Origin of the sequence: Flavobacterium reichenbachii, assembly GCF_002217435.1 — a bacterium.
Lineage (GTDB): Bacteria > Bacteroidota > Bacteroidia > Flavobacteriales > Flavobacteriaceae > Flavobacterium > Flavobacterium reichenbachii.
In genome coordinates this window covers 1-57,671 of record NZ_MUHF01000018.1, presented here as the reverse complement: position 1 = coordinate 57,671, position 57,671 = coordinate 1, and the positions used below count along the sequence as shown (strand labels likewise).

Below are 57,671 nucleotides of genomic sequence, written 5' to 3'. Positions count from 1 at the left end.
AAATCTGATGTCCTAAATTTGGCTGTACTTCCTTAAGCTGTTGTCTTCTTTTATTATAAAAGTCCAGAACCAATTCCTGGTTTTTTTGCCAGCCTTCGGGAGTTGCAACTTCCATAACATCATGTCCTTCCCATAAGCCGTCGCTGTCGCGAAACGTTTTAATGCCGCTTTCAGCACTAATTCCGGCTCCTGTCAGCACTACTAATTTCTTTTTCATTTTTTGTTGAGATTTTGATTCCTAATTCAAAGATAGTCAAAACAGAAAATTTTGAAATGAAATAGTTATTTTAGCGGTGTATTAAATTTAAACAAATTGGGAGTCGAACTTAAATTAAAGATTAAAAGAGGGATTTTAGATAATTATAGGAGAGAATTACATCTTCATCCTGATTTTATTAGTTTTGAAGATAAAGATTTAGCTGGAAAAGGAGTTACAAGATTTAAAATAAATGAAATTAAAGAATTTCGTTATGGAGTAACTTTATATCAATATGATATTGTTTTTGGACGTGAATATCAACTGTATATTAAAATTTTCAATAATGAAATATTGAAAATTAATTTTAAAAGTTATTTAGGAATAAAAAAGCATGAACATCATCAACTTTACGCTAAAATAATTAATACTCTTTGGGATTTTTGTTTTAAGCAGCAAGTAGTTTCTTTTATTAAAGATTTTGAAGCAGGTGAATCTTTTAATATTGGAGAAGTTAATATTAATCCGGAAGGAGTAATTATTTCCATTTCGAAACTTTTAAAACAAGAAAAAAAAATGATCCTTTGGAATGATGTTAGAATTAAAAAGTATACTACCTATATTTCTATTTATTCTAATGAAAATGCTATAGAATTTAATCGCGGATATTCCTATAAAGAAGATTGGAATACCTTTGTTTTGTATGAAGTAATTAATAACATACTCAGAAATAAATTATAATAATGATTGATTTAGATTACCTCGCATTCCTGGAAAATATTTTGACCGATAACCGTAAAGAAAAATTTCTCAAAGTTCTGTCAACTCGTACTAAACATTTTACGATTGCGGTAGAAGATGTTTTTCAGATGCACAATACAAGTGCGGTAATGCGCAGCTGCGAAGTTTTCGGAATTCAGGAATTGAATATTATTGAACAGCGTTATGGAAAACGTATCGATAAAGAAATTGCAATGGGAGCTCAGAAATGGGTTGACATCAATCAATTTGATTCGATTACAAATTGTGTTTCGACTTTAAAAAATCAGGGTTACCAAATTATTGCAACTACACCGCATGAAAATGACTGCCTGCTGGAAGACTTTGATATTACAAAACCAAGTGCTTTGTTTTTTGGGACAGAACGTGACGGTCTTTCGGAGGAAATATTAGAAAAGGCAGATGGTTTTCTAAAAATTCCGATGGTTGGTTTTACTGAAAGTCTAAATATTTCTGTTTCGGCAGCAATTATCATTCAAAATCTTACCAGTAGATTACGCAATTCAGATATTAACTGGCCATTATCAGAAGAAGAAATTCTGGAAAAACGATTGGCTTGGGCTAAAAATTCAATTAAAGATATAAAACGAATTGAGGCACGTTATTACGAGGAGAATCCTAGATGATTGTCCTAATAAAAAACTCCAATTAAACTCAAAAAATAAAACTGCCCCCAAAAAGTTAAAGACTAGTTGAGGGCATTTTTATTTAAGTGAAATTATCGTCCAAAAGAATCATAATTATCTTCTGCATATTTTTCGAAGCGCTTTAAAATAGCAATATTTCCTTTTTCTATCGATGTTAATTTCGCATTTACATTGCTCGAAATCGGAATATACCATTCGACCTGATCAAAAAACTGGCGTATTGTTTTTGTTTTAAAAGTAAAGCCATGTCTGGCAAAAATTGTGTTTCTGAGAATTTGTAAATCTATTTTCTTTAGATTTTTTAAATCTGATTCGGTTAATTTTTGTGTCGACGAATTAAGTGTGATAATACTCTCAGAAGCAATTCTGTATAAAGAACTAGTTTCATATTCTTCTTCTTTTTCTTCTGTTATTTCTGGTTCTTCTTCTGCTTTAATTTTTATATTTTCTATTTTTGGATTTTGATAATCTACATACATTCCTTCTTCAGGAAGCATTAAATAAGGGTTATATCTGAACTCTTTTCGAGTAAGTTGAAAACTTCTTTTACTTACTTCTTTTTTAGGGTTATTTGCTGTCCAGGTTCCCACAAGAAGAGTGTCGTTTTTTATTTCAAAATCAAAAAAGCCATCATTTTTATCATCTCCCGGTTCATTAAGGATAAAATGAATAGTATTGCCTTTTTTTGTCATTCTGCCGGTAAGCGGTCTGTTATTTCCAGCAACGATACTTCTTCCTGTAACTTCTGACGAAGTTATTTTTTTAATTGAAATATTAATTTTATTGATGTGCATTTCGGATTCTTGACCATTAGGATCCCTTTCTTCTGCAACGAAATCGCCAACCCATGAACCATAAAGTTCAGTCATTAGTTCCTGTTCTTGTAGTTTTTGTGGTTGATTTTCTAACGTTTTCTTCTCTTTTGAATTACATGAAAAAAGTGAAATGGCAAATAATAAATAAAATAGATTTTTCATTTTTTAGATTTGTTATAAATATAATACTCAATGATTAATAAATTTGGAATCCATCCCAGCCAGGCAATAATTTGATACAAATCCATTGGTGAAGGTTGAAACAAATATACAAGAACTACCTTCCATAATCGGAGAGTGACAGCGGAAAATGTTAGGGCAAAACTTCTTAACATAAATGTTTTGTGAAGTACAATATTTTTACTTTTGATGGCTAAAAAGCCTTTCAAAGTAAAATAAAACCATAAAAGTGATAAGGAGACAAAAGAGATTTGTGAATAAAAACCTCCATTGGCAAAAATACCAATAAAAAAACCTGATGGAGCACTTAAGAAGAGAACTGTAAAAACATATAGCTTACCAATATTTCTATGAATAATAGGTTGCTTCTTTAATATGACAGAATTGAACTGTGTGAATCCGGTAAACAAAACAAATATTGCAGAATAAACGTGTAAATAAAATAAGAAAATGTAAAAAGGTATTTCTGAAACTTCTGTCTGCTTTATTTGAAGAAAAGCCGCATTTTTCCTTAATGGAAGATAATGGAATGTGATTTGGGCCATCAATACAAAGAAATAACAAAAAATAAAAGTGATAATTACCGGTAAAGCAGATTTTAGATGTTGTTTCAATTTAAATAAAAATAATTACAGTTCAAAAGTAAGAATAAGATTTCAGAATATTGATTTTAAAGTTGGGGATAATGTGATTATTAAATAAAAAAAATCCCCAATTAAAAATAATTGGGGATTTAAAAGTTAGTATTTTCTACAACAGTTGAAATTGTAAACTGCCGGTCAAATCTAAATTATTATTTAACCAAAACCCATTCTCCAGAAGTGATCAAAGTTTCAGCTTTTTTAAATTTCATTTCTTCAGTTTTACCTGTTGCAACTTCCTGAACTGTTACAGTGTCATTACGGTTGATTTTTGGCATATCTCTCACAATTGTTTCAGTAACCTGACGTTGTTGTGTTTCTCCAGCTTCACGATTAATATCTTCGCTGTTTACGATTTCGTCTTTACTTAATTTAAAGTTTTCTTTTTGACGAACTTCTCTTGCTTCGTGAATTTCAGGAACGTTTTGAGCTGGTAAATCACCTTTGAATAAGAATGAAATTACTTCTTTATTAACGTTGTCTAACATTCCTCTAAACAAATTAAAAGCTTCTAATTTGTAAATAAGCAATGGGTCTTTTTGTTCGTGAACTGCTAATTGAACAGATTGTTTCAATTCGTCCATTTTACGTAAATGTTTTTTCCAGGCTTCATCAACAATAGAAAGTGTGATGTTTTTCTCGAAATCAGCAATTAACTGAGCACCTTCGCTGTCGTACGCTTTTTTCAAATCAGTAACCACATTCAAAGTTTTGATTCCGTCAGTAAAAGGAACAACGATTCTTTCAAAATGATTGTTTGGCTCTTCGTAAACTCCTCTAATAATTGGGAAAGCTTCTCTAGCGCTTCTTTCTGTTTTTTCAGTATAGAAAGCTAAAGTTTCTTTGTATATTTTTCCAGTGATTTCAATGTCTGATAATTTTGTAAAATCAGCTTCTGAAATTGGAGAAGTAGTTCCGAAATAACGGATCAAATCAAATTCAAAAGTTTTGAAATCATTTGCAGCTTTATTATTGCTTACGATTAATTCGCAAGTATCATATAACATATTGGCAATATCCAGTTTCAAACGTTCTCCAAATAAAGCGTGACGACGACGTTTGTAAACAACTTCACGTTGTGAGTTCATTACGTCATCATATTCTAATAAACGTTTACGAACACCAAAGTTGTTTTCTTCTACTTTTTTCTGAGCACGTTCGATAGATTTAGTCATCATAGAATGCTGAATCACTTCGCCTTCCTGAAGTCCCATTCTGTCCATTACTTTTGCCACTCTTTCAGAACCAAATAAACGCATTAAGTTATCTTCAAGAGAAACGTAGAATTGAGAACTTCCCGGATCTCCCTGACGTCCTGCACGACCACGTAACTGTCTGTCTACACGACGAGAATCATGGCGTTCTGTACCCACGATTGCCAAACCTCCGGCAGCTTTTACTTCTGGAGATAATTTAATATCGGTACCACGACCAGCCATATTTGTTGCAATAGTTACCACTCCGGCTTTACCTGCTTCTTCAACAATCTGTGCCTCTTGTTTGTGCATTTTAGCATTCAAAACGTTATGGGTAACGCCTCTCATTTTCAACATTCGGCTTAATAATTCTGAAATCTCTACAGAAGTTGTTCCAATAAGTACTGGTCTTCCTGCGTTTGATAATTCAGTAACATCTTCAATTACAGCGTTGAATTTTTCACGTGTAGTTTTGTATATATAATCTTCTTTGTCTTGTCTTGAAATGGCACGGTTGGTTGGAATTTCAACAACGTCCAATTTATAAATCTGCCATAACTCGCCAGCTTCAGTAACAGCTGTACCGGTCATACCTCCTAATTTGCTGTACATTCTGAAATAATTCTGTAATGTAACGGTTGCGAAAGTTTGTGTAGCAGCTTCGATTTTTACATTTTCTTTAGCTTCGATCGCCTGGTGTAATCCGTCAGAATAACGACGGCCATCCATGATACGACCTGTCTGCTCATCGACAATCATAATTTTGTTTTCCATAATAACGTATTCTACATCTTTTTCAAAAAGAGCATACGCTTTTAAAAGCTGTGTAAGGGTGTGGATACGTTCGCTTTTAACTCCAAAATCCTGAAATAATCTTTCTTTAGCTTCTGCTTCAGAATCTTTATCTAGTTTTTGTCTTTCGATAGCAGCGATTTCAGTTCCAATGTCTGGAAGTACGAAAAAGTCAGAATCGGTATCTCCAGAAAGGTATTGAATACCATTGTCTGTCAATTCAACCTGATTATTTTTTTCTTCAATGACAAAATATAAAGCTTCATCAACTTTATGCATTTCGCGATTGTTATCCTGCATGTATTGATTTTCAGTTTTTTGAAGCAATTGTTTAATTCCTTCTTCACTCAAAAATTTAATTAATGCTTTATTTTTAGGTAAACTTCTGTAAGCTCTTAACAATAAGAATCCGCCTTCTTTAGTATTTCCTTCTTTGATTAATTTTTTAGCTTCGGCTAAGAACCCATTTGCTAACTGACGCTGCTGACTTACTAAGTTTTCGATTTTTGGTTTCAACTCATTAAATTCATGACGATCTCCTTGCGGAACTGGTCCAGAAATAATAAGCGGCGTTCTTGCGTCATCAATTAATACAGAATCGACCTCATCGACAATAGCGTAGTTATGTTTTCTCTGCACTAAATCGGCTGGTGAGTGCGCCATGTTATCTCTTAAATAGTCAAATCCAAATTCATTATTGGTTCCGTAAGTGATATCTGCGTCGTATGCTTTTTTTCTTTGTTCTGTACTTGGCTGGTGATTATCGATACAATCTACAGATAAACCGTGAAATTCAAACAAAGGAGCTTTCCATGTACTATCACGTTTTGCCAAATAATCATTCACAGTCACTAAGTGCACACCGTTTCCAGTCAAAGCATTTAAGTAAAGTGGAAGCGTAGCAACAAGAGTTTTACCTTCACCAGTCTGCATTTCGGCAACTTTACCTTCGTGCAAAACCATTCCACCAATTAACTGAACATCATAATGAATCATGTCCCAGGTAATTTCTTTACCTGCAGCATTCCATTTATTTGCCCAAACTGCTTTGTCACCATCAATTGTGATGTATGATTTTGCAGCTGAGAATTCGCGGTCTTTTGGAGTTGCAGTAACTTCAATGTGAGAATTGTCTTTAAAACGACGAGCCGTTTCTTTAACAACCGAAAATGCTTCGGGAAGAATTTCTAATAAAGTTTTTTCTGAAATTTCATATGCTTCTTTTTCAAGAGCATCAATCGCATCATAAAGATCTTCTCTTTTGTCAATGTCTTCGATGTTTTCAACTTCTGCTTTAAGCGAAGCTATTTTAGCATCTTTATCTGCTCTGGCTTCTTTTATTCTTTCTTTAAAATAAACGGTTCTAGCTCTCAATTCGTCGTGAGACAAACTCATTAAGCTGGTTTCGAATGTTTTAATTTTGTTTAAGTAAGGTTGTAAAGCTTTGACATCTTTTTGTGACTTGTCACCTACAAAGACTTTAATAATACTGTTTATGAAACTCATGATCTATCGTATTTCTATTTTATGTAAATGTGTATTTTGTACCAAAAAAAAAGCCTCCTTAACGAGAGACTTTTTCTTTGGTTTATTTTTTAATATTCATCCTCATTCCAAAGATAATCTTCGTCTGTTGGATAATCAGGCCAAATTTCTTCCATTGATTCATATATCTCACCTTCATCTTCAATTGACTGAAGGTTTTCTACTACTTCTAATGGAGCACCAGCTCTAATAGCGTAGTCTATAAGTTCGTCTTTGTTAGCAGGCCATGGCGCATCACTTAAATAAGATGCTAATTCTAATGTCCAATACATCTGTTATCTGTTTAGTTTGTGCAAAAATAAATTTTTTACTGAAAAAGACAAGTAAATTTTGATTTATTTTAATAAAATTTAAGAACGTCTCTTGTTAAATTCCAAAAATGGAATATAAAATCCCAATATTTAATCCAAATGCTTTAAAATTCAAAGAATTTTTATGTGTTGGAATTTAGGATTTATAAAATTTGGAATTAGTAGAAAATTTATTTTCTAGGAATCCATTTTACTTCCTCCGCTTTTAAGTCAGAGGACAACTTCCGTGCCAAGACAAAAAGGTAGTCAGAAAGTCGGTTTAGATACATGATTGCGATTTCCGGAACGTGTTCGTTATGACTTAAATGCACTGCCAGTCGTTCTGCTCGTCTGCAGACACAACGTGCAATATGACAATATGACACTGTTTGATGACCGCCTGGCAAAACAAAATGAGTCATTTGCGGAAGGCTTTCTTCCATTGAGTCGATTTCGTTTTCTAATAATTCGATATCAGAATCGATAATACCGAGATTTTTTAATCTCAGCTCTCCATTTTTCAAAACCTCTTTTTCTTGAGGAGTTGCCAGAATAGCACCTACCGTAAAAAGACGATCTTGAATTTCTATTAAAATACTTTTATAATGCGAATCAATTTCCTGATCACGAATCAGTCCTATATAAGAGTTCAATTCATCAACAGTTCCGTAACTGTCAATTCTAATATGATCTTTTGGTACACGAGTTCCGCCAAAAAGAGCAGTTGTGCCTTTATCTCCGGTTTTGGTATATACTTTCATTTTTTTTAAGATGCTATCCCGAAGCTTCGGGACTGAGGTGCTCAGTTGTTTAGTTTTTTAGTTTTCTTTGAAACCGAGTTCGTCGTGTAGTTCGGTTAATTTTTTAACAGCTTCTTTATTGAGATTGCCGTCGGCTCCATCAGCAATATGTGCAGAAGAATGAAGCTGGTTACAGCTTAAACAAATTTGCGTTTGGCAGATAACGGTGTCGTTTTTAAAATATATAAATGCAAGTCTTGGTTCGTAACAAGCTGCTATGTTAGGGTCTTTATAGGTTTTTTTATTTCCAATGATTGTGCTTAATCTTGAAATCTGTTTCTGATTTAGTTTTTTTGTTTGAATAATCGTATTTATATATTGTCCTTTTTCATTAATAGGATTAAAAAAATGTTCGCCCGCAAAACCTATGTAGTTTACTCCGATCACAGAGTCACATTTAATATCCTTAGAATAGGATAAAGTATGATCTATTTGAATGTTGACAGTTTTATCCTTAAGCCAAAATATTTTTGTTCTGGGTGGTTTAGGTGGTATCTCAGTATAATGAACCTCTTTTTTTGAAACATTTTTACATGATGCCAAAATCAAAAACGCTAGTAAAAAATATTTTATGATTCGCATTTGATGTTTTTTAGATCAGTTTTTAATTTTAAGGCGTAAAGTTTTAAGGTACTGGTGTTATATTTTGTTTTCATTGCGATTAAACGATTAACCAAATAAACGGTTTAACTTATTTTGTCGTGTCACTTTCAATTAATCCGTCTCTTAAACGAATAACCCGATGTGCATAAGCCGCAATATCTTCTTCGTGTGTAACAAGAATTACAGTATTTCCCTGCGCATGAATGTCTCCAAAAAGTTTCATGATTTCTACAGAAGTTTTACTGTCTAGATTTCCTGTTGGTTCATCTGCCAAAATAATCGAAGGTTTGTTGACTAAAGCGCGGGCAATGGCAACACGTTGACGCTGTCCTCCAGAAAGCTGATTGGGCTGGTGATCCATTCGGTCTGCTAAGTTTACTTGTTTTAAGACTTCGGTGGCGCGCGCAATTCTGTCTGATTTTCCATAACCTGCATAAATCATTGGCAGTGCAACATTGTCAAGAGCTGTGGTTCTTGGTAAAAGATTGAAGGTCTGAAAAACAAAACCAATTTCTTTATTTCTAATTTCGGCAAGTTCGTCATCCCTCATTTGACTAACGTCTTTTCCGTTTAATACATATTGTCCAGAGGTTGGCGTGTCCAGACATCCGAGCAGATTCATTAAAGTTGATTTTCCTGAGCCCGAAGGTCCCATTAAAGCAACATATTCACCTTTATTTATTTCTAAATTAATTCCTTTTAAAACATAAACAATTTCGTTACCCAGTACAAAATTTCGTTTTATGTCAGTTATTTTAATTAATGGATTTGCCATTTGGTTCTTATAATTTGGATTTAAAAGTACAAAACACTTTTCAATAATTTGATAAGTAGAGATATATTGATTTTTGTTACATGTTTTTTGTATTTCAAATCTTCAAGTTTCAGATATAAGAAAGGAGTTAGTTTATGGTAAATGTTTTAAAAACTTAAATATCACTAAAGATTATAATTCAAAAAATAAAAAAGTTGTTATAGTATTTTTTTTGTTATTTACATAATTATCATATTTTTTAAATTTAACTGAATAATATTTATTATAAATGATAAAAAATTATTAATTATTTAGAATTATTTAAAAATTTAGCTATATTTGTTATCTAATATTAAATAATCAGAATTATGAAAAGCATAAAAATTTTAGCAGGAATCGCATTAATAGGTTTAAGTTTTACTTCATGTAAAGATGAAAAACAAGAAAATGCAAAGAAAACAATCGACTCATATGTAACCTACGTCGATTCAGTTAAGAATGTAACAGCAGACGAATTGAAAGCCAATTGGAAAGATGTCGATGCTGAGTATAATAGAAGAGCAGAAAATGCTCAATTAGCACTTGCAGATCTTAAAGATAATACTGTCGAGACAGAAAAAATAAATGCAAGTAAAACGAAATACGAAGAATTTAAAAATGAAATGACCACCGTTTTTGCCCCAAAAGTTACTCCTAAACAACAATTGCGTAATGCTTTGTTTGGTGAAGGAAAAATTGGTGACGATATGAGTTTTGCATGGGTTAATGCTCAAAATATTCATAATGTATACCAACAATTTGTTCATACAGTTGAGGATAATAAAGACAGCTATTCTCGTGAAGACTGGGATGAAATTAAATTAATGTATGAAGCTCTTGACAGCCGTAAAAATACAGTTGAAAAAGAAGGTCTTAGTTCTGAAGATAACAGAAAAATTGCAGGTTTAAAAGTAAAATTTGCTCCAATGTATACTGTAAACAGAATGGGAGCTAAATCTGAGGAAAATAAAGACGCTAAAAAATAAAAAATAAAAATTGTAAAGTTGAAGAAATGGCAATCAGAAATGGTTGTCATTTTTTTTATTTTAATATTTTGGATAATTGTTTTTAAAAAAATATTTTAGCCTATAACAAGTATCTGTATGAATTTCCTATTTAATCTCAATCCCATCATAAATCTTTTAATAATAATAGTTGTAACACTGCTGCTTTTTCGGTTATGTTATTTCTTTGAAGGATTTTCTAAATTTCCGATTTCAAATTTGGCGGCAATTCTTTCTTTAATGTTTATTGCTGTTTATATGTCTCTTAAAACTTTATATGGTATTTATCATTTTAAAAGATTAAAAGAGGATTACGGTCTGACTGAGGGAAAAATAATGTACTACAAATCAGGAAGGGGAAAAGCTTTAGGCGAAGTGGAGTTTGAGTATTTAATAAAAGATGAATTGATATCGAATAATGTTTCAGAAAATGATTTTGTTGAAATTCCGGACATAAAACCAGATACTATTATAAGATATTTAGTAATTTATGAACAACGATCACCTCAAAATAGTTTTTTATTATTTAATTATCCTATAAATGATAATGGTGCAATGAAGCAATACCAAAGGTTATTTTCTAAAGCGATACCGAAAGATGTATTTAATTAACTTCTAATTGTAAAATGTTCTTTCTCCTGCTCATATCTGAAAAATACAAAACCCCATTGAAAAGTATCAATTGTTACTTTTACTTTTGAATGTTTTTTAATGATTTCCCAAGCTTCTTCCATTTCTGGAGACCAATGTATATCATCAAATATCCACACAGAATCGTTGTTAATTGTTGGCAGTAAAAGTTCGAAATAGGCCAAAGTTGCTTTTTTAGAATGATTACCGTCAAAATATATTAGATCGTAGATTACAGTATCAAAGTTTCGGGATAGATTTTCGGAAATTAAAAAAGATTCAAATTCTGAAATTACATTTTCAACATTCTTGCAATCAAATTTATTTAGTTGATTTTTAGCGACATCTGCCGTTTGTGGACATCCTTCTAACGTAATTACTTTTGAATTTTTCTTAAGGCTTTGAGATCCTAAGGCAAGGGCAGAAGTGGCTAAACCTAAAGAAGTTCCTATCTCTAGAATATTTTCAGGTTTAAAATACTGTGTTACGCGAAATAAAAGTTCTGCTCGTTTTGGAGAAATTCCAGCTGTTTTGGCAATTTTAGAAATCTGTCTTTTATTAGATTTAAAAACTCTTGAACCTGCTCCAAAATCAGTCACTTCAATGAAATTTTTATTATCAAGAAGTGACTTTCTATAGTTTTTTAGAATTTGATATTCTGGTTTTGATTTCTTATCGTAAAAACATTTAGTCAGTAAACTAAAAACAAATGGAGAATGAACACCATGTTCATTTTTAGATTTCCAGAGAAATTTTAGATACGATTTTATTTGAAACAGCATTTTGTTAACTTTTCAGAATCAATTTTAGTTGGTTACAGATACTAATTTAATCTCAAAAATAAGTACCGAACCAGCTGGAATTCCATTTTTATTATAGCTTCCGTAGCCTAAATGTGCCGGAATTATAAGCAGACCGCTGCCGCCTTCTTTAAAATAAGGAATACCTTCTTTCCAGCCTTCAATTAAATTACTAAGCACAAAAGTTGATCCATCAGCAGTGCTTTGGTCAAAAACAGATCCAGAAATAAGAGATCCTTTGTAAGAAACGGTTACAGTTGACGAAGTTGTCGCCTGTTTTCCAGTTCCTTGTTCATTAATAATAAAATATAATCCAGTTCCAGTTGCCTGCGCTTTTGAAGTAAGATTGTTTTTGGCTAAATATTCTGTAATTTGTTTTTCATTCTCTGCAGAATAATCTTTTGGGGTAATGTTTTCAGGATTAGTTCCTCCGTCAATAGAACAAGATGTAAAAAGTGTTAGTGTAAATAACACTGCTAATAGCTTTTTCATAATTATGTGGTATTTTATTAGATTGCTAATATATGAAATTTGTTTTTTTTGTTTAATGAAGAATCTTTGGACGAAATTAACCTTCAATTTTTGCAGAAAGTTCAAACCAGCGTTCTTCTTTTTGGTCTATTTTATTGATAATGTTTTGTAATTCGCTGGCTTTTTTCTCAATGTCAGTATCTGCCACTTTTCCGTCAGAAAATAATTGTTCGATTTTAGTTTTGTCGATTTCTAAATCTTTAATTTCTCGTTCTAATTTCTGATATTCTTTCTGCTCGTTAAAAGTTAGATTTCCGGTTGGATTGTTTTGTTTCCAATCTTTCTTCTCAGCCTTATTTTCTTCTTTTTGTGCAATATCAGCACTGTCTTCATATGCTCTAAAATCAGAGTAATTTCCTGGAAAGTTTTCAATTTCGCCTTTTCCTCTGAAAATGAAAAGATGATCGACAATCTTATCCATAAAATAACGGTCGTGAGAAACTACCAATAAACATCCTGGATAATCTAAAAGGAAGCTTTCTAAAACATTCAGAGTTACAATATCCAAATCGTTTGTTGGCTCATCCAAAATCAAAAAGTTAGGATTCTGAATCAAAACGGTACATAAATACAAACGTTTTAATTCTCCTCCACTTAATTTTTCTACAAAATCATATTGTTTTTTAGCATCAAAAAGAAAACGTTCTAACAATTGGGAAGCCGAAATCATTCTGCCTTTTGCAAGCGGAATATATTCGCCATATTCTTTAATGATATCAATAACGCGCTGTCCAGGCTTCGGATTAATACCACTCTGTGTATAGTAGCCTACTTTTATGGTTTCTCCTTTTACAACGCGCCCGCTGTCAAGAGGTAAGGCTCCTGTTAGGAGATTAAGGAAAGTAGATTTTCCTGTTCCGTTTTTACCAATTATTCCGATACGTTCCCCGCGCTGAAAATCAAAACTGAAATTATCAAGAATCACGTGATCTTTAAATTTTTTAGAAATTTTGTGAAGCTCAATAATCTTGCTTCCCATACGTTCCATATTAATTTCAAGCTCGACCTTGTTTTCTTTTCTTCGGCTCTGTGCTTTTTCCTTAATTACATAAAAATCATCCTGACGTGATTTAGATTTTGTAGTTCTCGCTTTTGGCTGACGGCGCATCCATTCTAGTTCTTTTGTAAAAAGATTTTTTGCTTTGTCAACACTTGCGTTTTCAGAGGTAATTCGTTCTTCTTTTTTTTCTAAGTAATAAGAATAATTTCCTTTATATTGGTATAATTTTCCGTTGTCTAATTCGATAATTTCGTTACACACACGCTCCAGAAAGAAACGGTCGTGCGTAACCATAAACAGCGTAATATTTTCTTTGGCAAAATAGCTTTCAAGCCATTCGATCATTTCTAAATCCAAGTGATTGGTTGGCTCATCCAGAATCAATAAATCAGGACGATTGATCAGAATTATGGCCAATGAAAGACGTTTTTTTTGTCCACCCGAAAGATTTTTTACTTTAAGTTTAAAATCTTCCAGTTTTAACTTAAATAAAATTTGTTTGTATTGAGTTTCAAAATCCCACGCATTATGCTGATCCATTCCATCAAAGGCTTTTTGATAGGCTTCTTCATCATCAGGATTTTCTAATGCTTTTTCATAGGCTTCAATAACTTTCAACGTTTCGTTGTCAGAAGCAAAAATACTTTCTTCTATCGTCAGCTCTTCCTGCAGGTTGTTGTCTTGCGAAAGAAACGCCATTCTAATTCCTTTTCTTAAAACAACTTGTCCTGTATCTGGTTCATCCAAGCCATTAATAATGCTCATAATAGTTGTTTTTCCAGAACCATTTTTGGCAATAAAAGCAATTTTTTGATCTTTATTGATTCCAAATGAGATATTGTCAAATAAGGTTCTTTCCCCAAATGACTTCGATATATTTTCTACAGATAAGTAATTCACTTTGTAAGTATGAGTTATAAGTTATAAGTTAGGAATGTTTTTCAAAACATAACTTTTTGCAAAAGTAAACTTTTATCCTGCGATTTACGAATTATTTATTAAGATAGAAATTCAATAGAGAACTCAAATCAAAATAATGTATTTGCTGCGGTACATTTAAAATGGGTTTTCGAATCAAAGATTCATTGGTAATAAAATAGTGTGATCCGTCTTTTGTTGTAATTCCTTCTACTTGATGAAACGGAAGTTTAAGATTGATTTTTCGTTTATTACCTGATGTAAAATCGTTATTTTTGAAATCATATAAAAGATATAAAAATGTTTTCCCTGTTTTTGAATAACCGCAAAGAGCGATTATTTTTTTATCTTCAAGATAACATGCACCTGTAACTAAACCTTTTGTGTTTAAAGTATTTTTAAATTGTGCAATATGATTTCCGGGTAGATTTGGTAATACATAAATATTTGTTTGAGATGATTTCCATTGTTTGGTAAACAAATAAATACTGTCTTTAGAAACGACAAAAGCTTCGCAGTCAAAATTTGTTGTATTTGGTTTTTGTGCCGAAAAATTTCTTTGATCTGAATAAGAATACGAAATCCTCTCTATAATAGGATTTTCTGTTAAGAGAGATTTTTTTTCAATTTTAAGAATCTGTAAATCAGTTCTGTTTCCGCTGTTATTATTTCCAAAATCACCAATGTATAAATGTGTATCGTCCTGAGAAATTTCTTCCCAGTTATTATTTGTCAAAGTACTCAGAATTATTTTCTTTCTAATTTTTCCAAGAGAATCAAGCCCATAAAGAGTAGTGTCATGATCATCGTTATGCGTCCATAGTAGATTATCAAAAGTGATTAATCCTGAAGTTCCCTTAACAGAATCGCTTAATATTATTGAATATTCCGGCTTTATTTTTAAAGATTTATAGACACAACTTCCGTCATTAACTTCAGCTTTTGCATTATAATTTTTAGAGAGAGAATCTCTACAGCCAGAGAGCTGCCCGTAAGAAACGTTAAATAAAAATAACAAGAAGAGTATAGATTTATTTTTCTTGAAGTTATGGATTTTCATAATTCAAAATTAAGGTTTTAAGTTGTACTGCAAATTTAATTTCTACTATCTAATTCTAACGATAATTAAGGAGATAATATTTTTCAGGATATAGCCCTGCAAAGTAGGGCCAATATGTTTTAAATGTATCAAAATAGGTTATTTCTTACTTTTTGATATCTCTAGTGGATCATGAAGCACTACTTTTGCAAAAAATTTCAGAATTATTATTGATGAAAAAATAAAGCTTAATCAAAATGTTTTTGTTAAATGCTTGATTTTTAGATTTTATTTTTTCTCTCTGTATCTGTAAATCTGTTTTTTTTAATTCGTCAATTTATTTCTAACACTTATATGGGAGTTGGAAAAGCGAAGCTATGTTAAGTATAAAAATAACGCAGATTAATTTTAGTTAAGATTATGAAAATAGGTATCACTTTTAGTGCTTTTGATTTACTTCATGCAGGGCATATAAAAATGTTAGAAGAAGCTAAGTTTCAGTGTGATTATTTAATTGTGGGATTGCAAATTGATCCAACATTAGATCGTCCGGATAAAAACAGTCCAACCCAAACAGTAGTCGAAAGATACATTCAGCTTAAAGGATGCAAGTTTGTGGATGAAATCGTTCCATATTCTACTGAGCAAGATTTAGACGATATACTTCGTTCTTTTAAAATAGATGTTCGTATTCTGGGGGATGAATACAAAGATCAAAACTTTACTGGAAGGGCATATTGTGAGAATAAAGGAATAAAACTCCATTTTAATGCACGAGATCATCGTTTTTCTAGCAGCGGACTTAGGAAAGAAGTGGCGGTGAGGGAGTTGAGTAAGGTAAAGTAAGTTTTATTGATTGTGTATAGGTTCTTACATTTTTTTTTGTTTTTTCTAGCAACAAGTAGTAATAGTGGTTATAAAATTTCATCTGCATTAGAAATTCCTATTTATGCCATTATTAGAGGTAATATTTCTGATGCAAATTTAAATCAAATCTTTAAAAATTCTGCGATAAAAGGTGTTACCTATTATGTGGGATGGTCAAAACTGAATCCTCAAAAAAACAATTATGATTTTTCCTCATTAACCAAGATTTTGACGTTGGCAGAGAAATATAATAAGAAAGTAAATTTAGGAGTTCTAACTGGGCGGTGGTCTCCAAAATGGCTTGAGAATAATAAAGTTAAATATTTATATTGGAATCATTTTGATGATTATGTAGAAAAAGGAAATATTGAAGAATCTAAAGCACCTATACCATGGGACAAAAATTTTTGCCAATATTTTGAAACATTTTTAGTGAAATTAAAAGAAATAGTTGATGTCAATCAAAAAACCTTTAATGCAATTGAAATTACAGGAGGGAGCAATACAAATGGAATTGAGACAAATTTTATTTGTTCCGACGATGAATTGAAAAGAGTTGAATTTAATTTTTTAAAGTATACTAATAATTGGAAAAAAATTATTGATAATTTTTCTAAACTGTTTCCTAATATCATTTTAACATTAGCAATACATGATTCTTTTGGGTCTCAGCGAAGCCAAGAGTCGGCAAATGAACTTATAAATTATTGTAATTTAAAATACACCCAAAGAATAAAAATTGCCGCATATGCTTTTACCGAAGAAGAGTGGTTTAATAGAGGTAATCAATATGCTGATTTAGTATTAAAATTACCTTCTAAAGATATAGTACTTCAGTCAATAAAAATTTATTCTATTAAAAGTACAAATGTCAATTTCGAAAAAATGTTATTCAAAGCTTCAGAAATTAAACCCGCATGGCTTGAAATATGGGGAGAAGACGTTATTAATAAGTTTTTAGATTCAGAACAATGATTTTTTTTATTATAAGTTTTATAGTTTACTTCTTTACAATTTACAATAAAAAAAACAAGGATTTTTTTCAGCCGGAAATTTTTCTCAATTTATATTTTATTGTATTAATCGGAATTGGTCCAATTGCACTTTACTTTTTTTCGTCAGAACTTTTTAATTCTCCTCAATACCAACAGGTATCATATATTGTACTATTAGGCTATATATTTATTAATTTAGGATATTATGCAGCCTCATCAACAAAGCGGTTAGCAGTAGAAAGTAATGATTTTATAATTTATAAAATTAAATTACAGAAAAGCAGTTGGAAATTTAAAAAATCGGGATATTTTTTTATTTTCATGGGTTTGGCGGCAGCAGTAATTTTCTTTTTTAGGGCAGGAAGTATACCAATTTTGGCTGCAAATAAAGAATCTGCACGCGTAATGGCATTAAGTATAGCAGGAAACGGATATTTCCTTTATTTAATGACTATTGCAATGTACGGAATAGCGCTATTAGCACTTTATAGCTATTTGTATAATGAAAATATTAAATCATTATTTGTTTTGACGTTTATTGTTGCTCTTGTTATGACAGGTACCGGCTCTCGCAGATATTTTCTTTGGTTATGCATATATGTATTCATGGCGAGACATTTTTTGTATGCTTCAATACCAATTAAAAAAATGTTCGGTTTTTCTATAATTGGACTATTATTTATTAATGTGTTCGAAATGTTTAGAAATCCTGAAAGTATGACTACGGTAGATTTGAAAACAACTTTTATTTACAGATTTGTAGTTTACATATCAAATTTAGAAAAAGTTATATCTGCTTTTATAAAAAAAGATTCTTTTGAATATGGAGGAACTTTTTTCATGGATTTAGTAACTGCGCTGCCGGGCAAGCAGGTTGACTATCAATCATGGCTGAAAGAAGTAACACAGCTAGAATTTGAAGGTTTTGGCATACCGCCAACTATTATGGGAGACTTTTACGTTAATTTTGGATACGCAGGTATTGTCGGAGGGTGTTTCTTATTCGGTTTTATAATTAGAAAATTATATAATCATTTGATTGTAAATAAGAAATCACTTTTCGATATCTTTTTATATACTATTGCTTTAGAGATTGGATCCAAAATAATTACTTCAGGACTGTCTGCTCAATCTGTTAGTATTGTTTGGTTATTGGTTTTTGTTATAATTTATAAGTTTGTAAATTCAATTTTATATGCAAAAAGGCCAGTTAATCTAATAAAAATAAGATTAATTAGGAATGCTTAAATTATTTAAACTTATTTGCTCTGGTGTTGGTGCTGCAGGGGCGACTTTTCTTTTGCAGATTTTGTTAAGTCACAAGTTATCGCTTAATGATTATGGAATTTATGCAACGGCAAATTCATCGATTTCAATGATCGGACCTTTTGCAGGAATGGGTATTGGAGGATTGTTTTTGCGTAAAGCATGTATTGACCACACTCATTCTCAGGAATATTTTTCGATAGCTTTAAAATGTATTTTGATAAATATACTTATTGCCTTTACAGCAAGTCAGTTTATTTTTTATAATACTGGACTTAATATTCTACAGGCTTTATGTTTATCATCTTATTGTTTACCCATTGCATTTCAATATTTAGTTATATCTCAAGCCCAATCATTAGAAAACTTTACTACAGTTTCTATAGCGCAAATAATAAATCCACTATTGAGGGTTTTTGTGGTTTTATTTTTGGTTGTATTGATACCATCTCTTACAAACACGGTTATTTTACTTTGTGTTGCTAATAGTGTGTCATTTATAATAATGTTGAGGCTTATTGATAAAAAGCTTTCGTTTAGATTAATATTTCTAAAGCAATCTAAAGAATTTTTTTTTAGGTTTTTAAAGGAATCATTCTTCTATTCTTTTAATGGAACTATTAATGTTATCCAGATTCAATTCTCTATCATTATGGCTATGTGTCTTTTTGGTTCTAATTCAGCAGGGCTTTACTCTTCTGCAATAATACTTCTTACAGCATGTTACATTCTTCCAAACATAACATTTGGAACATATTTACTTCCAAAATACCATAAATTAGACAATGCAGTTTTAAAAACTATAAGTTTAAAACATGGAGGTTTAGCATTTTTAGGTGGTATTGTTTTTTTTATTGCCATAAGTGTATTATCGGGAGACGTCATTAAATTAATATATCCTGATAGTTTTAAGAATTCAACACAATTGCTTAATATTTTAGCGATTAGTCTGCCTTTTCGATTTTATTCAACAGCAATAGGTGCCGCACTTCTAAATGAGAGATGTATAAAGTATAAAGTCTCAGCATCATCAATATCCGTAGTTTTTCAAGCTATGTTAATGTTTTTTCTGCAAAAAATAGGAGAAACATCGATATCAATATCTTTTGTAATTAGCGAAGTTCTAACTGCAATTCTTTACACTCTCATTTTTTTAAGATATTTTAAAAATAAATAGATAAAATGAAAATTTCATTTATAGGTTATTATGGAAGTAATTTTGGGGATTTATTAATGCTAAATGCACTAATAGATTATTACACTGAATATTATGGTCAAATAAATATCTACACATATGGCAATTTTGATAATTTGTACAATTCTTTTTTATCAAATACACATTTAAATAAAATAAAAATATTTGGATTATCTGGGCGAGATAAAATAAACTATGCACAATTTATAAAATCACTAAAAGGATCGAAATATCTCATTTGGGGAGGAGGAACCTGTTTTATGGATCAAGGCGGAACTGGAGGAGTAAAATTTATGTTAGGAGCTAATTTCTTTAAAATACCTGTTTTGTATTTAGGAATAGGTATTGATTCGCATTTTAAATTAAAAACAAAGCTGTTGGTTTTTTTGTCTGTATTTGTATCTAAATCGCTTTATTTTAGGGATTTAAAATCTATAGAAGCTGCCAATAAATTAAGTTTTGGTATGTTTGATACTAAGATTAGGTATGTGCCAGACATTGCAAACATCAAAGAAATTCAAGACGAAATAATCTCGGATAATTATATTATTTTTTGTTGTCGTGATTTGGCAGCATATCCTAAGTTAAATAACGAAAAAGTCAATCATGATCTTGCCCTTTTGGCAGTTAAAATTTGTAAGCAGCTGGGGTTTAATAAAATTGTCAATTTGATTTGCGATGCTGAGATAGATGAAGATCAAGGTAAAAAAGCAATAACTGTGTTTTTGCAAAATGGTATAGATGTAGACACTATTTACGGATCTGAGATTGATAAATCCTTAATTGCAATTAAGAATTCGAAGTTTGTAATCACCTCAAGGCTTCATCCTGCCGTCATTGCTCAAAATTTGAATATTCCGTACTCTCTTTATAATTATTCCGATAAGAACAAAAAATTTGTAGAAGAAGTAAATGAGCAAGCAAGATTGATTTGTCGTTATAATATTAATAAGCACATTGCTGATTTTCAAAATCTCCAGAAAAATAATTTAGACCGAGTTAAAGAAGAAATTCAAAGTGTATTGGTAAAATATATTAAATAATCGATTAGAAAATGGAAGAGACTAAAACCTCAATTGGAATTATAGAACCAATTGGAGGGCATGGTGGAATGGATTACTATGATTATGGATTAGCAATGGGATTAGGCTCCCACAACGTTAAAGTAGTTTTGTATACAAGCAGTGAAACTAAAGTGCGAAATTATAAAAACGTTAAAACGCTCATATATTTTAAAAAAATGTGGAGCAGTAATTTTGTTTTAAAAACTTTTAAATATTTATATGGACATTATGCTGCAATTTCAGACATTAAAAAGCGCAATATTGTAATTATACATCTTCATTTTTTTACTTTTAGAAGTATTGATTTACTTATACTGTGGTATGCAGAATTAAATAAAATTAAAAAAGTAGTTACTATTCACGATATTAATTCTTTTGATAAACAAGCAAAAAGTTTTATTGAGAAAAAATGTTTTAAATATATTGACGGCATAATTGTTCATAATTTAAGTTCACTTAATGCCCTAGATGAAAAATTTAATTTGTCGATCCCTAAGATAATTATTCCTCACGGAAATTACCTGCCTTTTATAAATCATTCACATTCTGAATATAAAAAAACAGACAGGTTTTCTCTGTTATTTTTCGGCCAGATAAAAAAGGTAAAAGGACTTGATATTTTACTATCTGCTATTAGTATCCTAAAGAAGAGAAAATGTAACGTTGAGTTAACAATCGCTGGAAAAGCATGGAAAAGCGATTTAAACGAATACAAAAAAATGATTGAAGAACTTCAAATTGAAGATACTGTAGTTACTGATTTTCGATATATTCCAGATAATGAAGTTTCAGATTTTTATCATAAAGCAGATTTGGTTGTCTTGCCATACAAAAATATTTACCAAAGCGGTGTTCTGCTTTTGACCCTGAGCTATGGAAAACCTGTTATATGTTCTGATTTAAAGCCTTTTAAAGAAATTATTGAACATAATGAAAATGGTTTTTTATTTGAAAGTCAAAATGCCGATGATTTAGCTTCAAAAATTCAGGAAATTATTGCAGACAAAATTCAATTGAAAAATGTCAGTGATAATGCAAATAATTTAGTCCGTCAAAATTATGATTGGATTAAAATTGGAAACTCAACAAAAACATTTTATAAATTAATACAATCTAATTCTGTATAGATAACTGTTGTTTTTGTAGAATAGAATTTAAAACTACTTATATCTCATCCTACGTTTCGAATGAAACAAAATATTAATTTAATTTTTGCAAATGAAAATCTCAATAATAGGGACAAGGGGAATTCCTAATCATTACGGAGGTTTTGAACAATGCGCCGAATATTTAGCTGCCGGCTTAGTACAACGAGGCTTTGAAGTTACTGTATATAATTCTCATAATCATCCTTACAAAAAAAAAGAGTGGAATGGTGTTCAAATTAAACATTGCTATGATCCTGAAGATAAATTAGGTACAGCAGGTCAGTTTATATATGACTTGAATTGTATTCTGGATTTAAGAAAACAGAATTGTGATATTGTACTGCAATTAGGTTACACAAGTAGTTCTGTTTGGGGATGGTTGATGCCAAAGAATGCAATAATCACGACGAATATGGATGGTCTCGAATGGAAAAGAACAAAATATTCAAAATGGGTTAAAAAATTTCTTCAATACGCAGAGTCTTTAGGCGTCAAATATAGTGATCATCTTATTTCAGATTCAATAGGTATAAAAAACTATCTTAAAGCTGCTTACAATGTTGATTCAACATACATAGCCTACGGAGCAACTCTTTTTGAAAATAATAATGCTAGTGTATTGAAAGATTATGAGTTGATTGCAAATCAGTATGATATGCTGATAGCAAGATTAGAACCAGAAAATAGTATAGAAATCATTTTAGACGGTGTCAAAAAGGCAAACCTATTCCGACCATTTTTAGTCATTGGAAATCACCAGACACCTTATGGTTTTTATTTAAAGGAAAAATACAATGATCACAAACAAATTCAATTTATAGGTGGTATTTATAATATTGAAATTTTAAATAATCTTCGCTACTACTCAAATATTTACTTTCATGGCCATACTGTCGGGGGAACTAATCCTTCATTGCTTGAGGCAATGGCCTCTAATAGTTTAGTTTGTGCGAATGATAATGATTTTAATCGATATATTTTGGGAAATGATGCTATCTATTTTAAAGATGAAAATGAAATTTTAGATCATTTGATCCATGTAAATTATGATGATGAAAAATATCAATTAATGTTAGAAGAAAACAGAAAAAAGATACTTAATGTTTATGATTGGGAAATAATTATTGATCAGTATGTCAATCATTTTGTTGAGATTAAAAAAGGAAGATTAAAAAAACATGAAAATTTTACAAAAACTATCTAATTATCGGTTTTCCCGGTATTTTCAAATTCTATTCATTCTTTGGGATATAGTTTTGCTGAATATAGCAATAATTATTTCAGGACTAGTAAAATTAGAAAGCCTTGACAGATTGTTTTTAAAAGAGAGCCAGACTATTTCATTGCTTGGTAATTTAATTTGGATTGGTCTTTTATTATATAAAGATTCCTATCGAATTATTAGAGTCGAAACTATAGAGTCTATATTGTCCAGAACAATAAAAAAGGTCATAATTCACGCAGCAATTATTGCTGTTTTTGTTGTTTCACTACATTATTCGGATATTTCTAGATTTCAATTATTTTATTTTTATATTTTTTTCTTTTCTTTTTTAATGTTGTCTCGATTCTTATCGATGAAAGCTCTCAAATATATACGATCAAAAGGATATAATTTTAGAAATGTCATTATTGTAGGTGCAAATGATACAGGAAAACGACTTCGCAAGATCCTTTCTAAAAATTTAACTTTTGGTTATAGATTTTTAGGTTTTTTTGACGAAAATCAAAATATTTCTGATCCTTTTTTTGGGAATATTTTAGGTGGATTTGATGATATTCAGAATTTTATAATCAAAGAAAATATTGATGAAATGTACGTTGCTCTTCATATAGATAATATTGAGGTTATAAATAAATTAATTCAAATCTGCGAGCATCACATGGTTCGTATTAAGTTTATTCCCGATTTTCAGCTGTATACTAAATCAAGCAGGGTTGAGATTTCTTTTTATGAAAACACTCCCGTTTTAATGTCTCGCAGAGAACCATTAGAAAACACTGTTAACAGGCTTCTAAAAAAAATATTTGACATTTGTTTTTCCTCATTAGTTATAATATTGATTTTTCCATGGTTATTTCCAATTATTATTATGATCATAAAAATTGAATCGCCAGGTCCGATTTTTTTTAAACAAGACAGATCAGGGAGAGATAATAAATCATTTGCATGTTTAAAATTTAGAAGCATGCGTGTTAATGATATTTCGCATAAAAAACAAGCTCAAAAAGGGGATATTCGTATTACTAAATTCGGCGCTTTTATGCGAAAAACAAGCATTGATGAATTACCTCAGTTTTTTAATGTCTTTTTTGGTAACATGTCTGTAGTTGGACCAAGACCTCATATGATATTTCATACACTTGAATATACCGAATTAATTAACAATTATTTAGTTCGTCAATATGCTAAGCCAGGCATAACAGGGTGGGCTCAAGTTAATGGTTACAGGGGAGAAACCAAGAAACTTATTGACATGGAAAATAGAGTAGAATTCGATATTTGGTACATTGAAAATTGGAGTTTACTACTTGATATAAAAATTATAATAAAGACAGTTGTGAATGTTTTTCGAGGAGAAAAAAATGCCTATTAATAGGAGGGCAATCGATAAAATCACCAGCTAATTCTTCAAATACAATCGTTTCAAAGCAAGTGTTCTGCTCGCTTTTAAATGCGATTTTAATTCAAACTTAATGAAATCTAAAATTATTTTTATGATAAAAACCGTCAGTTTTTTATCATTCTTATTGCTTTTTTTATCCTGTGCATCTAAGAAAGATGTGGTTTATTATCAAAACATTGATTCTCTTCAAGGAATGCAAAAATCAATTTCTTACGAAGTTAAAATCCAGCCTGATGATTTATTAATGATTATTGTTTCTGCTGATGATCCAGAAGCCGCACTGCCATTCAATTTAAAAACTTATAATGCATCGAGCAATAAATTAGATCTTACCAGAGGTCAGGAAACAGTCCAGCTTTATTTAGTAGATCAAGATGGAAGTATTGAATTCCCAGTTTTGGGAAAAATTAAAGTCGGTGGATTAACACGTACAGAAGTGCTTCAATTGTTAAAGAATAAAATTGGGAATTATATTAAAAATCCAATTATTAATCTTCGAATTACAAACTTTAAAATTTCCTTGCAAGGTGAAGTTAATTTACCTGGTACTTATTCTGTTACTTCAGAAAGAATCACATTAATTGAAGCTTTAAGTATGGCAAAGGATTTAACAATTTACGGAAAGAGAGATAATGTTCTTATAATCAGAGAAATAAACGGTATGAAATCGTGCAATAGAGTCGATATAACAAAATCTGATTTTATAAATTCTCCGTTTTACTATCTAGCTCAAAATGATGTTGTTTATGTTGAGCCCAATAAAACCCGGGTTAACTCCTCTGCTGTTGGACCAAATACTTCAGTAATTATTTCTGCGATTTCTATTTTAGTATCGCTATCTGTATTAATTTTTAAATAAGTTGAAAGAAGAAATGCAAAAGCAAGATTTATATAATGATTTTATAGATGACGAAATCGAAAATACAAATATTAGAGAGCAAATTAGTAAATATGTAATTCATTGGAAATGGTTTTTATTAAGTATAATTTGTGCATTGATTTTTGCTTTTTTATACCTGCGTTACACAACCCCTAGTTATGAAGCAACTGCAACGATATTGGTTAAGGATGAGAAAAAAGGAGGTATGCTTTCAGAGCTGTCAGCGTTTTCAGACTTAGGCTTTGGTGCAAATATGAAAAGCAATGTTGATAATGAAATCGAAATATTAAAATCGCGAACATTAATAGAGAGTACGATTAAAAAATTGAATCTTAATGTATTGTTGTTTGTTGAGGGAAAAGTTATTAATAATGACATTTATGCCGAAGCTCCAATTACTGCTTATTTTATAAATAAATCTGATCTGTTTAATGAGGCAAAGATCGTTTTAAAATGTAAACTTTTAGATTCAAACACATTTTCATTAGATAATGATATGGAAGATAATGAGAGGTTTATTTTATCTGGTAAAAAACAATTTAAGTACGGTGAAAAAATTGCTACTGCAATTGGAACTTTAGTTTTTGAAAAGACCTCATTTTATAAAAATAATACTAAAGATCAATATGAAACAATCCAAATTGTTGTTGAACCTTTAAGTGATTTGGCAGAGAAATTTAGAGATAAGCTAAAAGTTGAGCCTATTAGCAAAACCAGCAGTATTGTCAATATTTCTATTTCTGATGCCGTGCCTGAAAAAGCCGAAGTTTTTTTGAATAATTTGATTGAGATTTATAATAAAGATGCTGCAGAAGACAGAAATTTTATTTCTGATAATACATCAAAATTTATTGCTAGTCGTTTAACATTGATAGCTCAGGAATTAGATGGTGTAGAACAAAATGTAGAAAGTTTTAAAAAATTAAATCAATTAACAGATATTGAATCTGATGCTAAACAGTTTGTTCAAAATTCTAATGAATATGATAAGAAAGGAGTAGAAACCGATATTCAATTGAATGTAGTTTCTTCTTTATTAGATTTTATAAAAAAAAGTGCCAATTCTGACCTTCTTCCTAATAATATGATTTCTGATAAAGGCGATGCAGGTCCGCTAATTGCATCGTACAACCAGTTAGTTTTAGATCGTAATAGAATTTTAAAGTCGGCCACTACTGAAAATCCTTCAGTTGTTAAATTAGATCAACAAATTAATTCCATAAAAGCCAGTATTGCAGAAAGTTTAAAACGCATGCAGTCAAATCTTAAAATTCAAAATCATGATATAAAAGATCAAGGAGGAATGTTTAAGAGTAAAATTGGTAAAATTCCAGTTCAGGAACGTCAATTTAGAGTAATTGCAAGACAGCAAAAAGTTAAAGAAGAGCTGTACCTGTACTTGTTACAAAAAAGAGAAGAAACTGCAATTTCTTTGGCTGCGACAGAACCAAACGCACGTATTATAGATGCAGCCAAGGCAGAAAAAAAACCGATGAGTCCTAAGAAAAAAATTGTCTACTTAGCAGGATTGTTATTAGGATTATTAGTGCCATTTGGAATTATTTATGTTGCCAATATTCTGGATACAAGGATTAAAAGCAGGCTTGATCTTGAAGGAAAAACTCAAATTCCTTTTATTGGCGACGTTCCAACTTCTGAAGATATTGCTGAAATGATAAAATCAGATAGTAGATCCAGCTCTGCAGAGGCAATACGAATTGTTAGAACTAATTTGGAATTTATGCTGAATAAAGTTCCAGAAGGCTTGGCAAAAACAATCTTTGTTACCTCTACATTTCCATCTGAAGGAAAAACTTTTATTGCAGTAAATCTAGCGGCGACTTTTGCTTTGTCTGGAAAAAAAGTTTTGTTGGTAGGTATGGATATTAGAAATCCAAAATTCGATGAATATATTGATGTTCCAAATTTCGGACTAACTAATTATTTATTATCTAATGATGTTAATATAGATGATTATATAATTAAAAATAGAGCATATGAAAATTTTTACATACTTCCTGCCGGTATTATCCCTCCAAACCCAGCGGAATTACTAATTGGAGATAAAATAAAACAGCTTTTTGAAGATCTTAAAAATAAATATGATTATATCCTTGTCGATACCGCGCCAGTCAGTGTAGTGACAGATACATTATTAATAGCTAAAAATGCAGATACATTTGTGTATGTAGTCCGAGCAAATTTTTTAGAAAAACGACTGCTGGCTATTGCCAATATGTTCTATAAGGAAAACAAATTGCCAAATATGTGTATGGTTCTTAATGATACAGATTCTGCAAAAGGTTATGGTTACGGTTATGGCTATGGGGTTACTGAGAAAAAATCATGGTGGAATAGACTGATTTCCTGATTATAATAGAGACATAAAAAAAACCGGTTTAAAATAATTTTAAACCGGTTTTTTTATGGCATTTACTTAAATTCTAAAACTTAAAAAATTGATTGTTTTTGATGACTTCTTTCATAGAATCTATGCTGTTTATTTTTATTTTTTCATTAAAAGAAGCAATATGTTTTCTGTGATGTACATCTGTACCCGCAAAATCGTACATTCCTTTCTTTAACAGATATTCGGTAATTTTAGTAATTCTACTGCCATAATATCCCACAGTAGATAATAAATTCAGTTGAAACAAACAGCCTGCTTTCTTTAATCTGTCATATTCAATTAAATTTTTATGATAAAATAAATATCTCTCAGGATGTGCTAGTACGGGGATATATCCTGCAATCTGTATGTCAAAAAGTATTTTATATAATTGCACTGGTGCATTCATATAAGACATCTCTACTAAAACATAATTGTCTTTTAGCGTCAAAAGTTTTTCAGACTTAAAATGATTTTCAAACCAATCATCCATAAAATATTCTGCTGCAGGTCGAAAAGGCATTGTAATGTTTTGAGCATTCAGTGAAATTTGTGTTTCCTTATGTTTCGTAATTACAGCTTCTGGCGAATTATTCCAAATGTAATGGCTTATGTGTGGTGTAGTTATAAATTGCGAAATACCTAATTCTTTAAATGCTCTGACAAGTCTAATTGTATCTTGAATTGATCTAGCTCCATCGTCTATTCCTGGTAATAGGTGGGAGTGAATGTCAATAAAGTCTCCAGAAAGGAGATCTTTTAAATAAGGTTTTGATTTAAAAAATGATAGCATGGCAGCAAATGTAAATAAAAATTGATAGTATTTGTAATACAAATCAATGAATTTGTTTCTCGCCAGATTGTTTCATTATTTCATATGAATTATGTTAATATTCTTCCTATTATTCTATATTTGATGGAATGTATAAAGCAAATATTTATGAAAATTAAAGAGAATTTATATAATAACAGGATTATTTCGATAGATGCTTTACGCGGAATTACCATTTTTGTCATGATTTTTGTAAATGAGCTTGCAAGCGTCAAAAATGTACCTCAATGGATGAAACACATGCCCGCAGATGCAGATGCAATGACTTTTGTGGATCTTGTTTTTCCGGCTTTTTTATTTATCGTAGGTATGTCAGTTCCTTTTGCATTTAATACACGTTTAATTAAAGGAGATGGTTTTCAAACAATTTGGAGTCATACATTAAAAAGAGCTTTGGCATTAATTATAATTGGAGTCTTTATGGTAAATGCAGAGTATGGTTATGATGGATATAAGATGATTATAACTCCTGCACTTTGGGGACTTTTGGCATATGCAATGCCAATTCTGATTTGGAATAAATATCCTAAAGATTTTTCTTCATGGTTTAAAAATACTTTACAATATGGAGGTATTATGGTACTAATTGCACTTTATTTTTTATACGTCCAGGAAACAGGCAAAATAGGAATGACTCCAAAATGGTGGGGGATTCTTGGTTTAATTGGCTGGGCATATCTTTTTACTGTTATTTTTTATTGGCTTGTTTCAGGAAGATTATGGGCAATGATTTTATTTTTGATCAGCTGCGTTTTGGCTAATTCAATAAATCTATCCGAAGGAATAATCAAACATCCGTGGTTTAGTTTTACAGCTGGACATTTAACACATTCTGCAGTTGTAACAGCAGGAATAATTATTTCATTATTATTTTTTGATAGAAAAATTTCATCAAAAATCAATTGGGCTGTAATTTGTTTTACAGCACTTTTTTTTGTAACCGGATATTTGCTTCGTCCCTATTTTGGAATTTCAAAAATAAAAGGAACTCCCTCTTGGACTATGTATTCAGCAGCGATCTGCACGATTTTGTTTTATTTTTTATATTGGCTTATGGAGATTAAAAAGCAGACTAAATGGAGTGATTTTTTTATGCCCGCAGCAGGAAATCCATTATTGATCTATATTTTGCCGGGAGTTATTTATTATTTCAATCTTACATTTAATCTTCATCTTGTTCCAGATTATTTTCGCGAAGGCATTCCGGGAATATTATGGTCGCTATTATTTGCAGTTACAATGCTGCTGGCAATGAAAATAGCTAATAAATATAGGATTCAAATGCATTTGTAAAAAGGCTAAGTTTAAAATTAGCTCAGTAAGATTTATCCAATTTTAATAAAACGATTCAGTATTAGCAGAAAATTTTTAACTTCCCCAAAAATCAAGAGCTTAATTTCTCATGCAGTTATCAGTAATTATCCTTAATTATAATGTTTGCGAATTTCTGGAACAATGTGTTTTAAGTGTTCAGGAATCTCTTTCTTCAATTGATGGTGAAATTATTGTCGTAGATAATAATTCTTCCGACGGCAGTTGTTTAATGATGAAAAAACGATTTCCAGAAGTAAAACTAATTCAAAATCATGAAAATTTTGGTTTTCCTAAAGGCAATAACATTGGAGCAGCAGAGGCACAAGGAGAATATATCTGCATTCTTAATCCAGATACAATTGTTGCTGAAGATACATTTTTCAAGATTCTGGCTTTCGCCGAAAGGCAGACTAATTTGGGAATTACAGGCTGCAAATTAATTGATGGAACAGGAAGTTTCCTGCCCGAAAGTAAACGCGGCATTCCGACACCTTGGGTAGCTTTTACAAAGATTTTTGGTTTGTATAAAATTTTCCCTAAAAACATTTTTTTCAATCAATATTACGCACAGGATATAGATGAAAATGAAACTGGAAAAGTCGATATTTTAGTTGGAGCTTTTATGCTTCTAAAACGTGATTTGTATTTGCAATTAAATGGTTTCGACGAAAATTGCTTTATGTATGCTGATGATATTGATCTGTCTTATCGTGCATTACAGATACAAAAAACAAATTATTATTTTCATGAAACCACAGTTTTGCATTATAAGGGAGAAAGCACAGTCAAAGATCAAAAATATATGAGACGCTTTCAGGAAGCGATGGATTATTTTTATAAAAAACATTTTAAAAAGTCGCTGTTTTTTTCTGTTTTCATTAAAATTGGAATTGTCTTTTTTTCACTGGTTAAAATGTTTCAGGGAAAACCAAAAGAAAACCGAATACCAGAAACTTACGTTTTATACTCTTCAGATCTAAAATTGTCTAAAAAATTGTCAATTGTTTTAAAAAATAAAGTGATCAATTATGATTTCAAAAAAGAAAAAATGGTAAATTCGTGCCTTATTTTTCAGGGTAAAAGTGTAGAGGTTATTTTAGATAATCGTTATGTTTCATTCAAAAAATGTATCAATATCATAGAAACTCTTAAAGATAAGAGGATTACTTTTAAAATTTTCCCCAAAAACGCAAATTTTATTATTGGAAGCAATTCGAAAAATGACAGGGGTCAAATTATAAAAATTGAGTAAAAAATTATATTAAATGTAATTTATATTTAAAATATTCAGTAATTTCGCAATCGGAAAATCAAAATCACCTTTGAGGTTAACAATATGGCAAGATTTGAATTAAAACTTCCCAAAATGGGAGAAAGTGTAGCTGAAGCAACTATTACTAATTGGTTGAAAGAAGTTGGAGACAAAATTGAAGCTGATGAAGCTGTACTGGAAATTGCAACAGATAAAGTTGACAGCGAAGTACCAAGCGAAGTCTCTGGGATTTTGATTGAAAAATTATTTGGCAAGGATGATTTAGTTCAGGTTGGTCAAACCATTGCAATTATCGAAACAGAAGGCGGTGCTCCTGCTGAGGTGTCATCATCATTTTTAATCGATAAAGTTGCTGACGATGAGCCGGCTCCTGCAGAAGCTGCAGAAATCGAAAAAACCATTGAGTCTGTTCAGGAAACTGTGACTGCATCTCAAGATTTTTCTGCTCAAGCCTCAGTATCAGAGAAATTCTTTTCTCCTTTAGTTAAGAATATTGCGAAAGAAGAGGCTGTTTCTGTTGCTGAATTAGAAAGTATTCAGGGTACAGGAAAAGACGGACGTGTTACAAAAGAAGATATTTTAAAATATGTTGAAGATCGCAAGGCAGGAGTCGTAGAAGCTCCTAAAGCTGTTCAGGAAACTGTAAAAGAAAAAATAGCCGAGCCTGTAAAACAAGAAACTGTAGTTCAAAAAGCAGTAGAGCCGGCAGTTCAAAAAACTCCTCAAGCTGTTCCTGTTTCTGTAAATGGAGGTGACGAAATCATCGAAATGGATAGAATGCGTAAATTGATTTCAGGTTATATGACGGCTTCGGTTCAGACTTCAGCTCACGTACAATCGTTTATTGAAGTTGATGTTACTAATATTGTAAAATGGAGAGATAAGGTTAAAACTGCTTTCGAGAAAAGAGAAGGCGAGAAACTTACTTTTACACCCATTATGATGGAAGCAGTAGCGAAAGCTTTGAAAGATTTCCCGGGAATGAATATTTCTGTTGACGGAGATTATATCATTAAAAAGAAGAATATTAATTTAGGAATGGCGGCAGCTTTACCAAACGGAAATTTAATTGTTCCTGTAATTAAAAATGCAGATCAATTAAATCTTGTTGGAATGGCAAAAGCGGTTAACGATTTAGGAAATCGTGCAAAAACTGGAAAACTTAAGCCGGATGATACGCAAGGTGGAACTTATACGGTGACAAACGTTGGTACTTTTGGAAGTGTATTTGGTACCCCAATTATTAATCAGCCTCAAGTTGGTATTTTAGCTTTGGGTGCAATTCGTAAAGTTCCTGCGGTTATAGAGACTCCGGAAGGAGATTTTATCGGAATCCGTCAAAAAATGTTCTTATCGCATTCTTATGATCATAGAGTGGTAGATGGTGCATTGGGAGGAAGTTTTGTAAAAAGAGTAGCTGAATATTTGGAAGCTTTTGATGTAGAAAGAGATTTTTAAACTCTTTGTTTAATAGATAGTTAACCCCTTTTACATGTAAAATGTTAAAGGGGTTTTCTTTTTGTTTTCTGCTTCAGTTTAGGATGGAATTCCTCAACTTTATAAAAAAAACGAGGAAAATTCGGCTTTAAAAATTATATTTGTAAACTTATAAAATACAAAAATGGAACTCAAACTCAACAAACCAATTTGCTTTTTCGATCTTGAAACCACCGGTATTGATATTGGAAAAGACCGAATAGTAGAAATTTCAATATTTAAAGTTTTTCCAAACGGAAATAAAGAAAGTAAAACTTGGTTGGTGAATCCTACAATTCCAATTCCTCCACAAACTACCGCGGTGCATGGCATCACAGATGAAAAAGTAGCAAACGAACCTACTTTTAATGAACTTGCTCCGATGATTCATAATATGATAAAGGATAGTGATTTGGGTGGGTTTAATTCGGATCGTTTTGATATTCCGTTATTGGCAGAAGAATTACTTCGCGCAGGAGTAGATTTTGATATGAAAAATAAGGTTTCTGTTGATGTGCAGACTATTTTTCATAAAATGGAAGAGCGTACTTTGAGTGCTGCCTTGAAGTTTTACTGTGGGAAAAGTCTTGAAAATGCGCATTCTGCAGAAGCAGATACAATGGCGACGTACGAAATTCTAAAAGCGCAATTAGATCGTTATCCGGATTTGGAGAATGATATGAAATCATTGTCTGAATTTACAACTCGTAAAAAAATAGCTGATTTTGCAGGAATGATTGCTTTTGATAAAGATGATGAAGAAGTTTTTACTTTCGGAAAACACAAAGGAGCAAAAGTTGAAAAAGTACTGGAAGCAGAACCTGGTTATTTTAGCTGGATTCAAAATGCAGACTTTCCATTATATACCAAAAAAGTTCTTACGGCTATTAAATTAAGAAAATTAAATACAAAATAAGGTGGGTAAGAAGCTGAGGTTCTTAGATGCTAAGTTTTTTGCATAGTTTCTCAATATCTTACTTATCAATTTAGCAACATAAAAAAATGAAAATAATTTGTGTAGGCAGAAATTACGCCAATCATATCGCAGAATTAAAAAACGAAAAACCAACAGAGCCTGTTGTTTTTATGAAGCCGGATTCTGCTGTTTTGTTAAAACAGCATCCGTTTGTAATTCCTGAATTTTCTGAAGACGTTCATCACGAAATTGAAGTAATTGTTAAAATTAGTAAAGTAGGGAAGTATATTGAGCCCAAGTTTGCGCATAAATATTACGACGAAATAAGTGTTGGTATCGATTTTACAGCTAGAGATTTGCAAAGTAAACTAAAAGAAAAAGGTTTGCCTTGGGAAAAAGCAAAAGCATTTGATGGTTCTGCTGTTATCGGAGATTTTTTACCGAAAAGTGATTTTGTTTCTCTTGAAAATCTTACTTTTGAATTGACAAATAATTCTAAAACAGTTCAAAAAGGCAATACCAGTCTTATGTTGTGGCAGATAGATGAACTTGTGTCTTATGTTTCTCAATTTTTTACGTTAAAAATTGGAGATATCATTTTTACAGGTACTCCTGAAGGTGTGGCAGCAGTGAAGCCAAATGATGTTTTAGAAGGCTTTTTAGAAGATAAAAAATTATTCAGAATACAAGTAAAATAATGGCTTTAAAATATAACCTTTCAAAAGTATACGCACTTTCAGATAACGACCCTGAATTTGTAAACGAAATTCTAAAATTATTTGTTACCGAAGTTCCAGAAGATTTAAAGCAAATCAAAGAAGGAATTAAGAAAAAAGATCATAAATATGCTTATTCTTACGCTCACAAAATAAAACCAACATTAGATTTAATGGGGTTAAATGTCGCGTTTGAAGAAATTCTGCAAGTTGAAGCATGGACCAAAGCTGAAGGTAAGAAAAAAGAAATCATAGAAACTTTTAAAAGCATTAGAGAACAGGTAAAAGACGCAGTCAAAGAAATTAAGAAAGACTTTGATTTGTAGAATTTGATTATACTTGGTTTTTTCTTTTTTTTTTATTTAATTAAAAATAAAGTTTAATCGTGTCTATAAACTGTTATTCCTTAAAATAATTCAGCGCGCGTCTTTTGCTGCAAAAGACTTTACGTTTACCCCTTACGAAAATCGCTGAGACAATAACCTGCATTATGATAATAACTTACACTAAGTAAGAAAAAAAGCATTTATATGAAGGCAACCATAATAACTATTGGAGACGAGATTTTAATTGGTCAAATCGTTGACACTAATTCAGGTTTTATTGCAAAATCATTGGACAGAATTGGTGTTGAAATTACAGAAATGATTTCGATCAGCGATGACAAGAAGCATATATTAGACACTTTTGCGCAGTTGCAGAACAAAGTAGATCTGGTAATTGTAACAGGTGGTTTGGGACCTACAAAAGACGATGTTACTAAAAAAACATTCTGCGAATATTTTGATGATGAGCTAGTTGTGAATCCAGAAGTATTGGCTCATGTTACAGAGTTGATAGAGGGTTTTTACAAAAGACCGATTTCTCAAATGAACAAAGATCAGGCATTAGTTCCTTCAACTTGTACGGTACTTCCAAATAAAGTTGGTACGGCACCCGGAATGTGGATGAAGAAAGAAAATACAGTATTTATTTCTCTTCCAGGTGTACCTTATGAAATGAAATATTTAGTTGAGGAGGAAATTATTCCGAAAATTGTCCGTGAATATAAGCGTCCTTATATTATTCATAAAACGATTTTAACATACGGGCAAGGCGAGAGTCTAGTCGCTGAACGTATAGAAAATTGGGAGAATAATCTTCCTGATTTTATTAAACTGGCTTATCTGCCAAATCCTGGAAGAGTAAGATTGAGATTATCTGCCCGCGGTACAAATAAGGAATTGCTGGAAGAGGCTCTTGAAGATAATATAAAATCATTAGATGCTATAATTCATGATATTATAGTAGGTTACGAAGAAAATGAAACAATAGAGTCTGTGGTTGGAAAACTTTTGGCAAAACAAAATAAGACCATTTCGACAGCTGAAAGTTTTACCGGAGGAAAAATTGCTTCGATTTTATCAGCTGTTCCAGGTGCTTCAGGTTATTTTAAAGGTAGTATAGTTTCTTATGCTACCGAGGCCAAGGTTAATGTTCTTGGTGTCTCGCAGGAGTTAGTAGATCAATATTCTGTAGTAAGTGCGCAGGTTGCATCGGCTATGGCTTTGAATGTGAAAGATATACTTAAAACAGACTACGCAATTGCGACAACTGGCAACGCCGGACCATCAAAAGGTGATTCAGATGCTGAAATCGGCACTGTTTTTATCGCTTTGGCAACTCCAACTGATATAATTGTAGAAGAGTTTAACTTTGGTCAACCTCGTGAAAAAGTGATAGATAGAGCGACCATTAAGAGTTTAGAAATATTACAGAAAGAAATTTTGAAAATTGTGCAATAATTTTTTGCTACAATGGTTTATTTTTCTTTTCTTTGCACCCTGATTTTGAATAACGATAAAAGATAAGTATAATGTCAAGAGTTTGTGACCTTACAGGTAAAAGAGCGATGGTAGGAAATAACGTTTCTCACGCTATGAACAAAACTAAGAGAAAGTTTTCTGTAAACTTAGTTAAAAAGCGTTTTTATCTTCCAGAAGAAGATAGATGGATTACTCTTAGAGTAGCAGCATCTACGATAAAAACAATTAATAAAAATGGAATCACTGCTGTTTTGAAAAAAGCGCAGTCAGAAGGATTTATCAAATAATCTTTTCCTAAATAAATATATAGCAAGATGGCAAAGAAAGGTAATAGAATCCAGGTAATTTTAGAATGTACTGAACACAAGACTTCTGGTGTTGCAGGAACTTCTAGATATATAACAACTAAGAACAAAAAAAATACTCCAGATAGACTTGAGATTAAAAAATTTAATCCAATCTTGAAACGTGTAACTGTTCATAAAGAAATTAAATAATTAAGTCATGGCAAAGAAAACCGTAGCATCGTTACAGACATCTTCTAAGAGATTATCAAAAGCCATTAAAATGGTTAAGTCTCCTAAGAGTGGTGCATATACATTCGTAGAATCTATTATGGCTCCTGAAGAAGTTGATGAGTTCTTGAAAAAGAAATAATAACAATCACATTATATAGAAAAGCTGCTTTCATTCGGAAGTAGCTTTTTTATTTTTTATATTTGTCTAAAATTTATAGAAGTAAATAATATACGTTTTATAAAAACTGTCTCTGATTTTTCTTACATCAATTAAAATCAGTAATTTAGTCTTTTGCATTGTATATAAATTAAAAAATTACACTATAAAACCGAGATTATCGATTTTCCTAAAATCATAATCAAAAAAACTAACAACAAAAAAATAATGAGTTTTTTCAAAAAATTATTCTCTACAGACAAAAAAGAGACTTTAGACAAAGGTCTTGAAAAATCAAAAACTACTTTTTTTTCAAAGTTAAGCAAAGCCGTTGCCGGAAAATCTAAAGTCGATGACGATGTATTAGATAATCTGGAAGAAATTCTTGTTGCTTCAGATGTTGGCGTAGATACAACATTAAAAATTATTTCAAGAATTGAAAAACGTGTTGCTGAAGATAAATATTTAGGAACCGAGGAGCTAAACCAGATTCTTCGTGAAGAAATTGGTGCTTTATTATCTGAAACTAATAGAGGTGAAGCTACTGAATTTGAAATTCCAAAAGATAAGAAACCATATGTTTTGATGGTGGTTGGAGTTAATGGAGTTGGAAAAACTACTACTATTGGTAAACTCGCTTATCAATTTAAAAAAGCAGGTTATAAAGTTGTTTTAGGAGCTGCAGATACATTTCGTGCCGCTGCTATTGATCAGTTGCAAGTTTGGGCTGATCGCGTAGATGTTCCGATTGTAAGACAGAACATGGGAAGTGATCCCGCTTCTGTAGCTTTTGATACTTTGCAGTCTGCTGTAGCTCAAAATGCTGACATTGTAATTATTGATACTGCTGGACGTCTGCATAATAAAATCAATTTGATGAACGAATTGACAAAAGTAAAACGTGTAATGCAGAAAGTAGTTGCCGATGCTCCACATGATGTACTTTTGGTTTTGGACGGTTCTACAGGACAGAATGCTTTTGAGCAGGCAAAACAGTTTACTGCCGCTACGGAGGTTACATCATTGGCTGTGACAAAATTAGACGGAACTGCCAAAGGCGGAGTTGTAATAGGTATCTCGGATCAGTTTCAGATTCCTGTAAAATATATTGGAATTGGTGAAGGAATTGAAGATCTACAAGTCTTTAATAAATATGAATTTGTAGACAGCTTTTTTAAATAATATCAAAATGAGTTTTTCTTCTTTAAAAAATATAACGCCTGCTTCTTTTTATTTTGCAAGCGTTATAAGTCTTGTATTTGCAAATGTTTTAAAAGATACGAGTTTGTCTTTTTATTACATTTTATTGATTTTAGGTTTGGCATTCTTTTTTGTAGGAATGCTTAAAAGATCTCGTACTAAAAAATAATTATTGATATAAGGCATTAATTTTTTCCCATAAAGTCTTATCGAAATCAGATAATGCTAAGTTTTCATCATCAGCAGCATCACCCATTCTGATGATTACCATTTTTTTGCTTGGGACAATATATATTTTTTGGTCATTTTTACCCAGTGCCATAAACATGTCATTTGGTGCTGTCGGAATTATGCTTCCTGGAAAAGTCAGCTGTGATTGTGGCAGATGATAATTTGCTTTCCCGTTTAGCCACCATAAATACCCATATCCTAAATTAATATTTTGAGAAGTATTTGTTGCTTCATTAAAGTAATTTTCATTCAGGATAATTTCATTTCCCCATTTTCCTTTATTCAGCATTAAAAGTCCAAAACGCGCCATACTTCTTGACGTACTCGTGTAAACGCTATTAACGCCAAGCTGGACCCAAGCGCCATTCATTCCGATTTTATCTCTTAATTTTGCATTGAAATAGTTCTCCCATGTTTGTCCGCTTGCTTTTGCAACTACGTTTTGCAGTTTTACATAAACATTGTGGTATGCCCATCGCTTTCCAGCATCAGCTTTGTAGATTAGGTTTTCTGGATTTACATCGTCTGTACTGTCATCTAGACCCGATGTCATTGTTAGTAAATGCTTAGGGGTAATTAAATTTTCCTGAGTTAGAGTTTCACTTGTCCAGCCTGTACCAATATACTGAGAAACTTTGCTGTTTATATTTAATAAGCCTTCTTGTTGTGCAATTCCGGTTAGGGTAGATGTTAGCGTCTTTCCGGCACTTGCCCAATACCAATTTGTAGATACTGTATGATTGTTAAAATAATTTTCTAAAACAATCCTTCCATTTACTAGAATAATAAAAGATTTAGAATGTTTTAGCTCTAAGTATGCTAAAAGTGGCTGCACTGCGTTTTGATTCCATTTTAGATCCGAAATGGATTGTGTTTCCCAAGTGGTTCCAGTTAATGGTGGGAAATACATAGTTTGACCGGAAGTCGATTCATCAATAGAAGATTCTTTACTGCAACTGATGAAACATAAGATTATCAGAAACTTAAAAATTGTTTTGGTCATGTTTTTTGGTTTTTGGTTTTGAGTTGGACTAAAAATATAAAAAATAGTTTAATGGAGCTGCAAAAATTATCTCTTATAAAATATATAAGCTTAACTTTGCAGCAACTAAATTTTCTTTAGAAAAAGGAAACCTGATCTTTATGGTTTCGACCACTCTAGATATCATAAAAGATATAATCAGACAGAAGGAAAAAACTTCTTATTCTTGATAATATTGGGATCGGATAAGAATAAAATAAATTTAATAATTTACAGCATGAAAAACACTTTTATGATTTTGGTTTTGTCTCTTTTGTTTGTTGGATGCAAACATGAAATTAAACCAGCGGATATAGCAAAACTTAATGGATATTGGGAAATTACGAAAGTAGTTTTTGATAAAGGTGAAGAGAAGGATTACGGAATGAATGAAAACTTTGATTTTTTTAAAATAAAAGGAAATAAAGGAACGCGTACTAAAGTTATGGCGCAGCTTGATGGAACTTTTTTGACAACGGATACTTATGAAGATGTTTCGGTGCGTTTTGCCGGCGAAAAAATTTACTTGGATTATAAGACAGATTATGCGAAATGGAGTGAGGAATTAATTTCGCTTTCTGATGAAGAGTTGGTTGTTAAAAATACGGAGAACAAAGAATATCATTATAAAAAAACTGGACCAATAAATCTTTTGAACGATGGCAAAGAGACTAAATAACGAAAGTACTGTTGGAGCTGTTTTACAGCAGATTATTCAAACAAATAAATTACAACCCGGAATGGATCAAATTGATGTTAAGGAAGCTTGGCGTCAATTGATGGGAAATGGCGTGAATACGTATACAAAAAATGTCGTGCTTAAAGGAAGTACACTTTATGTTGAACTTGGTTCTTCTGTTCTGCGCGATGAGTTAAGTCACGGAAAGTCTAAAATAATTAAGATGATTAATGAAGAACTGAGACGTGATGTGGTTAAAGATGTCGTTTTGCGTTAGACTTCTTAGATTCTGAATATTAATAATAAAAATAAAACCCACTTCATTGAAGTGGGTTTTTGTTATTCTAAGAAGTCTAAATTAAAACTGCTCTCTTCCGGCAAAATGGAATGCACCTTCGATAGCAGCATTTTCATCGCTGTCTGAACCGTGAACTGCATTTTCTCCAATAGAAGTTGCGTATGCTTTACGAATAGTTCCTTCAGCAGCTTCAGCAGGATTTGTTGCTCCAATTAAAGTTCTGAAATCTTCTACTGCGTTATCTTTTTCTAAAATAGCAGCAACAATTGGTCCGCGTGACATAAATTCAACTAATTCTCCGTAGAAAGGTCTTTCTGCGTGTACTGCGTAAAATGCTTTAGCATCTGCTACAGTTAATTGAGTTAATTTTAATGAAACGATTTTGAAACCGCCATTAGTAATCATTGCTAAGATATTCCCGATGTGTCCGTTTGCAACAGCATCTGGTTTAATCATTGTAAAAGTTCTATTTGTTGCCATTTTTTGTATTTATTAAATTTTGTGCAAAAGTATACTTTTTTTATTAATTGATTTTAATAAATTCATAATTATAGTTCTTTTATTACTCTAATTTGTAGATTTTTATAAAATATAGATTCTCAACTATTGAAGCCTGAAATTTTAAACCTTAAAAATCAATTTGTTTTTATAAAACACCCACAAAATAAGGGTCCAGATTGTAACATATGTGAGCGCACCCGCCAACGAAGCTGTCATTGGATTACTGAAAAACGGAGCAATTCCAAATTCATATAGATAACTTAAAAGATTAATCTGCTTTTCTGGATTTTTAGGATTTTGAAACTGAATCATTACTAACGCCTGCGGAATAATCTGTGAAGCAAAAAATACAATCATTGGGTTTACGCCCCAAATTAAAAATAATTTGAATCCTTTTTTATAATCTGTAATGTCAATTACATAATATAAAATTGAAAAAAAAGTTGTGGCTAAACCTGTAGTGTATAAAACGTAACTGCTGGTCCAAAGGGATTTATTGATTGGGAAAACAAGATTCCAAACCAAACCGCCAATAATTAGTGCTATTCCGGCCCCTGCCATTTTTAAGACGATATTATTTTTGTTAATTTTCAATTGTAATAACTGCCCGATCAGTAAACCAATAATTCCGTTTACAATAGACGGTATTGTACTTAAAATTCCTTCTGGATCCCAGGTTACAGTGCCGTGATACATATGTCCTTTTAATAAAATACTATCAAGCCAAGAAGCTAAATTGGTTGCTTTGTCAAGATTAGGTTCTCCTATTCCGGGAACGGGTATCAATGTCATTATTGCCCAATACCCCAATAATAATGCAATTCCGGTTATGATTTGCGTTCTTTGAGATGTTTTTAAATATAAAAGAGAAATAACAAAATACACAATTGCAATTCTTTGCAGAACTCCCGGAAGGCGTACATCCTGATAAGCTTCGATACCACTGTAAGCTAAAATTAGATAAATAAGTAAAATAGAAACGGCAAGGATGTTTTTTAATTTTGAACTGAAGTTACCCATTAAAGCATATCCCACTGCGATAGTTATAAGTAATCGTCCGACAAGAAGTAGAATTCCGTCGAGATTGAAAAGCTGAATTTTTCCGAAATAATTGAAGAAAATTCCCAAGCAGAACATGCGCAGCGAACGTACCAGAATTTTGTTGAAAGTGGTATCGTCGTAAATTTTATCCGGCATTGCAAGAGGAACAGCAACTCCCATAATAAAAATGAAAAAAGGAAATACTAAATCGGTAAGCGTACAGCCATGCCATTCAGAATGTAAAAGAGGAGGAAATACATGACCCCAATCTCCGGGGTTGTTGACAATTGTCATTAATAAAATGGTGAGTCCACGAAAGACATCTAGCGAAATTAAGCGTTCTTTTACCATTGGTTTTGGGTAAATAGTTAGTTAATAATTTTAAAATCCGCTATTTGGTTTGAAACAATAATTCAAGACCGAGTGGTTATTTTGCCTTGAATTATTGCGGTATTTTTTAAATAATTATAATGTTATAATTGAGAAATTACTTTCTAAAGGTCTTAATTTTTGAGTTAATAATGGAATTAATTGATCTCCTTTTTCCAAATAAAATTCAGAGAAATTAGCCTGACGTTCTTGTAAGCTGTTATTTGGGAACAATTCGAATTGTAAATCTGCAACACGATTGAGTTGATCGTGCAGTTTTCTTTTTTGTGCTTTCAACAACCGTTTCTCTAAGTTTTCTAAACCTTTTTTCTGTTTTACTTCTTGTGCTTTTACTGCGCCGCTAAAAGATTTGTCAGTTTTTTGAGCAAGCTCATATAGAAATTGAAACTGTTTTTCGAGAATTTCTTTTTGAGGAGTTAGGTCAATCGGGAATTCTGAAATTTTATGTGTTATCGCATTTACCAGATCGGCAGATTTGGTAAATAAGTCTTTCCAGCTTAAGCCTAACTGATCTGCTTTTTTAACTTGTTTTTCAGTGGCCAGAAGGACAGAATTTCTCACTAAAATGACAGGAAACGTGACATTTACAGCATCAAAGAAAGATTTTAATTCCAGCCAATAGGCAATTTCACCTCCTCCGCCAATGTAGCATAAATTGGGCAGAATGATTTCCTGATATAATGGACGCATAATTACATTTGGACTGAATTTTTCAGGATTACTTTCTAATAGTGTTAGAATTTCTTCTTTTGTAAATGAAGTTTTCGTGTTGTTAATGACGAATTTATCATTCTCAAAAACAATACGCTCGCGCAGATTATCTTCAATATAAAACAAATTGATTTCACGAGGATTGACCTGAACAGTATAATCTTTTAGCTTTTCGATAGTTTCCTGAACCAATTTGAAAGATTTCTGTTCTAATAATTCTTCTTTTGCATACGGAATAAAAGCACGTTTTAAATCGGCATGATCAGCATCTACAATTACTAATCCCTGCGGAGCAAACAAATTGTTGGCAAGAAAGCGGGTTGCATCGGCGAGATTATTGTGTTTTAAATATGCTTCTTCAAATAACTTCTTTAAAGTATTAGCATTTGTGCTTGATCCTAATTCTAAAGCATAAATCTCAAAAAACTCCGCTAAACCTTCTGTTGAAAGTCTTCCCACAGGACCATTGCTTTCTGTATTCCATCGGAATTTTTTTCCTTTAAAATTAAAATAATTAATCTCTTCAAAATCATGATCTTCTGTTGCCATCCAGTAAATTGGAACAAAATTATAAGCAGGATATTTTGATTTTAATTCTTTAGTAAGATTAATGGTTGAGATGATTTTATAAAGGAAATACAGCGGACCGCTAAAAAGATTTAATTGATGTCCCGTTGTAACAGTAAATGTATTTTCGTGCGCTAAAAGCTCAATATTTTGTTTGGTTAAATCTGAAATTTCAATAGATGCATATTGTTCTTTAAGAACTGAAACTAACGGAATTCGATTTGAATTATTAAAATTCTGCTGTTTTTCAATTATTTGTTTTTCAAAGTTTTCCAGTGTTGGAAAATTATTATACAGCGGATTTAAATCCGGCTTTTGGTCTAAATAATCATGTATCAAAGTCGAGAAATATCCTGAGTTTTGGTAGCTGATACAGTCGGTAGGCATAATTTTAGATTTATTTTTGATAGCTGTAAATTTAAGCAAAATATACAGTTAAAAAGTTTTTTAACGATTGCTTATGATTCGATTTTTATTTTAAATATTAAGTTGTTGGTTATTAGTAGTATATTTTTGCTTTTTTAGACATTAAACACATTTTTATATTAAGTAATTGAAGAGAATTTTAATGTTTTAAGCGAGTGTGATTTTCACAATGATTTTCTATTTTAACAGATAAATATTTGTTACTTTCAGAAAATAGATTCATTTTTATATCCTATTTTCATAAAAAAAAAAACTATATCAAGATCTAATGAAAGACATCTCAAATAAAAAGAACTCGTTAAAACATGTTCTTTTTGGAAGCTTAATTGGCACTACAATCGAATTTTTTGATTTTTATATCTATGCAAATGCTGCAGTGCTTGTATTTCCTCAATTATTTTTTCCGAGTTCCGATTCGACTATGGCAACTCTGGAATCACTGGCAACTTTCTCAATTGCTTTTTTGTCGCGCCCATTAGGTTCGGCATTTTTTGGTCATTATGGAGATAAAATCGGACGTAAGTTTACGTTGGTTGCTGCTTTATTAACCATGGGAATTTCGACTGTAACTATTGGTTTTTTACCAAGTTACGCCAGTATTGGTGTTGCTGCTCCGCTTTTATTGATGTTATGCCGATTTGGACAAGGAGTTGGTTTAGGAGGCGAGTGGGGAGGAGCGGTTTTGTTAGCTATAGAAAATGCACCGCCGCATAAACGTGCGTGGTATGGAATGTTTCCGCAATTGGGTGCGCCAATCGGATTATTGCTTTCAGGAGGTACTTTCTTGTTATTAACAGATTCTATGAATAGTGAAGATTTTATGAAGTATGGTTGGAGAATTCCTTTTATTGCCAGTTCTCTTCTTGTTATTGTAGGGTTTTATATTCGAACTAAAATTACCGAAACTCCTTCTTTTGAAAATTCAAAAAAAGAGCAGGAAGAAATAAAAATACCATTCTTCACTTTAATAAAATCCTATCAGAACCAGCTTATTTTTGGAACATTAGCTGCAGTTACAACATTTTTAGTGTTTTATTTGATGACTGTTTTTACATTAAGCTGGGCTACTTCTGATTTGGGTTTTGCTAAAAGAGATTTCTTATTGATTCAGATGTTTTCAGTTTTATTTTTTGCTGCTTTTATTCCTGTTTCAGCCTTGGTTGCAGATAAAATCGGCCGACGTAAAATATTAATTATAACTACGACTGCAATTGCTGTATTTGGGTTTTTCTTTTCGTATTTTTTAAATTCTGGAAGCTCGGTTTTGGTTACCTTGTTTGTATGTCTAGGAATGTCCTTAATGGGATTTACCTACGGACCTTTGGGGACATTTTTATCCGAGTTATTTCCAACTGCTGTTCGTTATTCAGGTGCGTCATTAACCTTTAATATGGCTGGAATTCTTGGAGCAGCTTTTGCTCCAATGATTGCAATTTGGCTCGCAAGTACTTATAGTTTAACGTACGTTGGTTTTTATCTGACAATAGCAGCTTGTATTTCGTTATTTTCTTTATTGGTTATTAGCAAAAAACAACATAAGTTCTAATAAAGTTTTATCTCAAAAAAAGGCCTTCTAATTATAGAAGGCCTTTTTAATTTATCTCTTTAAGCTAAAATGACTTTTGAATTCAACTCCATTTAAGCGTGTCACTACAAACCAATAATCTGTAGCAGGTTCGTCTTGGCCAATGTAAGTGCCGTCCCACGCAGTATTTACGGTTATTTCTTTAATAAATTTACCATAACGGTCAAATATTCTAATTCCGGAATTTGGTGCCAGATAAGCAAAATCAATTGTCCAGGTATCATTATAGCCGTCATTATTTGGTGTAAAGAATTTAGGAAACGGAAGTTCATCTACGTAATTTATACACTCCGAAGTTAGAGCTTCAAGAATCTGAACTGTTACTGGAACTCGTTCACTTTCACAGCCAATTATAGTTTGTGTAGCGTAATAGGTAATGCCGTTTTCCAGTGGAGTAGATTCGGATAAATTTATTCCGCCCATTATTTCGCTGTACCATTTTATATTTTGTCCGCTGATTTTAATGTTTTTAATTGCAGCATTTTGCTGAATACAAAAACGTTGATTAGCATCCCCAATTGGATCTTGCGTATCCTGAATCTTTATCGTTACTGCTAATCTTTTACTCTCACAGTTGTTTATGGTTTGCGTTGCATAGTAAGTACGCTCTGTTAATGAAATGCCAGAAGTTAAAAAATTTTCTGAAGATGGGCTGTCGTACCATTTTATATTTTGCCCGTTAATTATAATGTCTTTGATTAAGGTATTCTGCTGAATACAAAAAGTCTGCACACTTGCACCAGTTGGATTAGCAGTAAAATCTGTAAACGGAATTAAGACCACTTTTGAAGCTTCAGAAACACAGCCATTCGAATTTTTAATTTTAGTGAAATAATCTCCCGGCGTTAGAAATTCTGAGACATTAGATGTTGTCCATGTTAATCCATTATCAAAGCTATATGCCGAAGCACTTGTATTTATCGTTATTTTTCCTTTTGGATTTGAACAATCAGGCTGCAATAAGTCCGTTAATGGTGCAATAGGATAATCTAAAGGCTTTTCAATTTTAATAGTTACTGCATTTGACTCGCAGCCTGCAGCATTTTTGGTTTTGATAGAATAACTGCCAAAAGCTAATTTGCCAGATTTAGGATTACTGGTCCAAGTAGTTCCTCCATCAAAACTGTAAGCATTCTCCAGAGTTGTAATTTCAATAGAACCAAAAGGATCAGCGCAAGTAGAAGGCTGAACAATCAGAGTTTCAGGTGACTTTGGTGCACTTGCTGGAGGATTAATTATCGTTTCTGCAGCATCTGAAATACATTCGCTTCCAATTTCTTTTGTTCGAACATAATAAGTTCCCGGAGCTAATGATGCTGAAGTTTGACTTTTGCCCCAAGTTTTTCCATTATCAAAGCTGTATTCTCCTTTAACAGTGTTTACTACAATTGATCCGTAATTATCACAGCCAACTGGTTGTTTGGTCGTTATTTGTGGTGCTTTTGGAACTGGGATTTGAGTAATTGTTTTCATACAGCTAGGTTCAGATATACATCCTTCAGCATTTTTGATTCTTAAACAATATTCTGTGTTTCCGTTTAAATTAGTTGCCACAGGATTTGTTGTCCAAGTAATTCCATTATCAAAACTGTATGCAGCAGCAGGAGTTTCAATTTTAATTACAATACCTGTTGCAGATCCGCCTTCGCACAATGGTTGTTCTGAACCGTATGAAGTTATTTTGTAAGAAGTATATGGAGAAATTTTTACCTGAGCCGCTTCAGAAATACATCCATTGGTATTTTTTATTTTAATTAAATAATCTGCTGGAGGCATACTGCTTTTTGAATTTGCAGTCTGCCATGTCAGACCATTATCAAAACTATAAGCAGCTGCAGCAGTACTTATAGTAATACTGCCCGTTGGAGTTAAGCAAGTAGGCTGAACTGTTGTAAATGTTGGAGCTTCTATAGTATTTTTTGAATTTAAAACAACAATAGTTGCTTCTGAAGGACAGCTATAACTGTTTTCTTTTATTTTTACAGCATAAGTCCCAGGGGCCAAAAGTCCTGAAGTTGCGTTTGTAGTCCAGGTAATACCATTGTCGTAACTATAAGATGAAGCATAATTTTTTACCGTTATACTTCCGTCCTTAACCCCGCAATTACTTGGCATAACCGTTGTAACATTTGGTTTTGGAGATAAATATAAATTAGTATTAATGTAAACATACTGACCGTTTGATTCACATCCTTTATTACTTTTAATTTTTATGTAAACATAGCTTGTAGAAGGATTATCAAGAACAGGATTTGTGGTCCATGTGCTTCCATTGTCAAAGCTGTATTGATCTGCAGTTGTGGTTATGGTTATTTTTCCTTTTGTTTCGCAAGTAGGCTGTACAACATCGTATGTTGGATAATCCAGATAAAAAGGCTGAATGTAAGCATTTTGATAATTTGAAGTACATCCTAATTTATTTTTAATCATTATATAATAATAACCAGAAGTTAAATTGGATGCGATAGGATTTGTCGTCCAAGTATTTCCACTATCAAAACTGTATTGATCTGCAACTGTTGTAATAGCGATAGTTCCTGCTTTACCGCAAGTCGGCTGTTCTACTTTAAATTCTGGATTGTCCAGATAAAAAGGAGGCACATATACATAAAGATAGTTAGACTTACAGCCCAAATTATTTTTAATTAAAATATAATAATAATTTCCAGGTTTTGGACTGGATAAAATAGGATTTGTCGTCCAGGTATTACCATTGTCAAAACTATAGAAATCTGATTTCGTAGTAATCGTGATGCTTCCAGGTACTCCGCAAGCAGGCTGTACCATTGTATATTCTGGATTATCAAGGTAAAAAGGCTGTATATAAACATAATGTCCCTCAGAAGTACACCCAGCCTTATTTTTAATTTTAATATAATAATAATTATTTGGAGTTAAGCTGGAAAGAACTGGATTTGTGGTCCAAGTACTTCCATTATCAAAACTATAAAAATCCGACGGAGTAGATATAGTTATATTTCCATTATTCCCGCAACTAGGCTGTACTACTGTAAATACCGGTTTGTCTAAATAAAATGGTTTTATAAATATTTGAAGATAATTAGAAACACAACCAGAACTATTTTTAATTTTTATATAATAATAGCTGTTCGTGTTTAGATTGGATAGAGTTGGGTTTGTAGTCCAGTTGGTTCCATTATCAAAACTATAAAAATCTGAAACAGTTGTAATAGTAATACTTGCGTTTTGCTCACAAGCGGCCTCAGTTAAAATATAGTTGGGATTAGCCAGATAATTAGAATCCAGATATATACCCACAGTATTAGATTCGCAGCCCAGATTATTTTTAACTTTTATGTAATAATAACCGCTGGTCAAATTTGTTTTCTTAGGATTTGATGACCAAGTACCGCCGCCGTCAAAACTAAAAAAGTCGGCTTTTGCAGTAATCTCAATGCTTCCTATATTACCACAACTCGGGTTAACAGCAACATAAGTTGGATTTGGAAGGTAAAATTGATCCAGATTAACATAATGAAAAGTAGAAGAAATACATCCAATTTCATTTTTAATCATAATATAATAGGTTCCTGCTTTTAAGTTAGAAGCAGTTGCGTTTGTCGTCCAGGTATTACCATTGTCAAAGCTGTATTCATGTGCCGGTGTTGTTATGGTAATACTGCCGCCCTTTTCGCAGGTTGGTTTAGTAAACGTAAATTCTGGATTTGGTAAATAAAAATAATCCAGATATACATACTGAGAATAAGATATACAGCCCAATTCATTTCTAAATATAATTTGATAACTTCCCGGAAGAAGATCATTTGCTACAGGATTTGTAGTCCAGGTTTTTCCTCCATCAAAGCTGTATTCATAAGCTTCAGAAGTAATTTTTATTGTTCCTCCTGTACCGCATTTTGGCTGAATTTTGGTAAAGCTAGGATAAGATTTTAAATAAAATTGTTCAATATTGGCATAGGTCGTATTAGATTCACAGCCATTATTAGTTCTAATTTTAATTAAATACATACCCGGTTTCAAATCAGTTGCAACAGGCTCAGTAGTCCACGTTTTTCCGTCATCAAAACTATATTCGTCTGCGGTGGTGTTTACAGATATCTGTCCGCCTTTTCCGCATACCGGCTGAACAGTACTTAAAGTTGGAGCTTTTAAGTATATTCTATTTATAGTAGCAAACTGTGATGAAGATTGACAGCCCGCTGCATCTTTAATTTTTATTAAATAACTTCCCGGAGTTAAATCACTTGCAGTGGAATTTGTCGTCCACGTTGCTCCGTCATCAAAGCTGTATTGTGCAGCATTTGGAGCATTTATTGTAATCGAACCTTTTCCGTCACAAGTTGTAGGCTGTTTAATAGTCAAATCTGAATTGGCTAGTAATTGAGGAGCAACAATATTAACTCCCGTAGCCGAAGAAACACAACCAGTAAGCGTTTTTATTTTTACAAAGTGAGTACCAACAGGAAGCAATGCTTTAGTCGAACTTTCCTGCCAGGTTTTTCCGTTGTCAAAACTGTATTCTGCAGCCTGAGTTGTTATTTTTATGATACCTGATGTAACAATACAATTGGGTTGAACAGTTGTAAAAGCAGGTCCGGGAATACTGTTGTTTATTGTAGCTTTGGTACTTATAAAACATGTGTTTTTATCCGTAACTTTTACAGAATACTGCCCTAAACTTGTTACAAATGCAGGAACTTTATAAGTTTCATCTGTAGCACCTATAATCGCAATTCCGTTTTGATACCATTGAAACGTTTTTTCAGAGCTTAAAGATTTAGTTATTTCTGCAGTTAAAACTAAATTGCCATCGCAAAATATACCTTGCTGTGTAATGTTTACTCCAAAAGACTCAGAAGTATTTAATAATAAATTATCAAACAAAAAATAAGGAAAATCTACGGCGTTGTTATTAGGATAAGATGCCGGAAGAACCGGCGGCGAACCTAACATTATCGCATTTATATTGACTGTTGGTGTAAACGAAATTGTAATTTCTCCCCACACAGAAGCCGGCGTATAGAGTGCATGCCCAATTTCGACCCAAGTCGGATCTACTACATTGGGGCTAAAGGTTGTGTTTAATGGTAAATTTTGCCCATTGGCGCAACCATACAAGGTAACGTTGACGGGTTCGAGAGAATCTACATTACTGCCCGAAGACAATTCGCCGTTATTGTATATTTTTAAACCTGCAATGTTAAAAGTTAACTGATAATTTGTTCCGGCTACCATTGGTGATGATAGTGTCGCACCCAAATATTCATTCCAGTTTCTTAAAAATAAAGCTCCGGCAATTCCATTTCCGTCAGGGAAAGTGTTTAATCCCAAGTCTTTAATCGAATTAGCGATAAATCCGCACGTATTAAAATAATCTGTGGTAGCAGTCGTAGCCTGAATCCAGGGAGTAGCATATTTTAATTCTGAAAAAGAACTCGGACAGCCCGATTTTGTTTCAAAAGAAGGATTGGGGATAATAGAAGTAATTGGACTTTTAGTGCAAATACAATCTTCGTCATTTAAGTCTATTTTCCCATCTCCGTCATCATCAACGGCATTGTTGCAGATTTCCTGAGAATATGTAAAAATTGAAAATAGTAAGAATAGAAAAAGTAAAGTTCTCTTCATATGTGGTATTTGGTGTTATGACAAATGTAATTAAATATCTACAAAATAAAATTAAAAAACACGCCGCTTTCACAAATAAAATCTTTTCCCGAAAAGTCCCCAATATCCCGTATTTTTGCAAAAAAATAATAGTGCCTTGAAAACTAAACTTTTTGTAATAACACCGCCATTTACGCAACTGAATACTCCGTATCCGGCAACCGCTTATATAAAAGGATTTCTAAATACCAAAAATATTGAGTCTGTTCAGGCAGACCTGGGTATTGATGTAATTTTAGAATTGTTTTCAAAAAAAGGTCTTGTTGACTTGTTTAATATTTCAAGTTTCAGGTTTCAGGTTTCAGGTTCTGAAGTGTCGGATAATTCCAAACGTATTTTTGCTTTACAAGATGAATACATTAAAACCATAGATCCCGTAATTCAGTTTCTGCAGGGAAAAAATCCAACTTTGGCTTTACAGATTTGTCAAGAAGATTTTCTGCCAGAAGCTTCTCGTTTTGCACAGCTTGAAGAATTGGACTGGGCTTTTGGAACAATGGGAACGCAGGATAAAGCAAAACATCTCGCGACTTTATATCTTGAAGACATTTCGGATTTTATTGTAGAATGTGTCGATGAAAATTTTGGTTTCAGCCGATATGCCGAACGTTTGGGCCGAAGTGCCAATTCTTTTGATGAATTATATCAAGCCTTACAGCAGTCGCCAACTTACATCGACTCCATTTTAATTTCTCTTTTGAGAGTTAAAATCGAAGACATAAAACCTACATTATTTTTAATTTCTGTTCCCTTTCCGGGAAATTTATACAGCGCTTTTAGATGTGCGCAATGGGTAAAGCAAAATTATCCCGAAATTAAAATTTCGATGGGAGGCGGTTTTCCAAATACAGAATTGCGTTCACTTTCAGACAAACGTGTTTTTGAGTTTTTTGATTTTATTACCTTAGACGATGGCGAAGTGCCAATTGAAGAATTAATATCCAATTTAGAAAATCCAAATCTCAATTCGTATAAAAGAACCTTCTTATTAGAAAACGGAGAAGTTGTTTATAAAAATAATTCGTTAAAACACGATTATAAACAAGCCTATGTAGGAACACCAGATTATTCAGATCTTCCTTTAGATAAATACATTTCTGTTATCGAAATCGTAAATCCGATGCACAGAATGTGGAGTGACGGACGATGGAATAAACTAACAATGGCACACGGCTGTTATTGGGGAAAATGTACTTTCTGTGATATTTCATTAGATTATATAAAAGTTTATGAACCTGTTGCAGCAAGTCTGCTTTGCGACCGCATAGAAGAATTAATTGAGCAGACCGGACAAAACGGATTTCATTTTGTAGATGAAGCCGCACCTCCGGCTTTAATGCGGGCTTTGGCGCTTGAAATCTTAAAAAGAAAACTGGCCGTAACCTGGTGGACAAACATTCGATTCGAAAAGAGTTTTTCTAAAGATTTATGTTTGCTATTAAAAGCTTCCGGCTGTATTGCAGTTTCTGGAGGTCTGGAAGTTGCTTCAGACCGATTGTTAAAATTAATAGATAAAGGCGTTACGGTCGAGCAGGTTGCAAAAGTGACCCGAAATTTTACCGAAGCCGGTGTTATGGTGCACGCCTATTTGATGTACGGATATCCGACGCAAACTATTCAGGAAACTGTAGATAGTCTCGAAATGGTGCGCCAATTGTTTGAAGCTGGAGTTTTGCAATCCGGATTCTGGCATCAGTTTGCACTCACAGCACATAGCCCGGTTGGATTATATCCTGAAAAATTTGGTGTAACCAAAAAAACAGAAACTATTGGTGCTTTTGCAAATAATGATATTGAATACGTTGATTCAACAGGAATTAATCATGATAAATTCAGCTTCGGATTAAAGAAATCACTTTTTAATTTCATGCACGGAATCTGTTTTGATTATGAATTGCAGGATTGGTTCGATTTTAAAATTCCGAAAACAAAAATTCATGCCGACTTTATTTTCAATGCTTTAGAAGAGCAAAATGATTTTAATACAAAACCAAATGCAAAAGTAGTTTGGCTTGGAGGAAAAGCAGCAGCAGAAACCTTTACAAAATCTAAAAAAGGAAGAAGCTGGGAAATGATGTCTCTTACTTTTCACGACAAAAAGCAAAGTTTTAATATTCAGACCAGTAAAGACGAAGGCGAATGGCTTGTAGAAATTTTAAATAAAATTTCTATTTCTAACACGAAGAATTATACTTTTCAGGAAGTGAAAAATGATTTCGAAACTTCTCTTGAAGATTTTGAATTATTTTGGTATTCAAAACCTGTAAATACATTGCGAGAGTTTGGATTGTTGGTTCTTTAAAAATACGATTAATTTTTTGTTACCCAATAATGAAGATCTCTTTCTAAATCATAAACCATTCTTTTTACACTTCTTCGAATAATAAAATAAGGAACTCCTAACATAAAAAACATGTGAATTAGAATGAAAGGAATAACAAACAATGGAATCGGATTATTATCAGCAGAAAGAAAAGCTCCCATAATAAAGATAGAATAGAAAATAATCATTATTCCTAAAATAAAAATCATTCTTTTTTTAAAACCATTAATTTCAGCATTTATATTGAGCACGTTATTATTTTCGGATATGCGGCCTGTTACTTTTGCAAATGAATAATTGGTGTCAAATAATTTTTTGCGTTTTTTAAGTTCAAATTCGTTATTAGAGATACTGCCTTTATATTCATTTGTACTTGATTGAAAAACTTCAAAAGGAACATAGCTTAAATCAGACTGATCCACATTGTTTCTAAATTTTTGAATAAAATCTATTTTTGAAACTGGCAGCTGTATAGTAATGTCTTTAATTAATTGAATTTTTCTTAAAAAATCGCTCATTTATTTGGTTTGATTTAGAGACCAAATATAATATTATAATTGAAAAATAGTAGTAAATAAAAAGTATTTAATGACCAGTTGATTGTAATTTAAAAGAAAGCATTTTAACACATAGAAACATAGTTTTTAGAGGTGTAAAAAGAAGTTTAAAAAAGAAACTAGTTTCTTTACACATAGCTATGTTTGTTAATATCAGTGAAACGCCTTTTATAACTTTACAATCCCGAAGCTTCGGGACTATGATTCTATGTGTTAAAATAATTAGATAAAGTTAATATTCTACACATTCGCCGTCACTGGGAATCACAGTTTTAGACAAGAGATTATGTTCAATTATAGCTTGTTTTAATTTCTCTCTCGTTGTAGGGCAATGATTTAAAGCTTCTAAATGATTTGCAAAAACTTTTCCCGGAGCAAGAACAGCAAATTTCAAAATATCATTCATTCGCATTAATAAAGGCTGGCCAATATCTAATCTGGCAGTGCCGCAGGCAACGGTTGCAATGTCCGGTTTCAATTCAGTCAAAACCTTTTCTACATCTTCTGTAAAAATAGTATCAGAACTAATGTAAACCGATTTTTCATTAAGAAGTTCGATATGAAAACCCATCACATTTCCCATTAGTTTTGCAATAAAGCCATAACCGTGAACAGCAGGAATTCCTGTAATTTTTCCGTCTAAGAAATCCTGAGGTTTCCAATATTCTAAAGTCTGCACCACAGTCAGTCCTCTTTGAAGTAGTTTTTTCTCATCTTTTGTGCTGCAGATTACCGGAATTGATTTTCGTCTTAAAAAAACTTCGCCCGCTTTATCTAAATGATCTGAATGTAAATGCGTTATAAGACAATGCGTAACTTTACTCAAGATTTCTCTGCTGTTTTTGGGCAGTGCTGTAAGCGGATTTCTTTTAGGATTGTAACGAAATAAAGTAAAAGGCGGAATAGTTTTTCTTTTACCTAGCATTGGGTCAATTAAAATGACATGCTTTTCCGTTTCAATGACTAAAGTGGCGTTACGTAAATGATGCAATTTCATATCTGGAATAATTTGATATTAAAAATACAAAATTTTATAAATTTAAGTGTATAAATTACATAGTAAATCTAAAACCAATTCCGTGAAGATTTTCTATAGAAATTCCTTCTTCGTTTACTAGAATTTTACGCAGACGTGAAATAAAAACATCCAGACTTCTTCCCATAAAATAATCATCGGTTCCCCAAAGCGAGGTTAAAATCTGTTCTCTTTTTAAAACCGAATTTTTATTGTCAAGAAATAACTTCAGCAATTCGGCTTCACGCTGTGTCAGTCCAATTTTTTCATTTTCATTAAAAAGAATAAAATTTTTAGTATCAAACTGATATTTTCCGATTTCGTAAACAAATTTATCAGCAAGGTTATTTTTTTGAGAGCGTTTTAAGAAAATTTCGATCTTCAACAATAACTCTTCAATGCTGAAAGGTTTTACCAAATAATCATCAGCCCCAAGACGCAGTCCTTTTATGCGGTCTTCTTTTAAAGTTTTAGCCGAAAGAAAAATAATCGGAATATTGGTATTCATTTGTCTAATCGCCTCAGCCAATTCAAAACCATCCATTTTTGGCATCATAATATCAAAAATACAAATATCAAAATCTTCTTTTTTAAAGGTTTCAAAACCTGATTTTCCGTCAAGACAATGCGTTACCTCATAGTTGCTTTGTTCCAGATTATCTTTGGTTAAAAAAGCTAAAGTTTCATCGTCTTCAGTATAAAGTATCTTGAATTGTTTCATTTTTTGTGAGGAATAGACAAGGTTATTGTAATGCCGTTTTCTAAATTATTTTCAGCTTTTATTTTCCAGTTTTGCAATATGCAGATTTCTTTTACGTAATATAAACCAAGACCAAAACCGTTTACTTCGTTGCTTTTTTCATTTGGGCAACGGTAAAATTTATCAAATATAAAAGGTATTTTTTTAGGTGTAATTCCGATTCCGTTATCTGTAAATTCTAATTTGAGAACATTATTTTCCTCCGTAATTCTTATTGTAATTTCTGGTTTTTTATTGCAGTATTTTACAGCATTATCTAATAAATTATAAACCAGATTAGAAAAATGAAAAACATCAGTTTCTATTTGATATTCAGTAGAATTTGCTTCAATAGTAATAACAGCATCAGGATATTTTAATTGAATGTTCGTTATTGTTTCTTCGATAAGCGGCACAATGGCAACATTTTCCTTTTTTAATTCTAAAGGCGTATAATCAGATTTTGCAATGCTTAAAATTTTCTCAATATGACTATTAAGTTTGTTGCTTTGCTTAATAATAATATCGGTATACGTATGCAGTTTTTTATCTTCTTTAATTGGATTTTGTTCAATCAAATATTTAGAAGCAATTAAAATAGAAGACAGCGGCGTTTTAAACTCATGCGTCATATTATTGATAAAATCACGCTGTAATTCCGAATATTTTTTTTGCTGTAAAAGTTTAAAAATAGAATAGACATAAATCAATAAAATAAGAATCAAAGCCGTAGAAAGTACAAACCAAAAACGCATCGAACTAAATAAATATGTAGTTTCATTAGGGAAACGTACTGCAAAATAATACACAAGATTTTTGTGTTTAGGAAAATATACCGTCTTATTTTCTTTTCCTTTTTTAGATAAAGAAATATAATCTCCATAGATCATTTCATCACTTTGACAGTTGTACATTGCGTACTCAAAATCTGTGGTAATATTCATTTTCTTGAATTCCGTTTTCAGATAAAACTCCAAAATTTCGGGTTCAAAATCATTATCAATATTTACGATATAATAATCATTGGCAATTTTCTGAACCGGATTTTGAGCCGGAAGTTCATGATTTGTTCCTTCATATAATTTTTTTGCCACTTCAAGAAGAGCGATATGTGCTTTTTGGCTCAGCTTTTTCTGCTCGAGCGTAAAAGCTTCTTTAGTCCAGAGTAACTGCGCCAGTAATATACTGATAATGGCAATTAATCCTAAAATTATGATACTATTAAGTTTATTTATTTTCAAGGAAAAAGCTGTTTTTAAAGTGTAATATTAATGAAATTTTAGCTGAAAACATGCGATTAACAAGTCATTAACAAAGATTTGAAACCAGTTAACAGCCATTAAAAAAGATCTGGAATACCTTTGTAATGTAAAATTAGAACTATAAACCATTTAATATATATCATTATGAAAGTAATCAAATTTTCTATGCTGGCATTAGCGTTAGGATTAATGTCTTTTTCAGCAATTGCACCAGTAAAAGCAGTAATTTATCATGTAGAAAGCAATGTTACAGCTTCTTCAATTCTTTGGAAATCAGAAACAATTGATGTTGGAGAAATTCCACAAGGAACTCCAAAAGCAATTGTGTACGAATTTAAAAACACAGGAAAAACAGCTGTAGTAATTACAAATGTTCAGGGATCTTGCGGTTGTACTGCAACAGATTATACAAAAGAACCTGTACAGCCGGGAAAAACTGCCAAAGTTACAGCAACTTACAATGCAGCAAACAAAGGCGGTTTTACTAAAACTGTTACCGTTACAACAAGTGCAGAAACAGCACCAAAAATCCTTACTCTAAAAGGAACAGTTATCTAAGAATTTTAATAGGTTGGTTATATCGCAAAACTCCAAGCATGTAATGTGTCTGGAGTTTTTTTTATTTTATTCACTGATGTTTTTAAACGCTTTTTTTTAACAAAAAATATTGTCTTAAAATGATATTTATTTTTTTTACTAAAACTTTGATATTATAAAAACTTTTATAATTTTATTCAAAAAATTTTTATGAAAATTTGGTCTGCAATTGCTGCGATTGTTATTGTTTTTACTGTTGTTTCTTGTAACTCTAAAGGAGAAAAAAAAGAAAATTCTAAAG

At 31.9% G+C, this 57,671-nt stretch carries 53 protein-coding genes (1 of these 53 running past the window's edge); 31 read left to right on the top strand and 22 right to left on the bottom strand.

What is annotated here, in order from left to right; translation table 11 throughout:
- On the bottom strand, positions 1-217 hold the beginning of the coding sequence (locus B0A68_RS14700; RefSeq protein ID WP_035690208.1) for an SIR2 family NAD-dependent protein deacylase. 485 nt of this gene lie to the left of the window's left edge; the window shows 217 of its 702 coding nt (coding positions 1-217); it begins with the start codon at positions 215-217; the stop codon falls past the left edge of the window.
- A 96-nt stretch (positions 218-313) separates the two neighbouring features.
- On the opposite strand from B0A68_RS14700, the gene B0A68_RS14695 reads away from it, so the two are divergent.
- The gene (locus B0A68_RS14695) at positions 314-937 is read left to right on the top strand and encodes a hypothetical protein (protein ID WP_035690209.1); all 624 of its coding nucleotides are present in this window, start codon (positions 314-316) and stop codon (positions 935-937) included.
- Between the two features lie 2 nt (positions 938-939).
- Entirely contained in the window at positions 940-1,602 is a 663-nt protein-coding gene (locus B0A68_RS14690; RefSeq protein ID WP_035690212.1) for a TrmH family RNA methyltransferase, read from the top strand.
- Positions 1,603-1,694: 92 nt separating this feature from the next.
- On the opposite strand, the gene B0A68_RS14685 is transcribed toward B0A68_RS14690, so the two are convergent.
- The 7 genes from B0A68_RS14685 to B0A68_RS14655 form a co-directional block, all read right to left on the bottom strand.
- Positions 1,695-2,600, bottom strand: coding sequence for a YARHG domain-containing protein (locus tag B0A68_RS14685; protein WP_035690213.1), 906 nt, complete (start codon positions 2,598-2,600; stop codon positions 1,695-1,697).
- Positions 2,597-3,163 (bottom strand): DUF2306 domain-containing protein, encoded by a 567-nt coding sequence (locus tag B0A68_RS14680; protein WP_084679230.1) that lies wholly within the window; start codon positions 3,161-3,163, stop codon positions 2,597-2,599. Before B0A68_RS14680 ends, B0A68_RS14685 begins: the two co-directional genes overlap by 4 nt.
- Positions 3,164-3,411: 248 nt before the next feature.
- On the bottom strand, positions 3,412-6,753 hold the full coding sequence (gene secA, locus B0A68_RS14675; RefSeq protein ID WP_035690217.1) for a preprotein translocase subunit SecA: 3,342 nt from the start codon (positions 6,751-6,753) through the stop codon (positions 3,412-3,414).
- An 89-nt stretch (positions 6,754-6,842) separates the two neighbouring features.
- Positions 6,843-7,064: a DUF2795 domain-containing protein gene (locus B0A68_RS14670; protein ID WP_007138072.1), complete on the bottom strand. Its 222-nt coding sequence runs from the start codon at positions 7,062-7,064 to the stop codon at positions 6,843-6,845.
- A gap of 209 nt (positions 7,065-7,273) precedes the next feature.
- On the bottom strand, positions 7,274-7,843 hold the full coding sequence (locus tag B0A68_RS14665; RefSeq protein ID WP_035690218.1) for a cob(I)yrinic acid a,c-diamide adenosyltransferase: 570 nt from the start codon (positions 7,841-7,843) through the stop codon (positions 7,274-7,276).
- A 57-nt stretch (positions 7,844-7,900) separates the two neighbouring features.
- Positions 7,901-8,464 carry a hypothetical protein gene (locus B0A68_RS14660; protein ID WP_035690220.1) on the bottom strand — a complete coding sequence of 188 codons (564 nt, stop codon included), beginning with the start codon at positions 8,462-8,464 and terminating at the stop codon, positions 7,901-7,903.
- A gap of 109 nt (positions 8,465-8,573) precedes the next feature.
- The gene (locus tag B0A68_RS14655) at positions 8,574-9,260 is read right to left on the bottom strand and encodes an ABC transporter ATP-binding protein (RefSeq protein WP_035690221.1); all 687 of its coding nucleotides are present in this window, start codon (positions 9,258-9,260) and stop codon (positions 8,574-8,576) included.
- Positions 9,261-9,607: 347 nt separating this feature from the next.
- Here B0A68_RS14655 and B0A68_RS14650 point away from each other — a divergent pair, with 347 nt between their 5' ends.
- Positions 9,608-10,264: a DUF6565 domain-containing protein gene (locus tag B0A68_RS14650; RefSeq protein WP_035690223.1), complete on the top strand. Its 657-nt coding sequence runs from the start codon at positions 9,608-9,610 to the stop codon at positions 10,262-10,264.
- A 117-nt stretch (positions 10,265-10,381) separates the two neighbouring features.
- The gene (locus tag B0A68_RS14645) at positions 10,382-10,894 is read left to right on the top strand and encodes a hypothetical protein (protein WP_035690224.1); all 513 of its coding nucleotides are present in this window, start codon (positions 10,382-10,384) and stop codon (positions 10,892-10,894) included.
- Here B0A68_RS14645 and B0A68_RS14640 read toward each other — a convergent pair.
- From B0A68_RS14640 to B0A68_RS14625, 4 genes are all read right to left on the bottom strand, one after another.
- Positions 10,891-11,694, bottom strand: a complete 804-nt coding sequence (locus B0A68_RS14640) for an O-methyltransferase (protein ID WP_035690226.1) — start codon at positions 11,692-11,694, stop codon at positions 10,891-10,893. The genes B0A68_RS14645 and B0A68_RS14640 overlap by 4 nt on opposite strands.
- A gap of 24 nt (positions 11,695-11,718) precedes the next feature.
- On the bottom strand, positions 11,719-12,204 hold the full coding sequence (locus B0A68_RS14635; RefSeq protein ID WP_035690227.1) for an FKBP-type peptidyl-prolyl cis-trans isomerase: 486 nt from the start codon (positions 12,202-12,204) through the stop codon (positions 11,719-11,721).
- Between the two features lie 76 nt (positions 12,205-12,280).
- Positions 12,281-14,143 (bottom strand): ABC-F family ATP-binding cassette domain-containing protein, encoded by a 1,863-nt coding sequence (locus B0A68_RS14630; RefSeq protein ID WP_035690229.1) that lies wholly within the window; start codon positions 14,141-14,143, stop codon positions 12,281-12,283.
- 91 nt (positions 14,144-14,234) lie between these two features.
- Complete coding sequence (locus B0A68_RS14625) at positions 14,235-15,221, bottom strand: hypothetical protein (RefSeq protein ID WP_051893011.1); 987 nt, start codon at positions 15,219-15,221, stop codon at positions 14,235-14,237.
- Between the two features lie 399 nt (positions 15,222-15,620).
- Between B0A68_RS14625 and B0A68_RS14620 the strand changes: the two genes are divergently transcribed.
- From B0A68_RS14620 to B0A68_RS14575, 10 genes are all read left to right on the top strand, one after another.
- Positions 15,621-16,046, top strand: a complete 426-nt coding sequence (locus tag B0A68_RS14620) for an adenylyltransferase/cytidyltransferase family protein (protein ID WP_035690231.1) — start codon at positions 15,621-15,623, stop codon at positions 16,044-16,046.
- A 36-nt stretch (positions 16,047-16,082) separates the two neighbouring features.
- On the top strand, positions 16,083-17,042 hold the full coding sequence (locus B0A68_RS14615) for a beta-galactosidase (protein WP_035690233.1): 960 nt from the start codon (positions 16,083-16,085) through the stop codon (positions 17,040-17,042).
- On the top strand, positions 17,039-18,310 hold the full coding sequence (locus B0A68_RS14610) for an O-antigen polymerase (protein WP_035690234.1): 1,272 nt from the start codon (positions 17,039-17,041) through the stop codon (positions 18,308-18,310). Before B0A68_RS14615 ends, B0A68_RS14610 begins: the two co-directional genes overlap by 4 nt.
- Positions 18,303-19,505: an oligosaccharide flippase family protein gene (locus B0A68_RS14605; protein ID WP_035690236.1), complete on the top strand. Its 1,203-nt coding sequence runs from the start codon at positions 18,303-18,305 to the stop codon at positions 19,503-19,505. The genes B0A68_RS14610 and B0A68_RS14605 overlap by 8 nt, the downstream gene beginning before the upstream one ends.
- 5 nt (positions 19,506-19,510) lie before the next feature.
- Positions 19,511-20,566 carry a polysaccharide pyruvyl transferase family protein gene (locus B0A68_RS14600; protein ID WP_051893014.1) on the top strand — a complete coding sequence of 352 codons (1,056 nt, stop codon included), beginning with the start codon at positions 19,511-19,513 and terminating at the stop codon, positions 20,564-20,566.
- 11 nt (positions 20,567-20,577) lie between these two features.
- The gene (locus B0A68_RS14595; protein ID WP_035690238.1) at positions 20,578-21,714 is read left to right on the top strand and encodes a glycosyltransferase family 4 protein; all 1,137 of its coding nucleotides are present in this window, start codon (positions 20,578-20,580) and stop codon (positions 21,712-21,714) included.
- 91 nt (positions 21,715-21,805) lie between these two features.
- Positions 21,806-22,939: a DUF1972 domain-containing protein gene (locus B0A68_RS14590; protein ID WP_035690240.1), complete on the top strand. Its 1,134-nt coding sequence runs from the start codon at positions 21,806-21,808 to the stop codon at positions 22,937-22,939.
- Positions 22,914-24,332 carry an undecaprenyl-phosphate glucose phosphotransferase gene (locus B0A68_RS14585; protein ID WP_035690242.1) on the top strand — a complete coding sequence of 473 codons (1,419 nt, stop codon included), beginning with the start codon at positions 22,914-22,916 and terminating at the stop codon, positions 24,330-24,332. Before B0A68_RS14590 ends, B0A68_RS14585 begins: the two co-directional genes overlap by 26 nt.
- 121 nt (positions 24,333-24,453) lie before the next feature.
- Positions 24,454-25,221: a polysaccharide biosynthesis/export family protein gene (locus B0A68_RS14580; protein ID WP_035690346.1), complete on the top strand. Its 768-nt coding sequence runs from the start codon at positions 24,454-24,456 to the stop codon at positions 25,219-25,221.
- A 13-nt stretch (positions 25,222-25,234) separates the two neighbouring features.
- Entirely contained in the window at positions 25,235-27,613 is a 2,379-nt protein-coding gene (locus B0A68_RS14575) for a GumC family protein (RefSeq protein WP_035690348.1), read from the top strand.
- A gap of 73 nt (positions 27,614-27,686) precedes the next feature.
- Here B0A68_RS14575 and B0A68_RS14570 read toward each other — a convergent pair whose 3' ends face one another.
- Positions 27,687-28,424, bottom strand: coding sequence for a tyrosine-protein phosphatase (locus tag B0A68_RS14570; protein WP_035690243.1), 738 nt, complete (start codon positions 28,422-28,424; stop codon positions 27,687-27,689).
- A 147-nt stretch (positions 28,425-28,571) separates the two neighbouring features.
- Here B0A68_RS14570 and B0A68_RS14565 point away from each other — a divergent pair, with 147 nt between their 5' ends.
- The 12 genes from B0A68_RS14565 (at position 28,572) to B0A68_RS14510 (ending at position 38,007) form a co-directional block, all read left to right on the top strand.
- Entirely contained in the window at positions 28,572-29,756 is a 1,185-nt protein-coding gene (locus tag B0A68_RS14565) for a DUF5009 domain-containing protein (RefSeq protein ID WP_035690244.1), read from the top strand.
- A 109-nt stretch (positions 29,757-29,865) separates the two neighbouring features.
- Positions 29,866-31,029 (top strand): glycosyltransferase family 2 protein, encoded by a 1,164-nt coding sequence (locus tag B0A68_RS14560; RefSeq protein WP_035690247.1) that lies wholly within the window; start codon positions 29,866-29,868, stop codon positions 31,027-31,029.
- 84 nt (positions 31,030-31,113) lie between these two features.
- Positions 31,114-32,508 (top strand): dihydrolipoamide acetyltransferase family protein, encoded by a 1,395-nt coding sequence (locus B0A68_RS14555; RefSeq protein ID WP_035690248.1) that lies wholly within the window; start codon positions 31,114-31,116, stop codon positions 32,506-32,508.
- A gap of 163 nt (positions 32,509-32,671) precedes the next feature.
- Entirely contained in the window at positions 32,672-33,442 is a 771-nt protein-coding gene (locus tag B0A68_RS14550) for a 3'-5' exonuclease (RefSeq protein ID WP_035690251.1), read from the top strand.
- Positions 33,443-33,528: 86 nt separating this feature from the next.
- Positions 33,529-34,140 (top strand): fumarylacetoacetate hydrolase family protein, encoded by a 612-nt coding sequence (locus tag B0A68_RS14545; RefSeq protein ID WP_035690252.1) that lies wholly within the window; start codon positions 33,529-33,531, stop codon positions 34,138-34,140.
- The gene (locus B0A68_RS14540) at positions 34,140-34,484 is read left to right on the top strand and encodes an Hpt domain-containing protein (RefSeq protein ID WP_035690254.1); all 345 of its coding nucleotides are present in this window, start codon (positions 34,140-34,142) and stop codon (positions 34,482-34,484) included. Before B0A68_RS14545 ends, B0A68_RS14540 begins: the two co-directional genes overlap by 1 nt.
- 204 nt (positions 34,485-34,688) lie before the next feature.
- The gene (locus B0A68_RS14535) at positions 34,689-35,942 is read left to right on the top strand and encodes a CinA family nicotinamide mononucleotide deamidase-related protein (protein ID WP_035690256.1); all 1,254 of its coding nucleotides are present in this window, start codon (positions 34,689-34,691) and stop codon (positions 35,940-35,942) included.
- Positions 35,943-36,013: 71 nt separating this feature from the next.
- Positions 36,014-36,250, top strand: coding sequence for a 50S ribosomal protein L28 (gene rpmB, locus B0A68_RS14530; protein ID WP_008468080.1), 237 nt, complete (start codon positions 36,014-36,016; stop codon positions 36,248-36,250).
- Positions 36,251-36,277: 27 nt separating this feature from the next.
- Positions 36,278-36,460, top strand: coding sequence for a 50S ribosomal protein L33 (gene rpmG, locus B0A68_RS14525; protein WP_017495179.1), 183 nt, complete (start codon positions 36,278-36,280; stop codon positions 36,458-36,460).
- 7 nt (positions 36,461-36,467) lie between these two features.
- Positions 36,468-36,620 carry a DUF4295 domain-containing protein gene (locus tag B0A68_RS14520; protein ID WP_084679232.1) on the top strand — a complete coding sequence of 51 codons (153 nt, stop codon included), beginning with the start codon at positions 36,468-36,470 and terminating at the stop codon, positions 36,618-36,620.
- Positions 36,621-36,866: 246 nt separating this feature from the next.
- Entirely contained in the window at positions 36,867-37,820 is a 954-nt protein-coding gene (ftsY, locus tag B0A68_RS14515) for a signal recognition particle-docking protein FtsY (RefSeq protein WP_035690258.1), read from the top strand.
- 7 nt (positions 37,821-37,827) lie between these two features.
- On the top strand, positions 37,828-38,007 hold the full coding sequence (locus B0A68_RS14510) for a hypothetical protein (protein WP_035690260.1): 180 nt from the start codon (positions 37,828-37,830) through the stop codon (positions 38,005-38,007).
- On the opposite strand, the gene B0A68_RS14505 is transcribed toward B0A68_RS14510, so the two are convergent.
- Positions 38,008-39,072, bottom strand: a complete 1,065-nt coding sequence (locus B0A68_RS14505; protein WP_035690262.1) for a serine hydrolase domain-containing protein — start codon at positions 39,070-39,072, stop codon at positions 38,008-38,010.
- A gap of 256 nt (positions 39,073-39,328) precedes the next feature.
- Here B0A68_RS14505 and B0A68_RS14500 point away from each other — a divergent pair, with 256 nt between their 5' ends.
- Both B0A68_RS14500 and B0A68_RS14495 read left to right on the top strand, forming a co-directional pair.
- The gene (locus B0A68_RS14500) at positions 39,329-39,769 is read left to right on the top strand and encodes a lipocalin family protein (protein WP_035690263.1); all 441 of its coding nucleotides are present in this window, start codon (positions 39,329-39,331) and stop codon (positions 39,767-39,769) included.
- Positions 39,750-40,046, top strand: a complete 297-nt coding sequence (locus B0A68_RS14495) for a DUF721 domain-containing protein (protein WP_035690265.1) — start codon at positions 39,750-39,752, stop codon at positions 40,044-40,046. The genes B0A68_RS14500 and B0A68_RS14495 overlap by 20 nt, the downstream gene beginning before the upstream one ends.
- An 81-nt stretch (positions 40,047-40,127) precedes the next feature.
- Here the strand turns inward: B0A68_RS14495 and B0A68_RS14490 are convergent, their stop codons facing one another.
- The 3 genes from B0A68_RS14490 to bshC form a co-directional block, all read right to left on the bottom strand.
- Entirely contained in the window at positions 40,128-40,547 is a 420-nt protein-coding gene (locus B0A68_RS14490) for a nucleoside-diphosphate kinase (protein WP_031456090.1), read from the bottom strand.
- A 141-nt stretch (positions 40,548-40,688) separates the two neighbouring features.
- Complete coding sequence (locus B0A68_RS14485) at positions 40,689-41,960, bottom strand: acyltransferase family protein (RefSeq protein ID WP_035690267.1); 1,272 nt, start codon at positions 41,958-41,960, stop codon at positions 40,689-40,691.
- Between the two features lie 114 nt (positions 41,961-42,074).
- Complete coding sequence (gene bshC, locus B0A68_RS14480) at positions 42,075-43,664, bottom strand: bacillithiol biosynthesis cysteine-adding enzyme BshC (RefSeq protein ID WP_035690269.1); 1,590 nt, start codon at positions 43,662-43,664, stop codon at positions 42,075-42,077.
- Positions 43,665-43,971: 307 nt separating this feature from the next.
- Between bshC and B0A68_RS14475 the strand changes: the two genes are divergently transcribed.
- Entirely contained in the window at positions 43,972-45,249 is a 1,278-nt protein-coding gene (locus B0A68_RS14475) for an MFS transporter (RefSeq protein ID WP_035690271.1), read from the top strand.
- A 51-nt stretch (positions 45,250-45,300) separates the two neighbouring features.
- Here B0A68_RS14475 and B0A68_RS14470 read toward each other — a convergent pair whose 3' ends face one another.
- On the bottom strand, positions 45,301-50,898 hold the full coding sequence (locus tag B0A68_RS14470; RefSeq protein ID WP_035690274.1) for a T9SS type B sorting domain-containing protein: 5,598 nt from the start codon (positions 50,896-50,898) through the stop codon (positions 45,301-45,303).
- Positions 50,899-51,034: 136 nt separating this feature from the next.
- Between B0A68_RS14470 and B0A68_RS14465 the strand changes: the two genes are divergently transcribed.
- Entirely contained in the window at positions 51,035-53,239 is a 2,205-nt protein-coding gene (locus B0A68_RS14465) for a B12-binding domain-containing radical SAM protein (RefSeq protein WP_035690276.1), read from the top strand.
- 8 nt (positions 53,240-53,247) lie between these two features.
- Here B0A68_RS14465 and B0A68_RS14460 read toward each other — a convergent pair whose 3' ends face one another.
- The 4 genes from B0A68_RS14460 to B0A68_RS14445 form a co-directional block, all read right to left on the bottom strand.
- Positions 53,248-53,778: a hypothetical protein gene (locus tag B0A68_RS14460; protein ID WP_035690278.1), complete on the bottom strand. Its 531-nt coding sequence runs from the start codon at positions 53,776-53,778 to the stop codon at positions 53,248-53,250.
- A 271-nt stretch (positions 53,779-54,049) separates the two neighbouring features.
- Positions 54,050-54,814, bottom strand: coding sequence for an MBL fold metallo-hydrolase (locus B0A68_RS14455; RefSeq protein ID WP_035690280.1), 765 nt, complete (start codon positions 54,812-54,814; stop codon positions 54,050-54,052).
- Between the two features lie 55 nt (positions 54,815-54,869).
- Complete coding sequence (locus tag B0A68_RS14450) at positions 54,870-55,553, bottom strand: response regulator transcription factor (protein ID WP_035690282.1); 684 nt, start codon at positions 55,551-55,553, stop codon at positions 54,870-54,872.
- Entirely contained in the window at positions 55,550-56,812 is a 1,263-nt protein-coding gene (locus tag B0A68_RS14445) for a sensor histidine kinase (RefSeq protein ID WP_035690284.1), read from the bottom strand. Before B0A68_RS14445 ends, B0A68_RS14450 begins: the two co-directional genes overlap by 4 nt.
- Positions 56,813-56,977: 165 nt before the next feature.
- On the opposite strand from B0A68_RS14445, the gene B0A68_RS14440 reads away from it, so the two are divergent.
- Positions 56,978-57,391: a DUF1573 domain-containing protein gene (locus B0A68_RS14440; RefSeq protein ID WP_035690286.1), complete on the top strand. Its 414-nt coding sequence runs from the start codon at positions 56,978-56,980 to the stop codon at positions 57,389-57,391.
- The last annotated feature ends 280 nt before the right edge of the window (positions 57,392-57,671 follow it).

Excerpts from the sequence above, each read along its gene's own strand:
- rpmB (WP_008468080.1), top strand. The coding sequence starts at position 36,014 with ATGTCAAGAGTTTGTGACCTTACAGGTAAAAGAGCGATGGTAGGAAAT.
- B0A68_RS14470 (WP_035690274.1), bottom strand. The coding sequence starts at position 50,898 with ATGAAGAGAACTTTACTTTTTCTATTCTTACTATTTTCAATTTTTACA.
- rpmG (WP_017495179.1), top strand. The coding sequence starts at position 36,278 with ATGGCAAAGAAAGGTAATAGAATCCAGGTAATTTTAGAATGTACTGAA.
- B0A68_RS14440 (WP_035690286.1), top strand. The coding sequence starts at position 56,978 with ATGAAAGTAATCAAATTTTCTATGCTGGCATTAGCGTTAGGATTAATG.
- B0A68_RS14600 (WP_051893014.1), top strand. The coding sequence starts at position 19,511 with ATGAAAATTTCATTTATAGGTTATTATGGAAGTAATTTTGGGGATTTA.
- B0A68_RS14460 (WP_035690278.1), bottom strand. The coding sequence starts at position 53,778 with ATGAGCGATTTTTTAAGAAAAATTCAATTAATTAAAGACATTACTATA.
- B0A68_RS14510 (WP_035690260.1), top strand. The coding sequence starts at position 37,828 with ATGAGTTTTTCTTCTTTAAAAAATATAACGCCTGCTTCTTTTTATTTT.
- B0A68_RS14635 (WP_035690227.1), bottom strand. The coding sequence starts at position 12,204 with ATGAAAAAGCTATTAGCAGTGTTATTTACACTAACACTTTTTACATCT.
- B0A68_RS14660 (WP_035690220.1), bottom strand. The coding sequence starts at position 8,464 with ATGCGAATCATAAAATATTTTTTACTAGCGTTTTTGATTTTGGCATCA.
- B0A68_RS14620 (WP_035690231.1), top strand. The coding sequence starts at position 15,621 with ATGAAAATAGGTATCACTTTTAGTGCTTTTGATTTACTTCATGCAGGG.
- B0A68_RS14495 (WP_035690265.1), top strand. The coding sequence starts at position 39,750 with ATGGCAAAGAGACTAAATAACGAAAGTACTGTTGGAGCTGTTTTACAG.
- B0A68_RS14575 (WP_035690348.1), top strand. The coding sequence starts at position 25,235 with ATGCAAAAGCAAGATTTATATAATGATTTTATAGATGACGAAATCGAA.
- B0A68_RS14535 (WP_035690256.1), top strand. The coding sequence starts at position 34,689 with ATGAAGGCAACCATAATAACTATTGGAGACGAGATTTTAATTGGTCAA.
- B0A68_RS14550 (WP_035690251.1), top strand. The coding sequence starts at position 32,672 with ATGGAACTCAAACTCAACAAACCAATTTGCTTTTTCGATCTTGAAACC.
- B0A68_RS14555 (WP_035690248.1), top strand. The coding sequence starts at position 31,114 with ATGGCAAGATTTGAATTAAAACTTCCCAAAATGGGAGAAAGTGTAGCT.
- B0A68_RS14680 (WP_084679230.1), bottom strand. The coding sequence starts at position 3,163 with ATGGCCCAAATCACATTCCATTATCTTCCATTAAGGAAAAATGCGGCT.
- B0A68_RS14590 (WP_035690240.1), top strand. The coding sequence starts at position 21,806 with ATGAAAATCTCAATAATAGGGACAAGGGGAATTCCTAATCATTACGGA.
- B0A68_RS14690 (WP_035690212.1), top strand. The coding sequence starts at position 940 with ATGATTGATTTAGATTACCTCGCATTCCTGGAAAATATTTTGACCGAT.
- B0A68_RS14560 (WP_035690247.1), top strand. The coding sequence starts at position 29,866 with ATGCAGTTATCAGTAATTATCCTTAATTATAATGTTTGCGAATTTCTG.
- B0A68_RS14540 (WP_035690254.1), top strand. The coding sequence starts at position 34,140 with ATGGCTTTAAAATATAACCTTTCAAAAGTATACGCACTTTCAGATAAC.
- B0A68_RS14625 (WP_051893011.1), bottom strand. The coding sequence starts at position 15,221 with ATGAAAATCCATAACTTCAAGAAAAATAAATCTATACTCTTCTTGTTA.
- B0A68_RS14570 (WP_035690243.1), bottom strand. The coding sequence starts at position 28,424 with ATGCTATCATTTTTTAAATCAAAACCTTATTTAAAAGATCTCCTTTCT.
- B0A68_RS14640 (WP_035690226.1), bottom strand. The coding sequence starts at position 11,694 with ATGCTGTTTCAAATAAAATCGTATCTAAAATTTCTCTGGAAATCTAAA.
- B0A68_RS14455 (WP_035690280.1), bottom strand. The coding sequence starts at position 54,814 with ATGAAATTGCATCATTTACGTAACGCCACTTTAGTCATTGAAACGGAA.
- B0A68_RS14605 (WP_035690236.1), top strand. The coding sequence starts at position 18,303 with ATGCTTAAATTATTTAAACTTATTTGCTCTGGTGTTGGTGCTGCAGGG.
- B0A68_RS14585 (WP_035690242.1), top strand. The coding sequence starts at position 22,914 with ATGAAAATTTTACAAAAACTATCTAATTATCGGTTTTCCCGGTATTTT.
- B0A68_RS14475 (WP_035690271.1), top strand. The coding sequence starts at position 43,972 with ATGAAAGACATCTCAAATAAAAAGAACTCGTTAAAACATGTTCTTTTT.
- B0A68_RS14645 (WP_035690224.1), top strand. The coding sequence starts at position 10,382 with ATGAATTTCCTATTTAATCTCAATCCCATCATAAATCTTTTAATAATA.
- B0A68_RS14685 (WP_035690213.1), bottom strand. The coding sequence starts at position 2,600 with ATGAAAAATCTATTTTATTTATTATTTGCCATTTCACTTTTTTCATGT.
- B0A68_RS14670 (WP_007138072.1), bottom strand. The coding sequence starts at position 7,064 with ATGTATTGGACATTAGAATTAGCATCTTATTTAAGTGATGCGCCATGG.
- bshC (WP_035690269.1), bottom strand. The coding sequence starts at position 43,664 with ATGCCTACCGACTGTATCAGCTACCAAAACTCAGGATATTTCTCGACT.
- secA (WP_035690217.1), bottom strand. The coding sequence starts at position 6,753 with ATGAGTTTCATAAACAGTATTATTAAAGTCTTTGTAGGTGACAAGTCA.
- B0A68_RS14655 (WP_035690221.1), bottom strand. The coding sequence starts at position 9,260 with ATGGCAAATCCATTAATTAAAATAACTGACATAAAACGAAATTTTGTA.
- B0A68_RS14665 (WP_035690218.1), bottom strand. The coding sequence starts at position 7,843 with ATGAAAGTATATACCAAAACCGGAGATAAAGGCACAACTGCTCTTTTT.
- B0A68_RS14595 (WP_035690238.1), top strand. The coding sequence starts at position 20,578 with ATGGAAGAGACTAAAACCTCAATTGGAATTATAGAACCAATTGGAGGG.
- B0A68_RS14485 (WP_035690267.1), bottom strand. The coding sequence starts at position 41,960 with ATGGTAAAAGAACGCTTAATTTCGCTAGATGTCTTTCGTGGACTCACC.
- B0A68_RS14565 (WP_035690244.1), top strand. The coding sequence starts at position 28,572 with ATGAAAATTAAAGAGAATTTATATAATAACAGGATTATTTCGATAGAT.
- B0A68_RS14450 (WP_035690282.1), bottom strand. The coding sequence starts at position 55,553 with ATGAAACAATTCAAGATACTTTATACTGAAGACGATGAAACTTTAGCT.
- B0A68_RS14500 (WP_035690263.1), top strand. The coding sequence starts at position 39,329 with ATGAAAAACACTTTTATGATTTTGGTTTTGTCTCTTTTGTTTGTTGGA.
- B0A68_RS14545 (WP_035690252.1), top strand. The coding sequence starts at position 33,529 with ATGAAAATAATTTGTGTAGGCAGAAATTACGCCAATCATATCGCAGAA.
- B0A68_RS14520 (WP_084679232.1), top strand. The coding sequence starts at position 36,468 with ATGGCAAAGAAAACCGTAGCATCGTTACAGACATCTTCTAAGAGATTA.
- B0A68_RS14610 (WP_035690234.1), top strand. The coding sequence starts at position 17,039 with ATGATTTTTTTTATTATAAGTTTTATAGTTTACTTCTTTACAATTTAC.
- B0A68_RS14650 (WP_035690223.1), top strand. The coding sequence starts at position 9,608 with ATGAAAAGCATAAAAATTTTAGCAGGAATCGCATTAATAGGTTTAAGT.
- B0A68_RS14490 (WP_031456090.1), bottom strand. The coding sequence starts at position 40,547 with ATGGCAACAAATAGAACTTTTACAATGATTAAACCAGATGCTGTTGCA.
- B0A68_RS14580 (WP_035690346.1), top strand. The coding sequence starts at position 24,454 with ATGATAAAAACCGTCAGTTTTTTATCATTCTTATTGCTTTTTTTATCC.
- B0A68_RS14505 (WP_035690262.1), bottom strand. The coding sequence starts at position 39,072 with ATGACCAAAACAATTTTTAAGTTTCTGATAATCTTATGTTTCATCAGT.
- ftsY (WP_035690258.1), top strand. The coding sequence starts at position 36,867 with ATGAGTTTTTTCAAAAAATTATTCTCTACAGACAAAAAAGAGACTTTA.